Annotated in this window: 41 protein-coding genes (2 of these 41 running past the window's edge); 29 read left to right on the forward strand and 12 right to left on the reverse strand. The window is 54.2% G+C overall.

Features of this window, described 5'->3' with window-relative positions:
- The 3 genes from EDC52_RS08445 to EDC52_RS08455 all read left to right on the forward strand — a co-directional run.
- A protein-coding gene (locus tag EDC52_RS08445) for a replication-associated recombination protein A (protein WP_131864892.1) crosses the window boundary here: on the forward strand, positions 1-492 show its 3' end. The gene continues 852 nt to the left of window position 1, outside the view; 492 of the gene's 1,344 nt are visible here — the last part of the coding sequence; its start codon lies beyond the left edge, outside the window; its stop codon occupies positions 490-492.
- A 109-nt stretch (positions 493-601) separates the two neighbouring features.
- Complete coding sequence (serS, locus tag EDC52_RS08450) at positions 602-1,894, forward strand: serine--tRNA ligase (RefSeq protein WP_131864893.1); 1,293 nt, start codon at positions 602-604, stop codon at positions 1,892-1,894.
- Positions 1,895-2,097: 203 nt separating this feature from the next.
- Positions 2,098-3,243, forward strand: a complete 1,146-nt coding sequence (locus tag EDC52_RS08455; protein WP_131864894.1) for an MFS transporter — start codon at positions 2,098-2,100, stop codon at positions 3,241-3,243.
- 128 nt (positions 3,244-3,371) lie between these two features.
- On the opposite strand, the gene EDC52_RS08460 is transcribed toward EDC52_RS08455, so the two are convergent.
- The 5 genes from EDC52_RS08460 to ycaO form a co-directional block, all read right to left on the reverse strand.
- Positions 3,372-5,120 (reverse strand): ABC transporter ATP-binding protein/permease, encoded by a 1,749-nt coding sequence (locus EDC52_RS08460; RefSeq protein WP_131864895.1) that lies wholly within the window; start codon positions 5,118-5,120, stop codon positions 3,372-3,374.
- A 196-nt stretch (positions 5,121-5,316) separates the two neighbouring features.
- Positions 5,317-6,057, reverse strand: a complete 741-nt coding sequence (gene pflA / locus EDC52_RS08465; RefSeq protein ID WP_131864896.1) for a pyruvate formate lyase 1-activating protein — start codon at positions 6,055-6,057, stop codon at positions 5,317-5,319.
- 171 nt (positions 6,058-6,228) lie between these two features.
- Positions 6,229-8,511 carry a formate C-acetyltransferase gene (gene pflB, locus EDC52_RS08470; RefSeq protein ID WP_131864897.1) on the reverse strand — a complete coding sequence of 761 codons (2,283 nt, stop codon included), beginning with the start codon at positions 8,509-8,511 and terminating at the stop codon, positions 6,229-6,231.
- A 55-nt stretch (positions 8,512-8,566) separates the two neighbouring features.
- On the reverse strand, positions 8,567-9,424 hold the full coding sequence (focA, locus tag EDC52_RS08475) for a formate transporter FocA (RefSeq protein WP_131864898.1): 858 nt from the start codon (positions 9,422-9,424) through the stop codon (positions 8,567-8,569).
- A 441-nt stretch (positions 9,425-9,865) separates the two neighbouring features.
- Positions 9,866-11,626 (reverse strand): 30S ribosomal protein S12 methylthiotransferase accessory factor YcaO, encoded by a 1,761-nt coding sequence (gene ycaO / locus EDC52_RS08480; protein ID WP_131864899.1) that lies wholly within the window; start codon positions 11,624-11,626, stop codon positions 9,866-9,868.
- 245 nt (positions 11,627-11,871) lie between these two features.
- On the opposite strand from ycaO, the gene serC reads away from it, so the two are divergent.
- The 6 genes from serC (at position 11,872) to EDC52_RS08510 (ending at position 18,354) form a co-directional block, all read left to right on the forward strand.
- Positions 11,872-12,957 (forward strand): 3-phosphoserine/phosphohydroxythreonine transaminase, encoded by a 1,086-nt coding sequence (gene serC, locus EDC52_RS08485; RefSeq protein WP_131864900.1) that lies wholly within the window; start codon positions 11,872-11,874, stop codon positions 12,955-12,957.
- 90 nt (positions 12,958-13,047) lie between these two features.
- Positions 13,048-14,334 carry a 3-phosphoshikimate 1-carboxyvinyltransferase gene (gene aroA, locus EDC52_RS08490; protein WP_131864901.1) on the forward strand — a complete coding sequence of 429 codons (1,287 nt, stop codon included), beginning with the start codon at positions 13,048-13,050 and terminating at the stop codon, positions 14,332-14,334.
- A 128-nt stretch (positions 14,335-14,462) separates the two neighbouring features.
- A complete protein-coding gene (cmk, locus tag EDC52_RS08495) occupies positions 14,463-15,146 on the forward strand; it encodes a (d)CMP kinase (RefSeq protein ID WP_131864902.1) in 684 nt (227 codons plus the stop codon).
- 109 nt (positions 15,147-15,255) lie between these two features.
- Entirely contained in the window at positions 15,256-16,932 is a 1,677-nt protein-coding gene (gene rpsA, locus EDC52_RS08500; protein WP_131864903.1) for a 30S ribosomal protein S1, read from the forward strand.
- A 91-nt stretch (positions 16,933-17,023) separates the two neighbouring features.
- Positions 17,024-17,308: an integration host factor subunit beta gene (gene ihfB / locus EDC52_RS08505; protein WP_025245364.1), complete on the forward strand. Its 285-nt coding sequence runs from the start codon at positions 17,024-17,026 to the stop codon at positions 17,306-17,308.
- A 278-nt stretch (positions 17,309-17,586) separates the two neighbouring features.
- Complete coding sequence (locus EDC52_RS08510; protein WP_131864904.1) at positions 17,587-18,354, forward strand: glycosyltransferase family 25 protein; 768 nt, start codon at positions 17,587-17,589, stop codon at positions 18,352-18,354.
- 72 nt (positions 18,355-18,426) lie between these two features.
- On the opposite strand, the gene agp is transcribed toward EDC52_RS08510, so the two are convergent.
- On the reverse strand, positions 18,427-19,686 hold the full coding sequence (gene agp, locus EDC52_RS08515; protein WP_131864905.1) for a bifunctional glucose-1-phosphatase/inositol phosphatase: 1,260 nt from the start codon (positions 19,684-19,686) through the stop codon (positions 18,427-18,429).
- Positions 19,687-20,330: 644 nt separating this feature from the next.
- On the opposite strand from agp, the gene EDC52_RS08520 reads away from it, so the two are divergent.
- The 6 genes from EDC52_RS08520 (at position 20,331) to EDC52_RS08545 (ending at position 27,693) form a co-directional block, all read left to right on the forward strand.
- A complete protein-coding gene (locus EDC52_RS08520) occupies positions 20,331-22,604 on the forward strand; it encodes a ComEC family protein (RefSeq protein WP_196237753.1) in 2,274 nt (757 codons plus the stop codon).
- Positions 22,605-22,642: 38 nt separating this feature from the next.
- Positions 22,643-24,391 (forward strand): lipid A ABC transporter ATP-binding protein/permease MsbA, encoded by a 1,749-nt coding sequence (msbA, locus tag EDC52_RS08525; protein WP_131864906.1) that lies wholly within the window; start codon positions 22,643-22,645, stop codon positions 24,389-24,391.
- On the forward strand, positions 24,388-25,389 hold the full coding sequence (gene lpxK / locus EDC52_RS08530) for a tetraacyldisaccharide 4'-kinase (protein WP_131864907.1): 1,002 nt from the start codon (positions 24,388-24,390) through the stop codon (positions 25,387-25,389). Before msbA ends, lpxK begins: the two co-directional genes overlap by 4 nt.
- Before the next feature lie 320 nt (positions 25,390-25,709).
- Complete coding sequence (locus EDC52_RS08535) at positions 25,710-25,889, forward strand: Trm112 family protein (protein WP_131864908.1); 180 nt, start codon at positions 25,710-25,712, stop codon at positions 25,887-25,889.
- On the forward strand, positions 25,889-26,650 hold the full coding sequence (gene kdsB / locus EDC52_RS08540) for a 3-deoxy-manno-octulosonate cytidylyltransferase (RefSeq protein WP_131864909.1): 762 nt from the start codon (positions 25,889-25,891) through the stop codon (positions 26,648-26,650). Before EDC52_RS08535 ends, kdsB begins: the two co-directional genes overlap by 1 nt.
- Before the next feature lie 149 nt (positions 26,651-26,799).
- Complete coding sequence (locus EDC52_RS08545) at positions 26,800-27,693, forward strand: YcbJ family phosphotransferase (protein ID WP_131864910.1); 894 nt, start codon at positions 26,800-26,802, stop codon at positions 27,691-27,693.
- Between the two features lie 61 nt (positions 27,694-27,754).
- Here EDC52_RS08545 and elyC read toward each other — a convergent pair whose 3' ends face one another.
- Positions 27,755-28,543 carry an envelope biogenesis factor ElyC gene (gene elyC / locus EDC52_RS08550; protein WP_131864911.1) on the reverse strand — a complete coding sequence of 263 codons (789 nt, stop codon included), beginning with the start codon at positions 28,541-28,543 and terminating at the stop codon, positions 27,755-27,757.
- 153 nt (positions 28,544-28,696) lie between these two features.
- Between elyC and cmoM the strand changes: the two genes are divergently transcribed.
- The 7 genes from cmoM to EDC52_RS08585 all read left to right on the forward strand — a co-directional run bounded on the left by cmoM (position 28,697) and on the right by EDC52_RS08585 (position 39,615).
- Complete coding sequence (gene cmoM, locus EDC52_RS08555; protein ID WP_131864912.1) at positions 28,697-29,482, forward strand: tRNA uridine 5-oxyacetic acid(34) methyltransferase CmoM; 786 nt, start codon at positions 28,697-28,699, stop codon at positions 29,480-29,482.
- The gene (gene mukF / locus EDC52_RS08560; protein WP_131864913.1) at positions 29,479-30,801 is read left to right on the forward strand and encodes a chromosome partition protein MukF; all 1,323 of its coding nucleotides are present in this window, start codon (positions 29,479-29,481) and stop codon (positions 30,799-30,801) included. The genes cmoM and mukF overlap by 4 nt, the downstream gene beginning before the upstream one ends.
- Entirely contained in the window at positions 30,782-31,516 is a 735-nt protein-coding gene (gene mukE, locus EDC52_RS08565) for a chromosome partition protein MukE (protein ID WP_131864914.1), read from the forward strand. Before mukF ends, mukE begins: the two co-directional genes overlap by 20 nt.
- Positions 31,513-35,967 carry a chromosome partition protein MukB gene (gene mukB / locus EDC52_RS08570; protein WP_131864915.1) on the forward strand — a complete coding sequence of 1,485 codons (4,455 nt, stop codon included), beginning with the start codon at positions 31,513-31,515 and terminating at the stop codon, positions 35,965-35,967. Before mukE ends, mukB begins: the two co-directional genes overlap by 4 nt.
- Before the next feature lie 296 nt (positions 35,968-36,263).
- On the forward strand, positions 36,264-38,174 hold the full coding sequence (gene ldtD, locus EDC52_RS08575) for a L,D-transpeptidase (RefSeq protein ID WP_165911678.1): 1,911 nt from the start codon (positions 36,264-36,266) through the stop codon (positions 38,172-38,174).
- 180 nt (positions 38,175-38,354) lie between these two features.
- Positions 38,355-38,903, forward strand: a complete 549-nt coding sequence (locus EDC52_RS08580) for a YcbK family protein (protein ID WP_131864916.1) — start codon at positions 38,355-38,357, stop codon at positions 38,901-38,903.
- Between the two features lie 58 nt (positions 38,904-38,961).
- Positions 38,962-39,615 (forward strand): MBL fold metallo-hydrolase, encoded by a 654-nt coding sequence (locus tag EDC52_RS08585; RefSeq protein WP_131864917.1) that lies wholly within the window; start codon positions 38,962-38,964, stop codon positions 39,613-39,615.
- 66 nt (positions 39,616-39,681) lie between these two features.
- Here the strand turns inward: EDC52_RS08585 and EDC52_RS08590 are convergent, their stop codons facing one another.
- The 4 genes from EDC52_RS08590 to pncB all read right to left on the reverse strand — a co-directional run bounded on the left by EDC52_RS08590 (position 39,682) and on the right by pncB (position 45,486).
- Positions 39,682-40,872 carry an amino acid aminotransferase gene (locus EDC52_RS08590; protein WP_131864918.1) on the reverse strand — a complete coding sequence of 397 codons (1,191 nt, stop codon included), beginning with the start codon at positions 40,870-40,872 and terminating at the stop codon, positions 39,682-39,684.
- A 219-nt stretch (positions 40,873-41,091) separates the two neighbouring features.
- Positions 41,092-42,177 carry a porin OmpF gene (gene ompF / locus EDC52_RS08595; RefSeq protein ID WP_329955550.1) on the reverse strand — a complete coding sequence of 362 codons (1,086 nt, stop codon included), beginning with the start codon at positions 42,175-42,177 and terminating at the stop codon, positions 41,092-41,094.
- 300 nt (positions 42,178-42,477) lie between these two features.
- Entirely contained in the window at positions 42,478-43,878 is a 1,401-nt protein-coding gene (asnS, locus tag EDC52_RS08605) for an asparagine--tRNA ligase (protein ID WP_131864920.1), read from the reverse strand.
- A 402-nt stretch (positions 43,879-44,280) separates the two neighbouring features.
- Positions 44,281-45,486 carry a nicotinate phosphoribosyltransferase gene (gene pncB / locus EDC52_RS08610; RefSeq protein ID WP_131864921.1) on the reverse strand — a complete coding sequence of 402 codons (1,206 nt, stop codon included), beginning with the start codon at positions 45,484-45,486 and terminating at the stop codon, positions 44,281-44,283.
- Between the two features lie 308 nt (positions 45,487-45,794).
- On the opposite strand from pncB, the gene pepN reads away from it, so the two are divergent.
- The 3 genes from pepN (at position 45,795) to EDC52_RS08625 (ending at position 50,359) form a co-directional block, all read left to right on the forward strand.
- A complete protein-coding gene (pepN, locus tag EDC52_RS08615; protein WP_131864922.1) occupies positions 45,795-48,413 on the forward strand; it encodes an aminopeptidase N in 2,619 nt (872 codons plus the stop codon).
- Between the two features lie 235 nt (positions 48,414-48,648).
- Positions 48,649-49,659 (forward strand): quinone-dependent dihydroorotate dehydrogenase, encoded by a 1,011-nt coding sequence (gene pyrD, locus EDC52_RS08620; protein ID WP_131864923.1) that lies wholly within the window; start codon positions 48,649-48,651, stop codon positions 49,657-49,659.
- Between the two features lie 151 nt (positions 49,660-49,810).
- Positions 49,811-50,359, forward strand: a complete 549-nt coding sequence (locus EDC52_RS08625) for a cell division protein ZapC (protein ID WP_131864924.1) — start codon at positions 49,811-49,813, stop codon at positions 50,357-50,359.
- A 142-nt stretch (positions 50,360-50,501) separates the two neighbouring features.
- Here EDC52_RS08625 and EDC52_RS08630 read toward each other — a convergent pair whose 3' ends face one another.
- On the reverse strand, positions 50,502-51,605 hold the full coding sequence (locus EDC52_RS08630; RefSeq protein ID WP_131864925.1) for a YcbX family protein: 1,104 nt from the start codon (positions 51,603-51,605) through the stop codon (positions 50,502-50,504).
- 99 nt (positions 51,606-51,704) lie between these two features.
- On the opposite strand from EDC52_RS08630, the gene rlmKL reads away from it, so the two are divergent.
- From rlmKL to pqiB, 4 genes are all read left to right on the forward strand, one after another.
- Positions 51,705-53,831, forward strand: coding sequence for a bifunctional 23S rRNA (guanine(2069)-N(7))-methyltransferase RlmK/23S rRNA (guanine(2445)-N(2))-methyltransferase RlmL (gene rlmKL, locus EDC52_RS08635; RefSeq protein ID WP_131864926.1), 2,127 nt, complete (start codon positions 51,705-51,707; stop codon positions 53,829-53,831).
- A gap of 9 nt (positions 53,832-53,840) precedes the next feature.
- Positions 53,841-55,766, forward strand: coding sequence for an ABC transporter ATP-binding protein (locus EDC52_RS08640; RefSeq protein ID WP_131864927.1), 1,926 nt, complete (start codon positions 53,841-53,843; stop codon positions 55,764-55,766).
- Between the two features lie 75 nt (positions 55,767-55,841).
- Complete coding sequence (pqiA, locus tag EDC52_RS08645) at positions 55,842-57,116, forward strand: membrane integrity-associated transporter subunit PqiA (RefSeq protein ID WP_131864928.1); 1,275 nt, start codon at positions 55,842-55,844, stop codon at positions 57,114-57,116.
- Positions 57,103-57,671 carry the 5' end (the start) of an intermembrane transport protein PqiB gene (gene pqiB, locus EDC52_RS08650; protein ID WP_131864929.1) on the forward strand. 1,072 nt of this gene lie beyond the right edge of the window, so 569 of the gene's 1,641 nt are visible here — the first part of the coding sequence; its start codon is at positions 57,103-57,105; its stop codon lies off the right edge, out of view. Before pqiA ends, pqiB begins: the two co-directional genes overlap by 14 nt.

A 57,671-nucleotide genomic window follows, 5' to 3' on the forward strand; every position in this document is an offset into this window, starting at 1 on the left:
GGCGGCGATCCGTTATATGTCGCCCGACGGCTGCTGGCGATTGCCTCTGAAGATGTCGGCAATGCCGATCCCAGAGGCATGCAGGTCGCTATTTCAGCCTGGGACTGCTTTACCCGGGTCGGACCGGCTGAAGGGGAGCGCGCCATTGCGCAGGCGATTGTTTACCTCGCCTGCGCGCCGAAAAGCAATGCGGTTTACACCGCCTTTAAAGCTGCGATGCGCGATGCGCGCGAGAATGCCGATTACGATGTGCCAGAACATCTGCGCAATGCCCCGACCAAACTGATGAAAGACATGGGGCTCGGTGCCGAATACCGCTATGCCCATGATGAACCTAACGCTTATGCCGCCGGCGAAGACTATTTTCCGCCCCAGATGGCCCGCACCCGCTATTACCATCCTACGGGTCGCGGACTGGAAGGAAAAATTGGCGAAAAGCTTGCCTGGCTTGCCGGACAAGACGAAAATAGCCCGACAAAACGCTACCGATAACCCACCCGTTGCGGTAAGGTTAACGGTGGTATAAACGGTTGACGCGGCCGGCTTAGCGGTGTCGCGTAGTCATACACATCAATCTGATAACGATAAGCACAGGACTAGCATGCTCGATCCCAATCTACTGCGCAATGAGCTTGACGCAGTCGCCGAAAAATTGGCCCGCCGGGGATTCACCCTCCCGGTCGACACTCTGCGTAACCAGGAAGAACGCCGCAAGGTATTGCAGGTTGAAACCGAAAATCTGCAGGCAGAGCGTAACTCCCGATCGAAATCGATTGGCGCGGCCAAGGCGCGTGGGGAAGATATCGAGCCGTTGCGTCAGGAAGTCAATATCCTGGGTGAACGGCTGGAAGCGGCAAAAACTGAACTGGACGGCCTGCAGTCCAGCATCCGCGACCTGGCGCTGACCTTGCCGAACATCCCTGACGACCGCGTGCCTGCCGGTCGTGATGAAAGCAGCAATGAAGAAATCAGTCGCTGGGGCGAACCGAAGAAATACGATTTTCCGATACGTGATCATGTGGCGCTGGGCGAACTGTCCGGTGGCCTGGATTTTGCCGCCGCCGTCAAACTGACCGGCTCGCGCTTTGTGGTGATGAAAGGGCAGATAGCCCGTATGCACCGCGCGCTATCGCAGTTCATGCTGGATCTGCATACCGAACAGCATGGCTACCAGGAAAATTATGTCCCTTACATGGTCAACCACGATTCGTTGTACGGCACCGGCCAACTGCCCAAATTTGCGGAAGATCTTTTCCATACCCGCCCGCTGGAAGAAGAGGCCGACTCCAGTTCTTATGCGCTGATCCCCACCGCCGAAGTGCCGCTGACCAATCTGGTGCGCGATGAGATCCTGGAAGAGGATGCGCTGCCGCTGAAGATGACCGCCCATACTCCGTGCTTCCGCTCGGAAGCAGGTTCCTACGGCCGGGATACCCGCGGTCTGATTCGCATGCATCAGTTTGACAAGGTTGAAATGGTGCAGGTGGTCAGGCCGGAAGACTCCATGCAGGCGCTGGAAGAGATGACCGGCCATGCGGAAAAAGTGCTCCAATTGCTGGCACTGCCCTACCGCAAGATCCTGCTCTGCACCGGTGATATGGGTTTCACCGCCTGTAAAACTTACGACCTGGAGGTCTGGCTGCCGGCTCAGGATACCTACCGTGAGATTTCATCATGCTCTAATGTAGGCGATTTCCAAGCCCGCCGCATGCAGGCCCGTTATCGTAGCAAAGAAGATAGAAAGCCGCGACTGGTGCACACGCTTAATGGCTCCGGCCTGGCAGTGGGGCGCACTCTGGTGGCGGTGCTTGAAAACTACCAGTTGGCTGATGGTCGTATTGAAGTGCCTGAGGTGCTGGTGCCCTACATGAAGGGCCTGACGCACATCGGCTGAGTTCACTTGCCTTATCGGCTCCCGGCAGAGAGCATATCGCTCTCTACCGGGGTAGGCTAAACCGCTGCAATCCCCCTTTTCTTGCCCTTTCCCCGACTGTCTTTGCAAAAAATGCTGACCGCTATTTCAGCCGATTGACTTTTATCGGCGTAGTGGCATTATGCGCGCAAATCTTCTCCATTTTATGCCGGTTCCCGTATCCTATGTCCGCTTATTCTCGCCCCGTGCTGATGCTGCTCGCGGGGCTTTTGCTGTTAACTATTTCTATAGCGGTACTTAATACGCTGGTGCCACTGTGGCTTGCTCATCAATCCCTGCCCACCTGGCGGGTCGGCCTGGTCAGCTCTTCCTATTTCAGCGGTAACTTGGCGGGCACCCTGGTTGCCGGCATGCTGATAAAGAACATCGGTTTTACCCGCAGCTATCATTACGCTTGCGCCCTATTTGCCGTAGCTACGCTCGGCTTAGCCCTTTCCTATGGATTCAGCGTCTGGGTGATGTTCCGGTTTATCGCCGGCATTGCCTGCGCCATTATCTGGGTGGTGGTGGAAAGCGCCCTGATGCGCAGCGGTACCGCCCGCACCCGGGGGCAACTGCTGGCAGCCTATATGATGATTTATTATATGGGTACCGTGCTGGGTCAACTGCTGCTGACAAAAGTGTCTACTGAACTGATGCAGGTGCTGCCCTGGGTTATCAGCCTGATGGCGGTTGCCGCGCTGCCGCTGCTGTTTGCCCGAGTGGAAAATCAGAATGAAGATGCGCCCACTACCTCCCTGTGGCCGATGCTGCGCCGTCGCAACGCCCGCCTGGGTATCAATGGCTGTGTGATTTCCGGCATCGTACTGGGGTCACTGTACGGCCTGATGCCGCTCTATCTGTCGCACCAGGGGATGAGTGACGGCAATGTGGGTTATTGGATGGCGTTGCTGGTCAGCGCCGGCATAATCGGGCAATGGCCGATAGGCCGCCTGGCGGATCGTTATGGAAAACTGATGATGCTGCGGGTGCAGGTGTTTATGGTTATCCTTGGCGCGGTAGCGATGCTGGGACATACCGCCATGGCACCGGCGCTGTTTGTGCTGGGCGCATCTGGCTTTACCCTCTATCCGGTCGCCATGGCATGGGCCTGCGAAAAAGTCAGCCAGGATGAACTGGTGGCAATGAATCAGGCGCTGCTGCTGAGCTATACCTTGGGCAGCCTGTTTGGCCCGACCATGACCGCCATGCTGATGCAGCATTTCTCCGATCGTCTGCTGTTTGTGATGATAGCCATTGTGGCAGGGCTGTATCTTGCCATGCTGCTGCGCAAACCTGACCATCATCACACGCCGGTGGCTACCGCCTGACGTAGTCATTACGGGTGGCAACCGTGGAGTCAATCCCGGTGGCAACCGCCTGGCGGGTACAATCCCGTGGGCTGTCGCCTCACAGTAAAGCGGCGGGCATTGCCCGCCGCTTTACTGGCTGATGGCGGTCAATTGCCCTGTGGCAAGGGACTGACATCGAGCACTGTCTCGCTGCCTTCCTCCTGCTGACGGGTAAAACGCCAGCAATGGTCATGATAGCGTGCCACACTCAAGCGATGGGCGATACTTATCACCGTGACGCCCGGCAATTCTTCAGTAATCAACTGATACATTAACTGCTCGTTTTCATCATCCAGCGCGCTGGTCGCCTCATCCAGGAACAGGATATCGGGTTTTATCAGCAGCGCACGGGCAAACGCCAGCCGTTGCTGCTCACCCGGCGACAGCCAATGGCTCCAATTGGTTTGTTTGTCGAGCATTGGCTGAAGATGGCTTAACCGGGCCTGAGCCAATACCTTCATCATGTCCTGCTCGCTGAAGTGACCCGCTTCATCCGGATAGCACAGGGCCGCCTGCAGCGAACCGATAGGAATATAGCTACGCTGGGGCAGAAACAGCGTTTTTTTACCGCTCTGTAGGCCAATATCACCGGAACCGTAGGGCCAGATGCCGGCTACCGCCCGCAGCAGCGTCGATTTGCCACAGCCCGAAGGGCCGATAATTAACGTGCGTTCACCGGGTTTAATGGCAAGCGTCGCCGGTGCGAACAGCGATTTACCGGACGGGACAGCCAGAGACAACGCATTGATGGCCAGCGCCTGTACCGGTTCAGCATGTCGCTTAATCGGTGTATTCTGGCTACTGTGGCGTTCCACCGCGGCATTAAAGCCCGCCAGCCGGTTGGTGCAGGCTTTCCAGTTTGCCAATTGATTAAACGCATCGATAAACCACGACAGGGCACCCTGGATTTGGCCGAAGGCTGAAGATATCTGCATCAGGGTGCCCAGTTGGATGGCGCCGGAAAAATAACGAGGGGCGGCCACCAGCACCGGGAATATATTGGCAAACTGGCCGTAGAAATTACTGGCAATGTTCAGGCGGCGGGTGACGCGCATGATAGACCACCAGTTGGCGCGGATTGATTCAAAGTGGCCGTTAAGCTGCCTGGCTTCACGCGGTTCCCCCTGATAAAGGGCGATGGCGTCATGGTTTTCACGGATGCGAATCAAGCCAAAGCGGAAGTTGGCCTCAAATTTTTCCTGATCAAAACCCAGGCGCACCAGCGGTTTGCCCACCAGCCAGATCACCCATGACCCCACGGCGGCATACAAAATGGCAAACCACACCATATAGGCGGGAATGACAACGTTATGTCCGCCGAAAGTAAACGCCAGCGGCCCGCTGACCGACCAGAGAATGGTAATAAATGAGAAGAACGTCACCACGCTCGACAGCAGACCGAGCGTCAGAGAGAGGGTGCCGCTGGTCAGGGCATTGAGGTCTTCGGCAATACGCTGATCCGGGTTGTCGACGCTTTGCTGCTGTTCAACATGATAATAGACATGATGCTGGAGCCATTTATCCATGTATTTTTCCGTCATCCAGCGCCGCCAATACATCTGCAGTCCCTGGGTCAGGTAGATACGGTAAATGGAGATAACGATAAAAAGCAGCGCCAGCCAGGTGAAGTGGATTAACTGTGCTTTGAATACCACATAATCTTTGTTCTGCAAGGCGTCATAAAACACCCGGTTCCATTCATTAAACTGCACGGTGATATAAATAGTGGTTAATGAAAGAAAGATAATCAGCCCCAGCATACCCCAGGCGCGCCATTTTTCTTCTGACAGCCAATAGGGCTTGATAAGTCTCCAGACGTCGCGCCAGGGTGCTGCTTTGATATCTGTTTGCTTCATGCGTTTACTACCACTCCGCCAAGGTTAAAAGGACATAATACGACAACATTCTATCCGGTTAAGTTGCAATCGCGGTTTAATTAATGAGGAAACATTTCAAGGAGATATAGAAGGGCGCAATGACCAGGCTGGCGGGAAAGAGGTATCAGGTCGCAGGAACAACCGGCAAGCTCCTGCGACGGCATGGTATCAGGGATTAATACATCACTTTATGACCATAGCTGGCCAGGATGTTTTTAACATGATCCATTTTCTCGGTGGTTGGGGGTTTGACGCCGTCGAGCTTGTACTCTTCGCCCATGGCAATCCATTTATGTTTACCCAATTCATGGTAGGGCAGCAACTCGATTTTTTCGATATTGCTCATATCGCGGGTAAACTCACCGAGCATATGAACTGATTTGTCATCATCCGACCAGCCTGGCACAACCACATATCTCAGCCATGTCCGTTTGTTGATTTTTGCCAGATAGCGAGCGAAGTCCAGCGTACGATGATTGGAGACGCCCACCAGATTCTGGTGAATATCGTCGTTCATTTCCTTGATATCCAGCATCACCAGATCGGTAACGTCCAACAGTTCGTCGATGACCGGATCATAGCGACGAACAAACCCGTTGGTATCAAGGCAGGTGTTGATACCTTCGGCATGGCAGGCCCTGAACCAGTCGCGGACAAATTCCGCCTGCAGGATGGCTTCACCGCCGGAAGCGGTCACACCGCCGCCGGAGGCATTCATGAAATGGCGATAAGTGACCGTCTCTTTCATGATTTCTTCAACAGTGATTTCTTTACCGCCATGGGTGTCCCAGGTATCGCGGTTATGGCAATACAGGCAGCGCATCAGGCATCCCTGGAAGAAGATGATGAAACGGATGCCTGGGCCGTCGACGGTACCGCAGGACTCAAAAGAATGGATGCGACCAAGTACAGACATTGCGGGGTTTTCTCCATTTTGGCGAATGTAAATTGTTTTGACTGAAAGCCCTGGCTCAGAGGGCTGTCCGGCAAAACAAGCTGGCCTGAAGCGGGCAACATACCCGCTATGAGTAAAAAGGCCCCACTTTCGTGGAGCCTTTATTTTACGCCTTTTCAGACGGTGAAGGAATTACATTGATTCAGTAAAGGTACGAGTGATGACGTCCTTTTGCTGTTCTTTGGTCAATGAGTTGAAGCGAACGGCGTAACCGGATACCCGGATAGTCAGGTTAGGATACTCTTCCGGGTTTTCCATGGCCTTGACCAGCATTTCGCGGTTCATGACGTTCACGTTCAGGTGCTGACCGCCTTCAACGCCTGCTTCATGATGGAAGTAACCGTCCATCAGGCCTGCCAGGTTGGTTTTACGTACTTCATCATCTTTACCCAGTGCTTTGGGTACGATGGAGAAGGTATACGAAATACCGTCTTTGGCGTAGGCAAACGGCAGTTTGGCAACGGAAGTCAGTGAAGCCACTGCGCCTTTCTGGTCACGGCCATGCATCGGGTTGGCGCCTGGTCCGAAAGGTGCGCCGGCACGACGTCCATCAGGGGTGTTACCGGTTTTCTTACCGTATACCACGTTAGAGGTAATGGTAAGAATAGACTGTGTCGGAACCGCACCACGGTAGGTCGGCAGTTTCTGAATTTTCTTCATGAAACGTTCAACCAGGTCACAGGCGATATCATCGACGCGAGAGTCGTTGTTACCGAACTGAGGGTATTCGCCTTCAATATCAAAGTCGATGGCCATACCGTCTTCGTCACGGATAGGTTTGACTTTGGCGTATTTGATGGCGGACAGTGAGTCGGCAGCGACAGACAGACCGGCGATGCCACAGGCCATGGTGCGATAAACGTCACGGTCGTGCAGGGCCATCAGTGAAGCTTCATAGCTGTACTTGTCATGCATATAGTGGATAACGTTCAAGGCGGTGACGTACTGCTTGGCCAGCCAGTCCATGAAGTGATCCATGCGGTCGAGCACGCGGTCGTAATCCAGCACTTCGTCCATCATCGGTTCGGTTTTAGGACCGACCTGAATTTTGGCTTTTTCGTCCATGCCGCCGTTGATTGCGTACAGCATGGTTTTCGCCAGGTTGGCACGGGCACCGAAGAACTGCATTTGTTTACCGACCACCATTGGGCTTACGCAGCAGGCAATGGCGTAGTCATCGTTGTTGAAATCGGGACGCATCAGGTCATCGTTTTCATACTGTACGGAGGACGTATCGATCGACACTTTAGCCACGAACTTCTTAAAGTTCATCGGCAGTCTTTCTGACCACAGAATGGTCATGTTCGGTTCCGGAGACGGTCCCATGGTGTACAGGGTGTTCAGGAAACGGAAGCTGTTCTTGCTTACCAGAGTACGGCCATCCACGCCCATGCCGCCTAATGATTCGGTTGCCCAAATCGGGTCGCCTGAGAACAGTTCATCATATTCAGGGGTACGCAGGAAGCGAACCATACGCAGTTTCATGACCAGATGGTCGATCAGTTCCTGGGCTTTTTCTTCAGTGATGCGGCCGGCCTTCAGGTCACGTTCAATGAAAATATCCAGGAAAGTAGACACACGCCCGAAGGACATAGCGGCGCCGTTTTGTGATTTTACTGCAGCCAGATAGCCGAAGTAGGTCCACTGAACCGCTTCCTGAGCAGTGGTCGCCGGGCCAGAAATGTCACAGCCGTATTTGGCAGCCATTTCCTTGATTTGAGACAGGGCGTGATGCTGATCGGCAATCTCTTCGCGCAGACGAATGGTCTGTTCGAGTTCTTCGCCGTTTTCCATCTTGCTTTGCAGCGAGGTGAACTGGGCGAACTTGTCTTTCATCAGGTAGTCGATACCGTACAGGGCAACGCGACGGTAGTCGCCGATGATACGGCCACGGCCATAGGCATCAGGCAGACCGGTCAGGACGCCGGATTTCCGACAACGCAGGATGTCAGGTGTATAGACATCAAACACGCCCTGGTTGTGAGTCTTACGGTATTCGGTGAAGATTTTTTTCAGTTGCGGGTCCAGTTGGCGATCGTACGCCTTGCAGGAACTCTCAACCATTTTGATGCCGCCGAAAGGAATGATGGCACGCTTAAGCGGAGCATCAGTCTGCAGGCCGACGACAGTTTCCAGATCTTTATCGATGTAACCGGCATCATGGGAGACGATGGTTGCAGCAACGTTAGTATCAAAATCGACCGGCGCATGCGTGCGGTTTTCGAGTTTGATGCCTTCCATCACTTTGCCCCAAAGGGTAGTGGTCTCGGCAGTAGCACCCGCCAGGAAGGATTCATCGCCTTCATAAGGGGTATAGTTTTTCTGGATAAAGTCACGAACGTTGACTTCATTCTGCCAGTCGCCTTTGCTGAAACCTTCCCAGGCAGTGGCTAGTTTTGTATTCAGATCGGTCATTGTACACCTACCTTCTAATGTGGAATTTACGAATTCCGGCTTTAGCGGCGAAATGCTAGTGATGGTTTCCGCCGCGCAGATATATTACCCAATACGTTAATCCTACCAGTAAACCACCACCGATGATGTTGCCAATCGTGACAGGAATCAGATTGTCGATGATAAAATTGCTTACGGTCAGATGGGAAAACTGTTCGGGAGCCATCCCGATGGCCTGCCAGAATTCCGGCGAGGCGAAATTTTTGATAACGATACCCAATGGGATCATGAACATATTGGCGATGCTATGCTCGAAGCCGCTGGCGACAAACATCGCCACCGGAAAAATCATGGCGAACATTTTATCGGTCAGGCTGCGGCCGGAGTAACTCATCCATACCGCCAGGCAGACCATCAGGTTCGCCAGGGTGCCCAGACAGACAGCTTCGATAAATGTGTGATGCATCTTATGGTCAGCGGTCTGCAGGACATTGAGTCCCCAAGCGCCATTAGCGACCATATGTTGCCCGGCAAACCAGATCAGGCCGACAAAGAACAATGCGCCGAACAGGTTGCCGACATACACGTTAATCCAGTGGCGGAACAGCTGGAACCAACTGATGCGACCGCTGGCCTTGGCCACCATAATCAGCACCGTCGACGTAAACAGATCCGCGCCGCAAACCACGACCAGCATCAGCCCGAGAGAGAAACAGATACCGCCAATCAGTTTGGCGATGCCGTAAGGAATATCGCCGGTACCGGTGGTAACAGTAATGTAGAAAGCAAACGCAATGGAGATAAACACCCCAGCGGTGATCGCCAGATAAAACGTCGTGACGAGTTTTTTAGTGGCTTTGTAGACTCCGGCTTCTTCGGCGACTTTTGCCATTGCCTGAGGCAACAATGAATCAAAGGGGTTGTCTGCTTTCACACTGACTCTCTCACAGGATTAATTAACGACTTAATTCTAACAAACCAGTATAGAGTAAAAATTGATATGGATCATAATGCCAGGCGCTATTAAGCCCGAGGGGGAGTATAACTGCTATTTTATTAATATAAGCTATTGAAAATAGGCTTAAAAAATAAATTTTAAAGATTGCAGTATAATTTTAAAACGAGAATATTTCTACCTCAAAGGCGTTAACGAATGATACCTTATGTGGATATTTTGTTTCATCATCATCGGTATTTTCCGCCCTTGTCACTCAATTGAAACATTTCATGAAATTGGCGCATTTTATTTACAGTCAAATAAAAAACGGCGGTCAAATAATGCGTTTATTTGACCGCCGTTATACCTGATAATTCCCTGTTCGTCACGGGGATTACCCCTGACGGTTTGTCAATCAGACGCCAGGGGCATGCGCTATTATTTCGACCAGTGACGACGCTTGGCGGCCTGGAGTTTTTCATAAGCTGCCAACAGCGACTGGTGGGCCGGCAGGGCGTTGAGATCGCTGTCAATGGAGAACAGGCCATTGAAGCATCCATGGCCCTCAATGGCCGCATTGGCCGCCGCCAGCGCGTGCTCGCCATACATGCGGGCAAACGCGTGCTGGTATTGCGCCGGGCCCCGGTCAGGTTCCTGGGCCAGCAGCAGCAGGGTATGCAGGCAGCGGTAGTAATTGTCGCGTTCTGGCGAAAACACCGATGCATTGAAGTCCCGGGTCCATTCGGTCCAGATAAGCGCCTGATCCAAATCACCGCCGGCCAGCGCCAGCATCACTTTTAATTCACCAATCCGCAGCGTGTACCAGCCATTGTCTTTACCGGTGGCCAGGCCGAGCAATTCACGCACCCGGGTGAAATCGTCCAGACCCTCATCATCCAACGTCTCGATAAGCGCCAGATACTGCTGTGGTTTCCATTGACAGTCAGGCAGGCCCAGCAGGGTGTCACGCAGGTGAATGGCCATGGTGTTATTGGCCAGCAGCAGGTCTTCTGCCGGATAGATGTCGGACATGCCCGGCACCAGGATACGGCAGGCGTAGACGCCCAGATGCTCATAATCGGCGATATACACCTCAACGCCCTGTCGGTCGAAAATCGCCATCAAGGTAGTGAACTCATCGCTGGTCGAGCCGCTAAAATCCCACTCGGCAAAGTCGTAGTCCGCGTCCTGCTTGAACAGATCCCAGGAAATCAGGCCGCTGGAGTCGATGAAATGCGTTTCCAGGTTGGCATGCTCAGCCACTTCTTCGTCATCGAAGGTCGGCGGGGTAAACACATCAAGATCCTTGAGACTGCGGCCCTGGAGCAATTCGGTCACCGTTCTTTCCAGCGCGACGCCGAAATCAGGATGGGCGCCGAACGAGGCGAAGCAAGTGCCGTTGGCGGGGTTGAACAGCACGACGCAGATAACCGGATACTCGCCGCCAAGGGAGGCATCATAGGCAAAAATAGGGAACCCCTCGGCTTCCAGGCGCTCTATGGCTTCAATCACCCCGGGATAACGATCCATTACCGTCTGAGGGATAAGCGGCAGGCTCAGCGATTCGGCGATGATGCGGTTTTTCACATAACGCTCAAACACCTCGGACAACCCCTGCACCCGGGCTTCGTTGGCGGTATTACCGGCCGACATGCCATTGGAGACATACAGGTTACCAATGATGTTCATCGGGATATACACCGTCTGTCCGTCCGACTGCCGGCTGAAGGGCAGGGCGCAGATGCCCCGTTCAGCATTGCTGGACTGCAGATCGATAAGCGCGCTGGCGGTCAGCTCCTGCTCAGGATCATAAAATTCGCGCAGCCGTTTATCCAAAATCCCGGCCGGCAACGCGTCATCGTCGGTCAGCGCAAACCATTTCTCGTTGGGATAGTGGACAAAATCACCGTTGGCAATCGCTTTACCCAGATAGAAATCAGCAAAGAAATAGTTGGTGGAAAGGCGTTCGAAGTATTCGCCCAGCGCCGAGGCCAGGGCGGCTTTCTTGCTGGCGCCTTTACCGTTGGTGAAACACAGCGGGCAGTCTTTGTCCCGGATATGCACCGACCAGACATGGGGAACAGGGTTCAGCCAGGAGGCCTCTTCGATATTGAAACCCAGGTCGCTGAGCTGCTGGTAAAAACGCGCGATGGAATCTTCCAGGGCCGCGTCTTTCCCCGGGATAAAAGTCTGAGTCATGTTATTCACTTTTTAACATTTATGAAGCTGGATGATACTTTTTTTTCACCCACAGCTCCACGTATTCTGTCGGACGGAAAAGCGATATCGGACCCTGGCGGTCGAGGAGTGCTGAGCTTCCTGACGGTATACGGCATCCCTATAGGGCCATTGGGCCACCGATAAGCATTGCGGCGTCTCTGGGTGAGTGATAAAAACGTGAGTAAGGTGTTTATAAATTCTAATTGCAACTGTGGTGAGGGGACATGAACCAGGTTTTTAATTTCAGCTCCGGTCCGGCAATGCTGCCTGCCGAAGTATTGCGTCGTGCCGAACAGGAATTGGTCAATTGGCGCGGATTAGGCACATCAGTGATGGAAATCAGCCACCGCAGCAAAGAGTTCATCGACATGGCCGATGAGTCAGAGCGCGACCTGCGCGAATTGCTGAGCATTCCGGATAACTATAAAGTACTGTTCGCCCACGGCGGGGGGCGTGCCCAGTTTGCGGCGGTACCGCTGAATCTGCTGGGGGCATCCCGTAGCGCCGATTATATCGATGGCGGCTACTGGGCGCACAGCGCGATTGATGAAGCGAAAAAATACTGCGATCCGCGCGTCATCGATATCAAGACCCGTATCGACGGCTTGCGCGGCCTCAAGCCGATGAGTGAGTGGGACCTTTCGCCCGACAGTACTTATGTGCATTATTGCCCGAACGAAACCATTGATGGCGTGGCTATCGATGAAATGCCTGCTTTTGCCGACAGAACAGTCGTGGCCGATTATTCATCCACCCTACTGTCACGACCGATTGATGTGTCGCGTTATGGCGTTATTTACGCTGGCGCACAGAAAAATATCGGCCCGGCCGGCCTGACGCTCATCATCGTTCGTGAAGATTTGATAGGCAGTGCCCGCCAGGAATTGCCCTCCATACTGGATTACCAAGTGCTGGCAAAACACGATTCCATGTTCAATACTCCGCCTACTTTCGCCTGGTATCTCTCCGGCCTGGTGTTCAAATGGCTGCTGGCGCAGGGGGGCCTGGTCGAAATGGGCAAACGTAATCAGGCCAAGGCCGATTATCTGTATAATGCCATCGACCAGAGCGATTTTTATCGCAATGATGTGGCGCCCGCCAACCGTTCGCGGATGAACGTGCCGTTCCTGCTGGCGGACGAAACGCTTAACGCGTTGTTCCTGGAGGAATCGCTGGCGGCGGGGCTGCATGCACTTAAAGGCCACCGGGTGGTCGGCGGGATGCGGGCGTCGATTTACAACGCCATGCCGCTTGCCGGGGTGCAAGCCCTGGTCGATTTCATGCAGGACTTTGCCCGTCGCCACGGCTGATGGCGAAGGCCGGTTTGACCTTTACCGCCAACCGCCAGACTGTTCGCTGGCGGTATTAACCTCTTTTGAACGTTGGAGAACGTGTTTCACATGCAGGCATCCCTGACCCTACAACCGGTTGTACATATTGACGGCACCATTAACCTACCTGGCTCCAAAAGCGTTTCGAATCGTGCCCTGTTGCTGGCGGCCCAGGCGGTAGGCACAACCCGCCTGACTAACCTGCTCGACAGTGATGACGTGCGCCATATGCTTGACGCGCTGGGACAGTTAGGCGTGACCTGCCGCCTGTCTGCCTCTCGGCGCGAGTGTGAAATCGACGGCATAGGACGCCCGCTGTCGGCGGATCAGGCGTTGACGCTGTTTCTCGGCAATGCCGGCACCGCCATGCGTCCGCTGGCCGCCGCATTGTGCCTGGGAACGCAGGATGTGGTGCTCACCGGTGAACCACGGATGAAGGAGCGCCCGATTGGACATCTGGTGGATGCATTGCGTCAGGGAGGGGCGCGGATAGCCTATCTGGAGCAGGAAAACTATCCGCCCCTGCGACTGATGGGCGGTTTTACCGGGGGCGAGGTCAGCGTTGACGGCAGCGTTTCCAGCCAGTTTCTGACCGCTTTGTTGATGATGGCCCCGCTTGCCGCCGAGGATACGGTGATTCGCATTAAAGGCGAGCTGGTTTCAAAACCCTACATCGATATTACCCTGGCGCTGATGAAAACCTTTGGTATCGAGATACGCCATGACAATTATCGGGTTTTCTACCTGCATGGCGGCAGTCGCTATGTTTCCCCCGGCGACTACCTGGTGGAAGGGGATGCCTCTTCAGCCTCCTATTTCCTGGCGGCGGCAGCCATTCGCGGCGGCACGGTGCGGGTCACCGGCATCGGCAAAAACAGCGTCCAGGGCGACATCCGCTTTGCCGACGTGCTTGAGCGCATGGGCGCGGTGATTCGCTGGGGTGACGATTTTATCGAGTGCCGTCGTGGCGAGCTTAATGCGGTCGATATGGACATGAACCACATCCCGGATGCGGCAATGACCATCGCCACCACTGCGCTGTTTGCCCGTGGTACCACGACCATCCGCAATATTTATAACTGGCGGGTCAAAGAAACCGATCGCCTAGCGGCGATGGCCACTGAACTGAGAAAAGTGGGGGCCACCGTTATCGAGGGCGAAGATTATATTACCGTGACTCCGCCCCAGAAGCTGACCACCGCTGAAATCGGTACCTATAATGATCATCGGATGGCGATGTGCTTTTCCCTGGTGGCATTGTCCGACACGCCGATCACCATTCTGGACCCGCGTTGCACCTATAAAACCTTCCCGGACTATTTCGATCGTCTGGCTGATATCAGCCGCCTGGCCTGAGACCGCCCGGCCGGGCAATTTCATTGCTGCGGTCGGTAATGATAACGCTTAGCCCTTTTGATGCGTATAATACGCCGCAACAAAGTCAGTGCAGTTGATATTACACCACCGCGGATGAGGAGAAGATCATGACGGCAGCAGCCCCGGTTATTACCGTAGACGGGCCTAGCGGCGCAGGGAAAGGCACGTTGTGCAAAGCGCTGGCCGAGTCACTGCAGTGGCATTTGCTCGACTCCGGCGCCATTTATCGCGTGCTTGCCCTGGCGGCGCTGCATCACCACGTGGATATTGCCAGTGAAGAAGCGCTGGTACCGCTGGCCGCACATCTGGATGTTCGTTTCCAGGTCAGTGAAGGTCAGCTTGACGTCATCCTTGAAGGTGAAAACGTCAGTAATGAAATTCGCCAGGAAACGGTAGGCAATACCGCTTCTCGGATAGCCGCCTTTCCCAGGGTCAGAGAGGCACTGCTGCGCCGTCAGCGCGCCTTTCGCGCCATGCCGGGTCTGATTGCCGATGGTCGTGACATGGGGACGGTGGTGTTTTCTGATGCCCCGGTAAAGATTTTTCTCGATGCCTCTTCGGAAGAAAGAGCGCACAGACGCATGAGGCAGTTGCAGGAAAAAGGGTTTAGTGTTAACTTTGAACGTCTTTTATCTGAGATAAAGGAACGGGACGAACGTGACAGAAACCGTCCGGTCGCGCCATTGATTCCGGCAGCAGATGCTCTGGTGCTGGATTCAACCACGCTGACCATTGAAGACGTCATCGCCCAGGCGCTGGCCTATTCGAAACGAATTCTGGCGTTGTCGTAACGTAAATGAAAATTACCCTGTTGTATGGATGCAATGGGGCGTGTAAAACAACCCCATCAAGCAGGATGCCGGATGGACGTTAATCAAAAACATCTGAAGATTATCAAACATGACAGAATCTTTTGCTCAACTCTTTGAAGAATCCCTGAAAGAAATCGAAACCCGTCCCGGTTCCATCGTGCGCGGCACCGTGGTCTCTATCGCTAAAGACGTGGTGCTGGTTGACGCCGGACTGAAATCCGAATCCGCTATTCCTATCGAACAGTTTAAAAACGCCCAGGGCGAACTGGAAATCGAAGTTGGCGATCAGGTTGATGTCGCTCTTGACGCAGTAGAAGATGGCTTCGGTGAGACCCTGCTGTCTCGCGAAAAAGCAAAACGCCATGAAGCATGGCTGATGCTGGAAAAAGCTTACGAAGAAGCTGCTACCGTTATCGGCATCATCAACGGTAAAGTGAAAGGCGGTTTCACCGTTGAGCTGAACGGCATTCGCGCATTCCTGCCAGGTTCACTGGTTGACGTGCGTCCTGTACGCGATACGTTGCACCTTGAAGGCAAAGAGCTTGAGTTTAAAGTCATCAAGCTGGACCAGAAACGCAACAACGTCGTGGTTTCCCGTCGTGCGGTTATCGAGTCCGAAAACAGCGCTGAACGTGATCAACTGCTGGAAAACCTGCAGGAAGGCATGGAAGTCAAAGGTATCGTCAAGAACCTTACCGACTACGGTGCATTCGTTGACCTGGGCGGCGTGGATGGCTTGCTGCACATCACTGATATGGCTTGGAAACGCGTTAAGCATCCGAGCGAAATCGTGAATGTCGGTGACGAAATCACCGTTAAAGTACTGAAATTCGATCGTGAGCGCACCCGTGTTTCCCTGGGTCTGAAACAGCTGGGCGAAGATCCTTGGGTCGCTATCGCGAAACGTTACCCGGAAGGCACCCGCCTGACCGGTCGTGTGACCAACCTGACTGACTACGGCTGCTTCGTTGAAATCGAAGAAGGCGTTGAAGGCCTGGTGCACGTGTCTGAAATGGATTGGACCAACAAAAACATCCATCCGTCCAAAGTGGTTAACGTGGGCGACGTGGTTGAAGTTATGGTTCTGGATATCGACGAAGAGCGTCGTCGTATCTCCCTGGGCCTGAAACAGTGTAAATCCAACCCGTGGCAGCTGTTTGCTGAAACCCATAACAAGGGTGACCGCGTCGAAGGCAAGATCAAGTCAATCACTGACTTCGGTATCTTCATCGGCCTGGAAGGCGGCATTGACGGTCTGGTTCACCTGTCCGACATCTCCTGGAATGTCGCCGGCGAAGAAGCCGTGCGTGAATACAAGAAAGGCGACGAAATCGCCGCTGTTGTCCTGCAGGTTGATGCAGAACGCGAGCGTATTTCCCTGGGCGTGAAGCAACTGGCTGAAGATCCGTTCAATAACTACCTGTCTTTGAACAAGAAAGGTACCATTGTTACCGGTAAAGTCACTGCAGTTGACGCTAAAGGTGCTACAGTTGAATTAGCAGGCGGCGTTGAAGGTTACCTTCGTGCCTCTGAAGCCTCTCGCGACCGTATTGAAGACGCGACGCTGGTACTGAGCGTGGGCGACGACGTTGAAGCTAAATTCACCGGCGTTGATCGCAAAAACCGCGTTGTCAGCCTGTCCGTTCGTGCCAAGGACGAAGCTGATGAGAAAGAAGCCATCACTACTGTTAACACCAAACAGGAAGAGGCGACCAACTTCTCCAGCGCCATGGCAGAAGCGTTTAAAGCGGCAAAAGGCGAGTAATAACGGGGGAGCAGCATTTATCGCTGCTCCTGGACGGTAGTTAAGTGCGTCACGATTTTCCTATAAAGATAATCGTGAACTTGGAGGATCTATGACCAAGTCTGAACTTATAGAAAGACTCGCTGGCCAGCACGCTCATATCCAGGCAAAAGTGGTTGAGGATGCCGTGAAAGAGATGCTTGAGCATATGGCGACTACGCTCGCCAGTGGCGAACGCATCGAAATCCGTGGTTTCGGCAGTTTTTCTCTTCACTACCGTGCACCGCGTGTCGGACGTAACCCGAAAACCGGCGATAAAGTGGAATTGGAAGGTAAATACGTTCCCCACTTTAAACCAGGTAAAGAGTTGCGCGACCGCGCCAATATTTACGGTTAATTTATGCTGCAGGGGCATGGCATTATGCCGTTGTTGCCCATCAAAAAAGACACCTTCGGGTGTCTTTTTTTTGCCCGTCGTCTGGCGGACGAAGCTCGATAAACCCCGTTGTGCTAGCTCCCAACACCCGCTGGGCATGTAAACTCAATACGGCCATCGCTGTTTATGTTCTTCGTTAAACCTATTTTATAAATGGAGCTGCTGGGTAATGATTGAAATTGAACCTGGATGATGCATGGTTTACAGTGAGCACTGTCCAGCGGTTTAAGGCGTATCTCATGAAGGTTTTTATTTTGAGCATGGCAAAGTCTGTTCAACGGCGGGAATCGATCATTGCGCAGTGTGAAAAAAATAAACTGGATTATGAAGTCATAGAAGCGGTCGACGGCAATGCGCTGTCGGAAGAAGAGCGTATTAAACATACGCAAAAATTGAATTATGCCTTCCAAAACGGTGAGATTGGATGTGCCTTGAGCCATCAGAAAATTTACCAAAAAATGCTGGACGAGAACATTTCTAATGCGTTAATCCTTGAGGATGATGCCGCCATTTCGAACGGTATTGATGTTGTTTTAGACAGTTTCCCTTATGCTACCAATCAGGCCGTACCGACAATAATACTCTTAAGCAAAGTCAATAAATTAATAAATAAGCCATTGTTTAATATAGATAAAAAGTATTCCCTGTATCCTGTTTATCATGCTACAACATCGCATGGCTATATTATTAACCAGGCGGCAGCGGCGGCTCTGCTGCAATTTCTCTATCCTGTATGGATGGTGGCAGATAAATGGTCTTTGTTTGAAGAATACGCCAAGGTAAAGGTGTTGGCCGTTCATCCAGCGGCTATTTTGCTGTCTGGACATGCAACGGTATCGACTATCAATCCGGCAAACAACCCATGTGCTATTTCCGCTAAGAAGAAAAAAGTGTGGGGTGAATTGATGACCCTAAAACCGTTAAAGGTCAAACTGAAACACAAAATCAGAAAATTAATCATTCCCCTATTTTCGGAAATCATCGATTTAAAAAAACCAGTTCCTTAAAGTCCTATCCCCTCAGCGATGATTCAGCCCTGGCTTTCCAGGGCTGTTCAACCATCAGCCAGCATTAATCAGCTAGTTGTTTAACACATCCTGCAGCACGGTTTTGAACTTATCAAAAGAACAGAAACCCTGTGCATCAATCGGGCATCCTTCCAGTTCCAGCACGGTTCGCTGGGGTGGCTTTTGCCGGTTCAGTTCCTGCAAGCCCTTAATCTGGTCAGTCGATTGATAGACATATTCGATTTTCATCAAATCTTTGCCAGAGGCGTCTTTCCAGCGTTCAAACACCACTTTGCCGCCGATAGGGGTGGTCTCAAACTGGTTCGGCAATTGGTAGGGTTTGACTTTCAACGCTGAAAACAGCGAGGCCACATTGGAGTCATGCCCGGCAAGAAAGGTAAACTTCGCTTTATCGGCGGAATCAGTAAAAACATCGCTGAGGTATTTTACCAATTTGGCGCTGACTTCTTTAGCGACCACCGGCGCGCTGAAGACCACCGAATTGTAGTACTCCTTGATGGCCACCAGTTTTTCAAACTGTTGATCGGTTTTGATTTTGCCCCAGGCAACTGATGATAATGGCGAACCTTCGTAATACTGGAGAATAAAGGCATCGGCTATCGAGGTACCCATTTTTAATGGGCCGGTCACCCCAGGTTCTTCGCCGGCGACGATTTTAACGCTGCTGGGCAATGTCGTCAGATCACATTGCTTGTCCTGCTGACAGTTGGCCGATTGTGTATAGTTAATCACCTGCATCATATCCTGATAGCTGGTTTTCAGCCGATTGTTCAGGCCGTCCAGTCCGCCATCACCGGCCCGCTCTTGAATCGAGGCGATAGCCCGCTGTTTGAAATCTTCACTGTTATCGGTGATGATCGGGTTAAAGGTGGCATCCATGGTGCCCAGCTTTTCTTTGTGATGCACCGGCACGATACATCCCGGAAAGGCGCCGACCGAGAAGAATTGTGCAGTGGCTATAGTTCGCTGCAGGCTATTGGCATAAAAGTACACGTCTTTGTCAGTCGGGCAGGTGTCGCTTGCCAAAAGCTTGTTATCCACCAGCCACTCGCTGAAATAATGGCCGAAATACGATTCAAGCGCTCCGCCGCGGGTAGTCAGATAGCTGCTGGGTGTATCCCACTGGGGCCATTGGTCCGGGGTGACTTTTCCCAATGCGCTGCTGGGACTGGACAGCGGTGCTCGTAGGCCATGGCGGCTAAACACCATCACCTGTTCCAGGGTGTAAGCCTGGGTAGCGGCTACGACATCAGAAGATATCGCCAAACAGAAAGGCAACCCGGCTAACAAACTGTATTTGAATTTACGCATACTCACTCCTGGAGGCAGCCATAGACAATCAAAGGGAACATTACGGGTAAAAAAAGATGAATAAATCATTTCTATTTACATGATGTCTAGAGTAACGATTTTTTGCCAGCGCTGCGGCCGGTAAAAAGGAGGAACTATCGCGTCTGTCACAAAACTGCAACAATAGTGTTTCGAACCGGCGGTTTTAAGGGATAAAAAATCAGCGGCAAACCGGCTGACCCGATCTATCCGCCCATAATCCAATAACCTGCTTGCTTGCTTACTTACTTACTTACTTGCTTACCTGCTTACCTGCTTACCTGCTTACCTGCTTACCTGCTTACCTGCTTACCTGTTTACCTGTTTACCTGTTTACCTGTTTACCTGCTTACCTGCTTACCTGTTTCTCAATTACTCAAACACTTTATTGCTCAATGATTTAATTGCCAAATGATCCATTAACCCAAGAACCCAATTGTCCAAGGATTTCAATACTCAGATGCCGCTAGACGCTAATCCCGATCACAATCTTGCTCAGGTTATATGCAACAAATCGGCAAGTCCTGAAGGAGGTGCGCTTAATGCCATATGCAGCATGGCCCTGTCCTCCCGGTTCGGATAAAACAGACTCAGCCTGACAAGCAGGTGTGCGCCGGGAGGCAGCGATGAGACTGTCACTCAATCAAATTGCCGCAGGTATTATTCTCGGCATCTTGCCTCTGACAATGCTGCCCCGATTACCCGGCAGCGGGGAAATGAGGGCCATGATAACGCTGGCGGCGATGCTGCTGATGCTCAGAATACCGGCTCTGACCTGGGTTGCATTAGCGATGGCAGCCTTTGTCTGGGGATGTGTTGCCGGCAGTCAATTACTGACGCAGACCGAACAGCTGGCCATGAGCAACCTCAAGGTAGACGCCAGGATTATCAGCGTCAATAGCCAGGATCCACCGGCTGACCGGGCTCTGATTAAAATCCTGCGGGTGCGGGGTGAGCGATTGTTTCCGCCGGCCTATGCCTGGGTCAGCTGGAAAAAACTGCCTTCAGCCTGGTGCGGGGGACAGGAATGGAGCCTGACGCTGAAATTGCGTCCCCAGCACAGCCGGTTAAATGAAGGCGGATTTGACAGTCAGCGCCATGCGATCGCCAACCATCAGATGTTAACTGGCCGGGTCATCAGAGCCAGGCTGACGCAGGCGGACTGCGGATTGCGACAGCGGATGGTCCTGAGCGCGGTAGAACAGCAAAAGGGGCTGCGCTGGTCATCCATTCTTATGGCGCTGGCTTTTGGCGAGAGCCGTGAATTGCCTCAGCCGGTTCGTCTGCTGCTGCAGCAAACCGGCACCGCCCACCTGATGGCGATATCCGGTTTGCATATCTCATTGGCGGCCTTGTTCGGCTGGCTGATTGCCAGGGCGGGGCAGTTACTGCTTCCCTCCCGGTGGCTTCATGCCGCCATGCCGTTGGTGATAAGCTGGATGACCGCGGCTGCCTATGTCTGGGTGTCCGGCGCCAATTTCCCGGCCCTGCGCGCCCTGCTGGCGCTCAGCATATGGATCACGTTGCGAATGCGCGGGATCCACTGCGATGCCTGTCAGGTCTGGCTATGGTGCGTGGCGCTGATTCTGGTGAGCGACCCTTTGAGCGTCTTATCCACCAGCCTGTGGCTGTCCTGCCTGGCGGTCGGCGCTCTGCTGTTCTGGTTCCGCTGGGCGCCGCTACCGGTGAGCATGCAGCATGGCGGGCGGTGGGCCCCGCTGAGGTGGCTGCATCTGCAGGCCGGTATGTCGCTGCTGCTGCTGCCCCTGCAGTGGGGGTTATTTCAGGGGGCAAATGCGCTGTCGCTACCGGCCAACCTCTGGGCGGTGCCGCTGGTTTCGTTTATTACTACGCCGCTGGTGCTGAGCGCTTTGTGCCTCGGCAGCCTGCCGCTGATAAGCCGATGTTGCTGGTGGCTGGCAGATTTATCACTGACCGGGGTCATGGTGCCCCTTGAACCCCTGCAGCAGGGATGGATGGGGCTTGGCAAAGCCGGGCTTATTATCAGCATTGTCGGCTGGCTGCTGGTCATTATGCTGCGCTTTGGCTGGTGGAAACGCTATCCTCTGAACACGCTGGTTATCATCCTGCTGCTGCTTAACGGCCGCGAACGCAGCGATCGCGTGCGCTGGCGAGCCCATATGCTGGATGTCGGTCATGGCCTGGCCATGGTTATCGAGTCCAATCATCGGGCGATTATCTACGATACCGGCGCCGGCTGGCAGGGAGGCAACATAGGTAAAGCCGAAATCATGCCTTTCATCAGCTGGCGTGGGCTGAGGCCCGACGCAATTGTGTTGAGCCACAGCCATCTGGATCACATCGGTGGCCTCAATACCCTCAAACAGGCCTGGCCATGGGTACCGGTGTCAAGTTCTTATCGCGCCGCCGGTCATGAGCCTTGCCTGCGAGGACAGCAGTGGCAGTGGCAGGGGCTGACATTTTCGGTGCTGTGGCCGAAGGCGCTGGTTCAGAGAGCCGCGAATGATGATTCCTGTGTGATTGCCGTAACCGATGGCAAGTATCGACTGCTGCTGACCGGCGACATCGAAGCACGGGCGGAACGTGCCTTGCTGAAGCTGGACAGGGCGGCACTGCAGGCGGATATTCTGCAGGTACCCCACCATGGCAGCAAGACCTCTTCCACGCAGCAATTTTTGCGAGCGGTGGGGCCACGGGCGGCCTTATCTTCAGCTGCCCGATTCAGTCCATGGCGCTTGCCGGCGCCAAAAATCAGAGAGCGTTATGAAAAAGCAGGAATCAACTGGCACGATACCGCCCTCTCCGGACAAATTACGGTGGCGTTTTATGATGATTTTATTGAGGTAAAAGGCTACCGGCAGCAAATATCGGTGAGATGGTTTCACCAGTGGTTTGGCGTCAAAGGCGTAAATGGGTAGAATGGTCGGCTATTTAGGACTAAGCGCTGGTTAATTGAATGCTCAATGATAAAGATCTCTCCACCTGGCAGACCTTTCGTCGCCTATGGCCGATGATCTCCCCTTTTAAAGCTGGCCTGATTGCTGCGGCGATCGCTCTTATAATCAATGCCGCCAGCGATACGTTTATGCTGTCATTGCTCAAGCCATTGCTTGATGAAGGCTTTGGCAAATCCAACAGCCAAATCCTGGTCTGGATGCCGCTGGCGGTCATCGGCCTGATGGTTATCCGCGGTATTACCAGTTTTGTTTCCAGCTACTGCGTTTCCTGGGTATCAGGCAAAGTGGTGATGCAGATGCGCCGTCGGTTATTCGGCCATATGATGGGCATGCCGGTTTCGTTCTTCGACCAGCAGTCCACCGGCACGCTTTTATCACGTATCACTTACGACTCGGAGCAGGTAGCCTCCTCCTCCTCGAGCGCGCTGATTACCGTGGTGCGGGAAGGGGCCTCGATTATTGGCCTGTTCATCATGATGTTTTACTACAGCTGGCAGCTTTCACTGATCCTGCTGGTGATTGCGCCAATCGTCTCGGTAGCTATCCGGGTTATTTCGAAACGTTTTCGAAATATCAGTAAAAACATGCAGAACACCATGGGCCAAGTCACCACTAGCGCAGAACAAATGCTCAAAGGCCATAAAGAGGTGCTTATTTTTGGTGGCCAGGAAGTGGAAAACAAACGCTTCAATCAGGTCAGCAACCGCATGCGCCAACAGGGCATGAAAATGGTATCAGCCTCGTCGGTTTCTGATCCGCTGATTCAGTTCATCGCCTCACTGGCTCTGGCATTTGTACTGTATGCCGCCAGTTTTCCAAGCGTGATGGAAAACCTGACCGCCGGCACCATCACGGTGGTGTTTTCATCGATGATCGCACTGATGCGGCCACTAAAATCTCTGACTAACGTGAATGCCCAGTTCCAGCGCGGTATGGCGGCCTGCCAGACGCTGTTTACCATCCTGGATATGGAAAAAGAAAAGGATGAGGGGACGCGCGTTATCGAGCGTGCCGAAGGCAACATTCAGCTGCAGGACGTCACCTTTTATTATCCGGGCAAAGAAACCCCGGCGCTTAAAAATATTTCCATGCGTATTCCTGCGGGTAAAACGGTGGCCCTGGTCGGCCGATCGGGTTCCGGCAAGTCCACCATCGCCAACCTGTTCACCCGTTTCTACGACATTCAGCAAGGACACATTTTACTGGATGGCCACGACCTGCGCGAGTATACCCTGCAATCCCTGCGTAACCAGGTGGCGGTGGTCTCGCAAAATGTCCATCTTTTCAATGACACCATTGCCAATAACATTGCCTATGCCAGAATTGATCAGTACAGCCGGGAAGAAATCGAGCGGGCTGCACGTATGGCTTATGCCATGGACTTTATAGAAAAAATGGACAATGGTCTCGATACCATGATCGGTGAGAATGGTGTGCTGCTTTCCGGCGGGCAGCGTCAGCGTATCGCTATCGCCCGTGCGTTATTACGTGATTCGCCGATCCTGATTCTGGATGAAGCGACCTCAGCGCTGGACACCGAGTCGGAACGCGCCATCCAGAAAGCGCTGGATGAACTGCAGAAAAACCGGACTTCGCTGGTGATCGCTCACCGGTTATCGACCATCGAAAAAGCCGATGAAATTCTGGTAGTGGAAGACGGTCGCATTGTGGAACGCGGCACCCATGCCGAGCTTTTGGCACAGGGCGGCGCCTATGCCCAGCTTCACCGTCTGCAGTTCGGCCAATGATTGAGCGTCTCTGGTTCGGCGGGTCTGGCGGGTATCGGCTGCTCTTGCCGCTGGCCTGGATTTATGGAGCCGTTACCGGGTTGATAAAGCTGAGCTACCGCCTGGGCTGGCGGCGGGTGGCGTATTTCAACCTGCCGGTGGTGGTGGTCGGCAATCTGACCGCGGGAGGCAATGGTAAAACGCCGGTTGTGCTGTGGCTGGTTGAGCATCTGCAACAGCGTGGCTGGCGGGTGGGGGTGGTATCGCGTGGTTATGGCGGCAAAGCGACTCACTATCCACTGGTACTGGAAAAAAACACCTCTACCTCGGCGGCGGGTGATGAACCGGTGCTGATTTTTCAGCGCACCGGCGCACCGGTAGCGGTAGCGCCGGTGCGCGCCGCTGCAGTTGCCGCTTTACTTGAATGCCACCAGCTGGATGTGATTATCACTGATGATGGATTACAGCATTATGCGCTGGGACGTGATATCGAGTGGGTGGTGATTGACGGCGTGCGGCGCTTTGGCAATGGCTGGTGGCTTCCGGCCGGCCCGATGCGCGAGCGTGCCGGACGCCTGGCAAGCGTCGATGCCGTCATCGTCAATGGCGGTCAGCCTCAGGCGGGCGAAGTGCCGATGCAACTGACGCCTGGACCGGCGGTTAACCTGGTCACCGGTGAGCGTAAGCCGGTGACCAGCCTGTCTCGCGTGGTAGCCATGGCCGGTATCGGCCATCCGCCTCGCTTTTTTGCTACCCTCAGAGAATTGGGCGTACAGGTGGTCGGAGAAGTCGCTTTTGCCGATCATCAGCCTTATGAGGCAAACCAGCTTTCCAGGTTGACCGTTCCAGGGCAAACGCTACTGATGACCGAAAAAGACGCGGTTAAATGTCGCTCTTTTGCATCTGCCGACTGGTGGTATCTGCCGGTTGACGCCCGTATGCCGGAAGCGGCAACCCAGCGATTGCTGGCACCGATTGAACAGGCCATTGAACATCATAAAGGCAAGCATCGGCTATAAAAAAACGGCCCATCCGTCAGGGAAGGGCCGTTCGATACGATGTGTTTTGCTTAGCGGCTGTAATTAGCGAACAAAGCAATTATTTTGTGTAATGTTTTCATGGCAGGTATGTCTTATATTAATAAAATGTGACTCATGTCACAAAAATACTACTCCCCTGAAAACAACATATCAATAACATTCGCTTGAATGCGGACAGATTAAGCCGGCGATGTTAAAAGCCGGCGGCTATCATCGCCAGTTAACTCCCCCCCTCAGTCGCAATATGCTATTCTCGTAGCCATTAACGCACTGTGCAAGTGTGTCTGTCTGGAGGAAACATGGACCATCGGTTATTGGAAATTGTGGCTTGTCCGGTTTGTAACGGTAAGCTTTATTTTAATAAAGAGAAGCAGGAACTTATCTGCAAATCTGATGCGCTGGCTTATCCGGTGCGGGATGGCATTCCGGTGCTATTGGAGAGTGAAGCCCGCTCCGTTACCCTGGATGAGACTAATTAATGAGTTTTATCGCCATTATTCCAGCCCGCTACGCCTCGAGCCGTCTGCCGGGCAAACCGCTGGCGGACATCAACGGCAAGCCGATGGTGGTGCACGTCATGGAACGGGCCATTGAGTCAGGCGCCGACCGGGTCATTGTCGCTACCGACCATCAGGGGGTGTTCGACGCGGTGACCCGCGCCGGCGGCGAAGCCTGCCTGACCCGGGCCGATCATCATTCAGGGACTGAACGCCTAGCGGAGGTCATCGAGCGCTATCGGTTTTCGGACCATCAGATCGTCGTCAATGTGCAAGGCGACGAACCGCTGATACCGCCGGTCATTGTGCGTCAGGTGGCGAACAATCTGGCCAGCTGTGAAGCCGGTATGGCGACGCTCGCCGTGCCAATCCTGACCGCGGAGGAGGCGTTCAACCCCAATGCGGTGAAAGTGGTGATGGACAGCCGCGGCTATGCGCTCTATTTTTCGCGCGCCGCCATTCCCTGGGATCGCGAGCGTTTTGCCCAGTCCCGTGCTGAGATTGGCGACAGCTTCCTGCGTCATATTGGTATTTATGCCTATCGGGCCGGTTTTATCCGCGGTTATGTACAGTGGCAGCCCAGTAAGCTTGAACAGATCGAAATTCTCGAGCAGCTCAGGGTACTGTGGTACGGCGAAAAAATACACGTCGCGGTAGCCCATGAGGTGCCCGGCATTGGTGTGGATACCCCTGAGGAGCTCGAGCGCGTGCGTGAGCTGATGCTTGCCGGCCAGCGAGACTGAAAAACGCCGGGCGCGATGTCTGCGCCCGGTATTTCCTGCCAAAACTTGATCTGAAATGAAGTTTTTTCGCTGTATAGCCCGCATCATGATCTCGCTTGCCATCAACCGCTGACGCCGTTCTCCTATTCATATGAAAGGCCATATCCATCGTGGACCAGTTAAAAGCTGAATTAAGTGCCGTATTGGGTGAGTCCCTGAGCCGTCTTGAACGCATTAGTGAACAACCTTATGCTCACCTCTATGCCATGTATGACAACGAAGGAAACGCCCTGTCGTTACTGGCTAAAGGCTATGTCTGTCATGGCATTGCCCAGCAGGAAGCTTATAAGCTCTCCATGCTGGCCCGTGAAGGCGAGATCAGGGTTCCGACGGTCTATGGCTTAGTCGTCACCCAACAGCAGCCTTATAAAGAACTGCTCCTGATGGAACGGCTGCGCGGCGTTTCGGTAGAGGCGCCCACCCGCACTCCCCAGCGTTGGTCGATGCTGAAAGATCATATCGTCGAGGGGATCCTGGCCTGGCATCGGATCGACAGCCACGGCTATGTGGGTACGGTTGACAGCACCCAGGAAAACAACTGGCCCAACTGGTATGCCCAGCGCATCGAAGTCATCTGGTCAACACTGCTGAAAGTATCGGCCCCACTGCTGACGCTGGCCGATCGTACGCTGCTGTTCCGTACGCGCCAGAGTTTGGAACAGTTGTTTAACGGCTACCATGACGCCAACGTGCTGGTACACGGCAATCTTTCACTGCGCAGCATGCTCAAGGATGAACGCAGCGACCAACTGCTGGCGATGCTCAATCCCGGCACCATGCTGTGGGCGCCGCGTGAATATGATTTGTATCGGCTGAGTGAAGACGGGATGGCCCAGGACCTGCTGTACCATTACTTGAGCAAGATTGAGCTATCCGATGGTTTCCTGTATCGCCGCTGGCTTTACGCCCTATGGGAAGCCGCTGCCCGCTATATCCATACCGGGCAACTGGATCGCCCGGTGTTCGACATGGGCGGACGGGAACTGCTGCCCTGGCTTGAATAACCCGCAAGCGGTTTCGGCAGAGAACAGGGACTCGTCGGTTACCGTTTTACCTGCTCGTCGGTTACCGTTTTACCTGCTCGTTGGTAAGCGCTTCACCGGTCAGGCTCTGCCAAGCGCGTCCCAGCGTTTCATACCATGCCCGTTCCGAATGACCTAACCAATAAGGCGAAGGGATGATTTTTTCCCAGCTATTAAGCGGGCTGGTGATGGCTAACTGATTGGCCGGCGCGGCTATCGGCGCTAATCCCGCCTGGTGGAAAAAACGCATTGCCCGCGGCAGATGATTAGCTGAAGTCACCAGCAACAGCGGATCTTTACCCACCAGCCCCGCCACAGCCGCCGCTTCCTGCCGCGTATCCTTTGGCCGGTCCAGCACCACAATATCTTTTAGCGGCACCCCGAGACTGACGGCGACCTCTGACGCGGTCTGGGCACTGCTGACCGGATTGTTGCCGGCCGCGCCGCCGGTAAAGACCAGCTTTGCGCCGGGATTCTGCCGATAGATCCTGATACCCTCAACCACCCGCGGCAGGCTGTTGCTGATAAGATTAGAGCCAGGCGCCCATTGTGGATTGTATGTGTAGCCGCCGCCCAAAACCACAATCCACGTAACCGGCTGGCCAGTGCGCTGCCAGGTGGGATAGTGATTTTCAAGCGGTAATAATAATTTATCGGCTACAGGCTGTAGACTGAGCAGCAACAGCAGTATCCAGCCGGTAAATATCAATCCCTTAGCGGTTTTCTGCCAGCGACTAAGCCACAGCAGCGCCAGCCCGGCGCCTATCATCAGGATCAACAGCGGCAGGGGTAACAGCAGGCCTCCGATGATTTTTCTTACGGTAAAAAGCATCGAGATGCGCTCCAATCGAGTGAAATATAGTCAACCAGCCGGGTTAAGGCGCCTTATCGAGACATTCTACTCCAGCCTGTGACAAAATAGTCAACCTCGGCAGGTCGATGGGAAAAGCCCCTTTTCCAAACCGCCGTGCTGGAGTGACAGATTATGCACGATCGCAATTTTGACGACATCGCCGAAAAATTTGCGCGCAATATTTATGGCACCACTAAAGGACTGATTCGTCAGGCGGTGGTCTGGCAAGATTTGCAGGCGCTGCTGACCCGGTTGCCTGACCGCCCGCTGTATATTCTCGACGCCGGCGGCGGTGAGGGGCGCATGGCTATACAGTTGGCGAAGTTGGGCCACCAGGTGGTGTTGTGCGATTTGTCAGCGGCGATGATCGAACGTGCGCGTTCGGCGGCGTTATCGCAAGGGGTGGACGCACAGATCAAATGTGTTCATAGCGCCGTCCAGGACATCAGTTCACATTTGGAAAAACCGGTCGACCTGATATTATTCCATGCGGTGCTGGAGTGGGTCGCTCAACCGCGCGACATACTGCAAGGACTGTATGAATGCCTGGCGCCGGAGGGCGCACTGTCGCTGATGTTTTACAATAAGCACGGCCTGGTGATGCGCAACATGCTGCTGGGCAATATCGCCTTTGTCGAAAAAGGCATGCCGAAGCGAAAAAAACGATCGCTGATGCCCGACCATCCCTGTGATCCGCAGCAAGTCTACGGCTGGTTGGCGGAACTGGGCATGACCATCAGCGGCCAAAGCGGTGTACGGGTTTTCCATGATTACCTGCAAAACAAGCAACAGCAGCAGGACGAGTTTGACGCATTGCTGGCCATGGAACAGCGTTATTGTAGGCAGGAGCCGTATATAAGCATGGGGCGCTATATCCATGTAATGGCGCATAAACCCACCCTGAAGGACGAATTATGAGTGAATTTTCCCAGACTGTCCCCGAACTGGTCGCCTGGGCGCGGAAAAATGATTTCTCCTTGTCACTGCCTATCGAGCGCCTGGCGTTTTTATTGGCCATTGCCACGCTTAACAGCGAACGGATGGATGGGGAGATGAGCGAGGGCGAACTGATTGATGCCTTCCGATACGTCAGCCACAGCTTTGAGCAAACGCATGAAACGGTGACCGTCCGCGCCAATAACGCGATCAATGATCTGGTCCGCCAGCGGTTATTGAATCGGTTCACCAGTGAACTTGCCGATGGCAACGCCATTTATCGGCTAACGCCGCTGGCGATCGGTATTACCGATTACTATATCCGCCAGCGGGAATTTTCAACGCTGCGCTTATCGGTGCAGCTGTCCATCGTTGCCCAGGAACTGCAGCGCTCGGCCGAGGCAGCCGAAGAGCATGGGGATGATCTTCACTGGCATCGCCATGTCTATGCGCCGCTGAAATACTCGGTGGCCGAAATATTCGACAGCATTGATATGACCCAACGGGTGATGGATGAACAGCAGCAGTCGGTTAAACAGGATATCGCTGCGTTGCTGAATCAGGACTGGCGCGCGGCTATTTCCAACTGTGAACTGCTGTTGTCCGAAACGTCCGGCACCCTGCGAGAACTGCAGGATACCCTTGAGGCGGCCGGGGATAAGCTGCAGGCCAATCTGCTGCGTATCCAGGATGCTACCCTGGGCCACGAGCAATTGGCGTTTGTCGATAAGCTGGTACTGGATCTGCAAAACAAGCTGGACCGTATTATCAGTTGGGGCCAGCAGGCGATTGATTTATGGATCGGTTACGATCGGCATGTCCACCGTTTCATCCGCACTGCCATCGATATGGATAAAAACCGGGTGTTCGGTCAGCGACTCAGGCAGTCGGTACAGAACTATTTTGACCATCCCTGGGCACTGACGTTTGCCAATGCCGAGCGTCTGCTCGACATGCGCGACGAGGAACTGGCGCTGCGTAATGATGAAGTGACCGGTGAACTGCCGCCGGATATGGAATATGAAGAGTTCAATGAAATACGTGAGCAGCTGGCTGCGCTGATTGAAGAGGCGCTGACGGTTTATAAAGAACAGCAACTGCCGCTGGACCTCGGCCAGGTGATGCGCGACTACCTGGCAAGCTATCCCCGGGCTCGTCACTTTGATCTGGCCCGTATCCTGATAGACCAGGCGGTGCGCCTGGGCGTAGCCGAGTCAGATTTCTCAGGATTAACGCCCCAATGGCAACCGATTAACGATTTCGGCGCTAAGGTACAGGCCCATGTCATCGATAAATATTGAAGAAACCATGCCGGTAAAACTGGCGATCGCTTTATCAAACCCGCTGTTCCCCGCCCTGGACAGCCAGTTGCGCTCCGGCAGGCATATCGGCATCGAGGAGCTGGACAATCATGCCTTCCTGATGGATTTTCAGGAGGAGATAGAAGGGTTCTACCGCCGCTATAACGTTGAGCTGGTGCGGGCCCCGGAAGGGTTTTTCTATTTACGGCCACGGTCTACCACCCTTATAGCTCGGTCGGTGCTGTCGGCGCTGGATATGATGGTCGGTAAAATCCTCTGTTATCTCTACCTGAGCCCGGAGCGTCTGGCCCACGAAGGGATATTCAGCCAGCAGGAATTATATGATGAACTGCTGACCCTGGCCGATGAAAACAAATTGCTCAAGCTGGTCAACCAGCGCTCGACCGGTTCCGATCTGGACAAGCAAAAGCTGCAGGAAAAAGTGCGAACCTCGCTCAACCGACTGCGCCGTCTCGGCATGGTATGGTTTATGGGCAGTGATTCGTCAAAATTCCGCATTACTGAAGCGGTGTTCCGCTTCGGTGCCGATGTACGCAGCGGCGACGATCCGCGGGAAGCCCAACTGCGCATGATTCGGGACGGTGAAGCGATGCCGGTAGAGCAAACCCTGTCCCTGGGGGACGATCAGGATGAAAACGACGAGAATGACAGCCAAAGCGGCGATGCACCGGATACCGCAGGAGAACAGGCATGATTGAACGCGGCAAATTTCGCTCACTGACGCTGGTCAACTGGAATGGGTTCTTTGCCCGGACTTTTGATCTTGATGAATTGGTGACAACCTTATCCGGCGGCAATGGCGCGGGTAAATCGACCACCATGGCAGCATTTATCACCGCTCTGATACCGGATCTGACGCTGCTGCATTTCAGAAATACGACTGAAGCGGGCGCAACCAGCGGGTCGCGCGATAAAGGTCTGCATGGCAAACTTCGCGCCGGCGTGTGCTACGCCGCCCTGGATGTGGTCAACTCGCGCCATCAGCGGGTGCTGGTTGGCGTCAGGCTGCAGCAGATCGCTGGGCGCGATCGCAAGGTCGATATCAAGCCGTTTATGGTACAGGGTTTACCTGTTGCGATTCAGCCGACCGAATTGCTGACTGAAATGCTGGGCGATCGCCAAGTGCGGGTACTCACCCTGGCCGAACTCAAGGATCGGGTTGAAAGTCACGAAGGCGTTCAGTTCAGGCAGTTCAATTCGATTACCGATTATCATGCCCAGATGTTTGATCTGGGCGTTATTCCCCGGCGTCTGCGTTCGGCCTCCGATCGCAGCAAATATTATCGTCTGATTGAAGCCTCATTGTATGGCGGGATCTCCAGCGCCATTACCCGGTCCCTGCGAGATTACCTGCTGCCGGAAAACAGTGGCGTGCGCAAAGCATTCCAGGATATGGAAGCGGCGCTGCGCGAAAACCGCATGACGCTTGAAGCCATTCGGATAACCCAGTCCGACCGTGATTTGTTCAAGCATCTGATTTCGGAAGCGACGTCTTATGTCGCTGCGGATTACATGCGCCACGCCAATGAGCGCCGTCTTCACCTGGATGATACCATCGCCATGCGCCGCGACCTGTTCGGTAGCCGCAAACAGCTGGCGACCGAGCAGTACCGCCATGTGGAAATGGCCCGCGAACTTGCGGAAACCAGCGGCGGCGAATCCGATCTCGAAACCGACTACCAGGCCGCCAGCGACCATCTCAACCTGGTGCAGACCGCCATGCGCCAGCAGGAAAAAATCGGCCGCTACCAGGACGACCTGGAAGAGCTGACCTACCGTCTGGAAGAGCAGAACGATGTGGTGGCCGAGGCCAGCGAGCAGCATCAGGAAAACGATGCCCGCGCCGAGGCGGCTGAGCTTGAGGTGGATGAACTCAAAAGCCAATTGGCAGATTACCAGCAGGCTCTGGACGTGCAGCAGACCCGTGCCATCCAGTACCAGCAAGCGCTGCAGGCGCTTGAGCGAGCCCGTTCCCTGTGCGGTAATCCCGGCTTGACGCTTGAAGGCGCCGATGAGCTGCTGGAAAGCTATCAGGCAAGGGAGCAGGAAGCGACCGACAATCTGCTGCGTCTTCAGCAGAAGCTCAGCGTGGCCGAAGCGGCACGCAATCAGTTTGAGAATGCCTACCGGCTGGTGGTCGGTATCGCCGGTGCGGTAAGTCGCAGCGAAGCCTGGCAAACCGCGCGCGATCTGATTCGAGACGCCTCTTCCCAGCAGCACCAGTCCAGCCGACTGCAGGCATTACGTAGCCAGCTCAATGAACTGGAACAGCGTCTGCGCGAGCAGCAAGACGCTCAGCGGCTGATGGCGGAATTCTGTAAACGCGTTGGCGTCGACTATCAGCCGGAAGACCTTGAAGCCGCACAGCAGGAGCTGGAAGCCCGGGTAGAAACCCTTTCGGTATCGGTGTCGGAGGCCGGTGAGCGTCGCCTGTCGATGCGCCAGGAACTCGATCAGATACTGCAGCGCATCCAGGTGCTTACCCAGCGGGCTCCGGCCTGGCTGGCGGCGCAGGATGCGCTGGCCAACCTGAGCGAACAAAGTGGTGAAAGCCTGGACGACAGCCGCCAAGTCACCGAAACGATGCAGCAACTGCTTGAACGCGAGCGGGAGTATACCGTTGAGCGGGACGAAATCGCCGCCGCCAAAAGGCAGATCGATGCTCAGATAGAGCGTCTGAGCCAGCCAGGCGGCACGGAAGACGCCAGACTCATCACCCTGGCTGAACGTTTTGGCGGCGTGCTGCTTTCTGAGATTTATGACGATGTGACTTTTGATGATGCTCCGTACTTCTCCGCGCTGTATGGTCCGTCACGTCACGCGATTGTGGTACCGGATCTCTCTCTCGTCCGTGCGCAGCTCGAAGGCCTGGAAGAATGCCCGGATGACCTTTATCTGATTGAAGGGGATCCGCAGTCCTTCGATGACAATGTCTTCGGCATTGAAGAGCTGGAAAATGCGGTTCTGGTCAAAGTGGCGGATCGCCAGTGGCGTTATTCGCGTTTTCCCGCCGTGCCGCTGTTTGGCCGGGCCGCTCGTGAAAACCGTCTTGAAAGCCTGGAAAGCGAGCGCGAAGTGCTGGCAGAGCGTTACGCAACGCTGTCGTTTGATGTCCAGAAAATCCAGCGTCTCCATCAGGCATTCAGCCGCTTTATCGGCAGCCACCTGGCGGTAGCCTTTGAGGATGACCCTGAAGCTGAAATGCGCAGCTATGCGGCCAGACGCAGCGAGCTGGAACGTTCCCTCAATGATCACCAGAACCAGAACCAGCAACAGCGCCAGCAGTACGATCTGGCGCGCGAAGGCTTGGGACTGCTGAACCGGCTAATTCCGCGTATCAGCGTGCTGCTGGATGAAACCCTTATCGACCGGCTGGAAACGGTACAGGCCGACTGGGAAGAGGCGCAGGAAGCCACGCGCTATCTGCAGCAGCACCGCAGTGCGCTGGCGCAGCTCGAACCGTTGGTGGAAGTATTGCAGAGCGATCCGGAGCAGCATGAGCAGTTGCAGGCGGATTACCGTCAGGCTCAGCAGATCCAGAGCCAGACCAAGCAGCAGGCGTTTGCCCTGACCGAAGTGGTGCAGCGGCGCGCCCACTTCAGCTATTCGGACTCTGCCGGTATGCTGACGGAAAATTCCGATTTGAACGATAAGCTGCGCCTGCGGCTTGAACAGGCAGAAGGCGAGCGCAGCCGGGCGCGCGACGCTTTACGTCAGCATCAGGCTCAGCTCACCCAGTACAACCAGGTGCTGGCGTCACTCAAAAGCGCCTATGACGCTAAACGCGACATGCTAAAAGAGCTGACCCAGGAGCTGCAGGATATCGGGGTACAGGCCGATGCCAATGCCGAAGCCCGCGCACGCGAGCGTCGGGATCAGCTGCATGCCGCCCTGAGCCAGAACCGTAGTCGTCGGAATCAGCTGGAAAAACAGCTAACGTTCTGTGAAACGGAAATGGACAGCCTGCAGAAAAAACTGCGCAGGCTAGAACGCGATTACCATCAGGTACGCGAACAGGTGGTCGTGGCCAAAACCGGCTGGTGCGCGGTATTACGCCTGGTCAAAGAGAGCGGGGTTGAACGGCGGTTGCATCGCCGTGAGCTGGCCTATATGGATGGCGATGACCTGCGTTCAATGTCGGATAAGGCACTGGGTGCGCTGCGCCTGGCGGTGGCTGACAATGAGCATCTGCGTGATGTGCTGCGCTTGTCGGAAGATCCCAAGCGTCCGGAACGCAAGATCCAGTTCTTTATTGCGGTTTACCAGCATCTGCGCGAGCGTATCCGTCAGGATATCATTCGCACCGATGACCCGGTGGAAGCCATTGAACAGATGGAAATTGAGCTCAGCCGCTTGACCGAAGAGCTGACCGCCCGTGAACAGAAACTGGCAATAAGTTCGAAAAGCGTGGCCAATATCATACGCAAAACTATCCAGCGTGAGCAGAACCGTATCCGTATGCTTAATCAAGGACTGCAGGCGGTGAGCTTTGGCCAGGTCAAAAGCGTACGGCTCAATGTCAACGTGCGTGAAGCGCATGCCACCCTGCTGGATGTGCTGAGCGAACAGCAGGAACAGCATCAGGATCTGTTCAGCAGCAACAGGCTGACGTTCTCCGAAGCGCTGGCCAAACTTTATCAGCGCCTTAACCCGCAGATAGATATGGGCCAGCGCACCCCGCAGACCATCGGCGAAGAGCTGCTGGATTACCGTAATTACCTGGAAATGGAAGTCGAGGTCAATCGCGGCGCTGATGGCTGGCTGCGTGCGGAAAGCGGCGCGCTGTCTACCGGCGAAGCGATCGGTACCGGCATGTCGATTCTGGTGATGGTGGTTCAGAGTTGGGAAGACGAATCCAGTCGGTTACGCGGCAAAGACATTTCTCCCTGCCGACTGCTGTTCCTGGATGAGGCGGCACGGCTGGATGCCAAGTCCATTGCCACGCTGTTTGAACTCTGCGATAGGCTGGGCATGCAGTTGATCATCGCTGCCCCGGAAAATATCAGTCCTGAAAAGGGCACCACCTATAAGCTGGTGCGTAAGGTATTCAATAATCAGGAGCATGTGCATGTGGTCGGCCTCAGAGGATTTGGCGGTGATACTGCGCCCGCCAGAACCGCGACCGAGGAGCATATACTGAGCTGAAACCGTCCTGGCTGCCGGGCTTGAGTGCAAGCCGTCGCCGATAGTGAACTGTATAGACTCCCTGACAGTTTGCCTGGCGGCGGCTTTTTATCCTGCTTTTATTGCAATCCCTTTCGCTTATTTGCTGCTCACATTCATTGCTGGTGATATTTGGCCCCCTCAATAAGGGTATGCTGCATTCAGTAAACCTGTAAGCTGAACGAATTTACACATAAACAGCTTTCTGCCTATATACTAATAAACAATATAATAACAAAGAGATGATAATGTTCAGCACTGCATACAGGGGACAAGGGATGTTACGACACAATAAATCACTATGGCGCCGAATGTTCATCAGTTGCCTGTTGATTGCCGGGTTGGCTCCGGCTTATGCCGCCGACGCGCCGGTGAGCGACAGCGTGGACGATCTGGACCCGGGCTATATTCCCTCGCAAGAGAATCCGGTAATTCGAACTATGCCGTCGGCAGATCCGCTCGCTCAGAGTCCCTCGGATCCTGCAGCCGGTGCTACTGCCGTACCTGCCGCCGCCGCAGTTAAACACAGCCGTGAAATGATTGCCCGTGAACTGCCGGCCGGTATTTCGCCCCACTATCTCAACGAACTGGCCACCCTGTATGCCGTTCGCAATAATGCCCCGATGTGGCCCGACCGCGAAGCGGTCAGGCATTTTCAGCAGCAGATAGCTGAAGTGTCTCTTTCCGGGGTACAGCCTCAGTTTTTGGCCTGGACGCAGTGGCTGACCCGCCCTGATGTCAGTGCCATGGGCCGGGACATCATTTTATCCGACGCCATGATGGGCTATCTCCAGTTTGTCACAGGGGTAGGGCAGCGTGGCGAGCAGTGGTTGTATGGCGATCGCTCCTATAAATTGTCATCCCCGCCGGTGATTGATATTCAGCGCTGGCAGCAGGCGGTCGACGGCGGCAATCTGGCGGCTTTCATCAGATTACTGGAGCCCCAGCACCCGCAATACGCCAAGATGCATCAGGCGCTTAAAACCATGCTGACCGATATCACACCCTGGCCCCAGCTTAACGGCAAGGAGAGTCTTCGCCCGGGTCAGCTCAGTGACGATATCCCTGCCTTGCGCGAAATCCTCAAGCGCAGCGGCATGCTTAATGGCCAGACGCCAACGCCATTACCGACCGCTGACAGCGTTCCAGCCGATCCGCGCACGCCACCTCCGGTCACTGAATCCCAGCAGTCAGTGATGGTGGGGCCGGCGGCAGATTCCCTGACGCCTTCGGCGTCAACTGCTGATCCGGTAGTGGTGGCCACGGTCGATGTGCAAGATAAGGTGTATACCGCCGAGCTGGTGGAGGCGGTCAAACGGTTTCAGACCTGGCAAGGCCTGGGCGCAGACGGCATTATCGGCCGGCAGACCCGTAACTGGCTCAATGTTCCGCCACAGACGCGCGTCACTCTGCTGGCGCTAAATATTCAGCGGCTGCGACTACTCAATAATCAGGGCAATACCGGCATATTGGTAAATATTCCCAATTACTCTCTGGTTTATTACCATGAGGGCAACGAAATATTGTCATCAAAAGTCATCGTCGGCCGTCCCAGCCGAAAAACGCCGCTGATGCGCAGCGCCTTGAGTAATGTGGTGCTCAACCCACCTTGGAATGTGCCTACCTCTCTGGTGCGAAATGACATCGTCCCTAAAGCGATGCGCGATCCGAGTTATCTGGTGCGCAATGATTTCACCGTATTGTCCGGGTGGAGCAATGACGCACAGGTCATAGACCCTTACAGCATCAATTGGAATATGGTGTCGCCAGCGCATTTTCCTTATCGCCTGCGACAGGCGCCGGGACCTAAAAGTGCCCTGGGTCGTTATAAATTCAACATGCCAAGCTCGGACGCGATCTACTTGCACGACACCCCTAACCATAATCTGTTTAACAATGACATGCGTGCATTAAGCTCAGGCTGCGTAAGAGTCAATAAAGCCGCCGATCTGGCCAATATGCTGCTTCAGGACGCGGGCTGGGGTAATGCTCGCATCAGCGGGGTGCTTAAAGAAGGGAACACTACCTTTGTCCCTATCCGCCACCGAATCCCGGTTAACCTGTTCTATCTAACCGCCTGGGTAGCTGATGACGGCAAACCGCAGTTCCGCACAGATATTTACAATTATGATTCAACCGTGAAAAAAGGGGCTGAAGGCTTGCCACAAGCGCAACGGCTACTCCAATAACCTACTGATGGGCGGGAATTAGTTGGTCTGTAGGATGGCGTTTGTCCTATAGACCAATTTGTGATGTTTTGCAAACCTTGGGATTTGACGGGTTGACGATACCTGCTGGCGCGGTTATGGTTCGAGTCGGCGCGCTTTTGTGCATTTTCCGTTCCCTATTGTCGATTGGTTATCTTGCCCATGGATCATATAAATCATCATCGCCGTAAGTTGATAGCGCTTGGCGGCGCTGCCCTGGGGCTTTCCCTCATCCCCGGTAGTTCTTTTGCGACATTATCTACCCCCCGTCCCAGGGTACTCCAGCTTAATAACCTGAATACCGGCGAAACGTTGAAAACGGAGTTTTTCAATGGTACGGCATATAATAAATCAGAGTTAAAGAAGCTGAATCACTTTTTCCGCGATTACCGGGCAAACAAAATTACCGCCATCGATCCCCAGCTGTTTGAACATATATATCGGCTGCAAATAATGCTGGAAACCAGCAAGCCGGTGCAGCTCATCTCGGGCTATCGTTCATTGGGAACGAATAATAAATTGCGTGCCAGAAGCTCAGGTGTAGCCAAACACAGCTACCATACCCTTGGCAAGGCCATGGATTTCCATATCGATGGCGTTCAGCTCAGCAATGTACGTAAGGCGGCCATGAAGATGCGCATGGGCGGAGTAGGCTATTATCCCAGCAGTAACTTTGTGCATATTGATACCGGCCCGGTAAGAACCTGGTAAATATGCCCGTTTTTCGCCATTATTAGCCGCAGGCGATTAACGAGATTCAGGAAGTGCTATGAAAGTCGACATTATTCCGGTTACCGCATTCAGTCAGAACTGCTCCCTTATATGGTGTGATAAAACCGGGGCAGCGGCGCTGGTCGATCCAGGCGGCGATGCTGAAAAAATCAAGCGTGCAGTCGCGGCGAACGGCGCGGATGCAAAAATAGACAAAATCTTGCTCACCCATGGTCATCTGGATCACGTGGGCGCAGCCGCCGAGTTGGCCGCCCATTATGATGTTGCCATTATTGGCCCTCATCATGATGACGATTTTCTGCTTACAGGGCTGCCTGATCAGAGCCGAATGTTCGGTCTGGCCGAATGCCCGCCGTTAACACCTGATCGTTGGCTACAGGAAGGTGATGAGGTCACGTTGGGCGAACAGCGCTTCTCGGTGCTGCATTGTCCGGGCCACAGTCCTGGGCATGTGGTGTTTTATAATCGGGCTGCGGACTTTATCCTGATGGGCGATGTGCTTTTTCGGGGCGGAGTGGGGCGTACAGACTTGCCTGGCGGCAATAGCAGGCAGCTGATTGAATCGATAAAAACCAAACTGCTGCCTTTGGGAGACGAGATTGCTTTTCTGCCGGGGCATGGCCCGATGTCTACCCTGGGTGATGAACGTCGAACCAATCCGTTTTTGCAGGATCAACAACCAATCTGGTAAGCCACCCTTTTTAACTGCCGGCATCGGCGGCTGCCGATGCCTTGTGTTGGGATTTACTTACCGCGATTACAAAACTGCGACTATGGCTTCACAAAGCGGAGCCATGTTATCAGGCGTCATCCCCGCCACATTAATCCGCCCTGAACTGACCGCATAAACGGCGAAGTCATCACGCAGTCTTTGCACCTGCTCCTTGCTCAGCCCGCTGAATGAAAACATGCCGTTCTGCTGATTGATGAAACTGAAATCCACCGTAGCGCCTTTATCCTGCAGGGTGCTGACGAACAGTTGACGCATCCGCTGGATACGCTGGCGCATTTCGGTAAGCTCCTGCTCCCAGACAGCCCGCAACGCCGGATTACCCAGAATAGTCGCCACAATGGCCGCGCCGTGGGAGGGAGGATTGGAGTAGTTGGCTCTGATGCTGTATTTGAGCTGGCTGAAGGCATGCTCAGCCGCCTCGGCATCAGCTGCGACCAGCGTACAGGCGCCGACACGCTCGTTATAGAGGCCGAAGTTTTTGGAAAATGAACTGGCCACAATCAATTCAGCATGGTTTTCAGTGAAGATGCGCAGACCCAGCGCGTCTTCTTCCAGACCCCGGGCAAATCCCTGATAGGCGAAATCAAACAGTGGTAACCAGCCGTTCTCCTTCGACAGGGCGGCCAGTTCACGCCATTGGGCTTCGGTAGGATCGATGCCCGTCGGGTTATGGCAACATCCGTGAAACAGCACCACATCACCTGCAGCGGCTTGTTGAAGGCTTGCCAGCATACCATCGAAGTCCAGGGCGTGCGTCTGGGCGTTGTAATAGCGGTACTCGCTGACCTCCATGCCGACGGCGTTGAATATATTACGGTGATTCGGCCAGCTGGGATTGCTCACCCATACTCGGCGCACAGCGGTATTTTTGACCAGAAAATCGGCTGCGACCCGAAGCCCACCGGTGCCGCCAGGCGTTTGGGCGGTGCGCGCCCGATGGCTGCTGATAAGCGTGCTGTCGGAGCCGAACAGCAGTTCCTGGGTGCAAAGGGCGAAGGCCGGCAGTCCATCAATACCCAGATAATTTTTGGTATTTTCGTTATCCAGCAAATATTGTTCGGCTTTCTTTACACTGGTCAACACCGGCGTGTTGCCGGTTTCGTCCTTGTAGACGCCAATGCCCAGGTTGATTTTATTGAGCCGTTTGTCTGCACGAAAAATGTCAAGCAGGCCAAGGATGGGATCGGCAGGGGCCTGGGTAATATGTTCAAACATGGGTAGGGATTCCGAATGGTAAAATTTAGCAGTCCGTGCTGTCAGGTTAACGCCAGAAGGGGGTGATTGCCAACCGTTTGCTCTGAAAAAAAAGCGAATTGCGAGGGGGTAGTCAGAATGGGAAAAATAATGTGAAGAAAAAAAAGGCAGGGGATTAACCCTGCCTTGATTGCCTATACTTTCAGATAAACGACGCTGCCGTCGTTTTGCTGCTGCAGATTAGAACTGGTAAACCAGGCCAACTGCAACGGTATCATCGCTAGGCACACCCAGTGGGTTGTCGCCATCAATCTGGTTGATCACGTAGTCAACATAGGTGGACATGTTTTTGTTGAAGTAGTAAGTGGCGCCGATATCAAAGTATTTGATAAGATCAGCATCACCCACGCCTTCGACATCCTTAGCTTTGGACTGTACGTAGCCCAGAGACGGACGCAGACCGAAGTCGAACTGATATTGAGCCACTAATTCAATGATCTGGGTTTTGTTGGCAAAACCGCTAACGCCATTGTTTTCATTAGTGAAATAGGTAGCATTACGGGTTTGACCGTAAGTGGCTGCCAGGTAGACGTTGTTAGCGTCATATTTCAGGCCGGTCGCCCACTGTTCGGCACGGTCACCATTGCCATAGAACGCGGCTTCCTGGCTGTCGGTACGGTCAGAGCTGCCGTAAGCACCGACAATTGCTACGCCGATCGGTGAAGTGTAGCTGGTAGAAATGCCGTAGCCATCGCCGTTGGAACGACGGATGAGGTCACGGTCGTTTTTGCCTTGGTATTGAACGGCGAAATCCCATCCATCAACCAGGCCAAAGAAGTTGGTATTACGGTATGTTGCAACGCCGGTAGTACGGCCAACCAGGAAGTTATCGGTGTAAGCTGAGTCGCCACCGAATTCTGGCAGCATATCGGTCCAGGCCAGAGCGTCATAAACAACGCCATAGTTACGGCCGTAATCAAATGAACCGGCATCGCCGAATTTCAGACCCGCAAAGCCCAGACGGGTTTTGTTACCGTTGTTGGCATCGCTGCCTTCAGAGTTGTTAGCGTTGAACTGGTATTCCCACTGGCCGTAACCGGTCAGTTGGTCAGTAATTTGAGTTTCGCCTTTGAAGCCCAGACGAGCGTAGCTTTGGTCACCGTCACCCGCGAAGCTGTCGTCACCATGGGAGAAGTAGTGCAGACCTACAGCTTTACCATAGATGTCCAGCTTGTTGCCGTCTTTGTTGTATACTTCGGCCGCGTTTACCGCGCCTGCAGCCAATAAGGCCGGAATTACCACTGCAAGAAGATTGCGCTTCATCATTGTTACTACCCTCATTGGTGTTATTCGGACACCCGCCACTGCCGCAAATTATTTCTTACGAAACATTATTGATAGTTTGGTGTCTTCCTGTGTCTGCACGCAGTGTTCCATTCGTAGAACCGTTAATCCACACCGAATATGCTACAAAGGTCGCAATAACGTTTCAGAAGGAAAGAGTGTGTAACAATATGTAAATTTAAGGGAACTTTGTGAGAGAACTCAAACTTTGAAAACAACAAAAGCCAGCAAAGCTGGCCTTTATCGTTATATATATGTTTTTCTTATATTTAATGCCGAAATTTAGAAATTGGCGTTGCGCGGACTTCTTGGGAAGGGTATTACATCACGGATATTTTGCATTCCTGTGACATATACCACTAAACGTTCAAATCCGAGCCCAAAGCCTGAGTGGGGAACGGTGCCGTAACGGCGCAAATCACGATACCACCAATAATCGTCTTTGTTCAAACCCATTGCCAGCATGCGCTCATCCAGCTTGTCAAGACGCTCCTCACGCTGGGAGCCGCCGATGATTTCGCCAATACCTGGCGCTAGCACGTCCATGGCTGCCACGGTTTTACCGTCATCGTTCATGCGCATGTAGAACGCTTTGATATCTTTGGGATAGTTTTTGACCACCACCGGTGCTTTAAAGTGCTTTTCCGCCAGATAGCGCTCATGTTCGGATGAAAGATCCACGCCCCAGGCCACATTATTTTCAAATTTTTGTCCAGATGCCAGTAGAATCTCCACAGCTTCGGTGTAATCGACCTGGGCAAAATCGGCAGAGACGAAATGCTCCAGCCGACTGATGGCTTCCTTATCGATGCGTTCAGCAAAGAACTTCATATCATCCGGACGTTCTGCCAGCACGGCTTTAAACACATACTTCAGCAGCGCTTCAGCAAAGGCGGCCGCGTCATCAAGATCGGCAAAGGCAATCTCCGGCTCCATCATCCAGAATTCGGCCAAATGACGGGTAGTGTTTGAGTTTTCAGCGCGGAACGTCGGGCCAAAGGTATATACCTTTGACAGCGCACAGGCATAGGTTTCCGCATTGAGCTGTCCGGACACCGTCAGAAAAGCTTCTTTGCCGAAGAAATCCTGTTCGAAATTAACCCTGCCGGCGGCATCCCGCGGCAGGTTTTCAAGATCCAGCGTCGAAACACGGAACATTTCACCGGCGCCTTCGGTATCCGAAGCGGTAATCAACGGGGTGGATACCCAGAAAAAACCCTGCTCATCCATAAAGCGATGAATGGCCTGGGCCAGGGTATGCCGTACCCGGGTGACCGCACCGATCATATTGGTGCGGGCGCGCAGATGAGCTACCTCGCGCAGATATTCAACGCTATGGCGTTTGGCCGCCATCGGATAGGTATCGGGATCATCCACCCAGCCCAGCACCTTCACAGCAGCAGCCTGGATCTCGAAGCGCTGGCCGCCGCCCTGCGATTCTACCACTCGCCCGGTCACCGATACTGAGCAGCCGGTAGTCAGATGTAAAACTTCATCCTGGTAATTAGGCAAGGTATTATTTATGACGGCCTGTAATGGATCGAAGCAGGAACCGTCATAGACGGCAAGAAAGGAAATCCCGGCTTTAGAATCCCTACGGGTACGCACCCAACCATGAACAGTGACTTCACTGTCAGCCGGCATGCGCCCTTGCAGTACGTCGACTACAGGCACTACGCTCATAAAATACTCTCTTCATTCAGTTTGTTGTGGGATGAAATGACACTGCCCAGCGGCCAGTGCTGATATGTTACTTGGCGATGGAAAGGACACAAGCAAAAATCGTGATTTTGTGCGGGATTTTGGCCTGCAGGCAACAATCACGGATTTGTGTGGGATGTCAGCCGGCAAACAGCGCTGTTGATACTCTGCTATCAGTAGCGCCATGGGCTGCGCTCTGATGGCGGTGGCCAATCGGCTTGGTTGAGCAACTTTAACGTTCACTGTCAACCGCCGCAGGGAAGCAGTAACCGTAGCGAGCAACTGCCGCAGGTAAGCAGTAACGTCGCTGAAGGCCGCAGCCGGGAAACGCCGCCTGGCCTGCTCGATTGCTGAGGGAGGGTCGCGATCAGTAAAATGTGCCCATTAGCTGGCTTTTTTAATAAGCGGTAAATCAAAAGCTTTACGCAGGGCGCGGACAAAGGCTTTATCCTGACAAATGGTTTTACCCGGACTGTCGGATAATTTGGCCACCGGCTTGCCGTTGCACTCTACCAGTTTTATCACGATATTGAGCGGTTTAACCGCCGGAATATCGCAGGTCAGCCGCGTACCGATGCCAAAAACCAGATTAACGCGTTGTGAAAAGTGGCGGTACAGCGCCAACGCCTTGCTGAAATCCAGGCTATCCGAAAACACCAGCGTCCGGCTCATCGGGTCGATACCCATTTTCTGGTAATGGGCGATAGCCTTTTCGCCCCAGGTGACCGGATCACCTGAATCATGGCGCAATCCCTGATAGCGTGAGGCAAAATCAACGCCGAAGTCCCGTAAAAAAGCATCCATGGTGATGCAATCGGTCAGGGCGATACCGAGCAAATCAGGATATTCATCCAGCCAGGACTGCAGTGCCGCCCGTTGGCTATTGGCCAGCACCGGGCTTATCTGCTGGTGCGCCTGGAACCACTCATGGGCCTGGGTGCCCACCGGTGGCAAGGATAGGCGCCGGGCAAGAGCGTAGTTGCTGGTGCCGATCAAATAGGGAAATTCACCTTTGAGGCAGGTAACCACCTGCTCGTGAATTTCGCGGGAAAAACGGCGCCGGGTACCAAAATCCATCAGTTTGAACCGGCTGAGATCCACATCCTGGCTGTCCTGACGGAATCGGCTCAGCGTCTCATGCAGTCGATCGACCGCCATATCGGTAGTCACCCCCGGTGAGCGCTGCCGATGTACCACTTCGCTTATGACCGCCAGCAACGGTACTTCCCATAAAATCACCTCAAGCCAAGAGCCGGTAATACGGATATCCAGTTTCCCCAGATGGTTGGTCACGGTAATCTGACGGGGATCAAAGCGATACTGACGCAGCCAGTCAAGGTAGTCCTGTTGGAAAAAGGGCAGGCCGGCCAGGAACGCATATTCCTGTGGAGACAGTGCCAAATCACGCATCATTTCAATCTGAGCGCGGATAAGCGGAGCATAGTCACCCAGCAGTTCGTCGCCACGGCAGCGGAACTGGGCGCTGACGGTAACATCCTGGTAACGATGAAAAACCGCTTGCTGCATATGGAGTTTATAAGCATCCGTATCGAGCAGCGACGTTAAAATCGGAACAGTGGCTAAATTCATGGTGCGTTACAGCATCCTTAAACTGGGCACTCTCTCAGTCGGATAGTCGGTGTATCGCCTGAGGACTGCCAGAATTATCCGGTATGTATCCCGACATCAGAACATAGCCTGAGTGATAACGTCGAGGATAAACGTGCCGTTTTCAGCTGACAGTATATGATAAAAACCACCTTTGCCGAGCGTGTTTAGTATTTTTAACCTTCATTCTGCCCAATTTAAGCGGCTGACCCGGCTTAACAATGGCAACATGACCTTAACAGGAATAGACTTAACCGCAGCAAATCCATGATGATGTGAAAAGGGTGATTATGACTCAACAGCCGCAAGCCAAATACCGCCGTGATTACCGGGCGCCGGACTACCAGATTACCGATATCAGCCTGGACTTCAGTCTTGACGCTGAAAATACCACTGTAACCGCTGTGAGCCGCGTCCTGCTCCAGGGAGAACCCGGTGCCGCACTGGTGCTGGATGGTGAAGACCTGCAGTTACAGCAACTGCTGGTGAACGGAGCCGAATGGCCTCATTATCATCTGCATGAGGGCAGCCTCAGCATCGAGCAGTTGCCGGCCTCATTTACCCTGACGGTGGTGACGCTGATTCATCCGGCGCAGAATACCGCCCTGGAAGGCCTGTATCGTTCCGGCGACGCGCTGTGCACTCAGTGCGAGGCTGAAGGCTTCAGACATATCACATATTATCTTGACCGTCCTGATGTCCTGGCTCGGTTCACCACCCGCATTGTCGCCGATAAAGCCCGTTATCCGTTCTTGCTGTCCAATGGCAATCGTCAGGATTCGGGCGAAACCGACGATGGTCGTCACTGGGTGGTCTGGCAGGATCCGTTTCCAAAACCATGCTACCTGTTTGCATTGGTCGCGGGCGATTTTGACCTGCTAAAAGACAGCTTTACCACTCGGTCGGGGCGTGAGGTCGCGCTGGAACTGTTCGTTGACCGGGGTAACCTGGATCGCGCCGACTGGGCAATGGAATCTCTCAAGCGCTCGATGCGCTGGGACGAAACCCGCTTCGGGCTGGAGTACGACCTCGACATCTATATGATTGTGGCGGTGGACTTCTTCAATATGGGCGCCATGGAAAATAAGGGGCTCAATGTATTCAATTCAAAATTTGTGCTGGCCCGGGCGGCAACCGCGACCGATGCCGATTATCTGAATATAGAACGGGTCATTGGCCACGAATACTTCCATAATTGGACCGGCAATCGCATTACCTGCCGCGACTGGTTCCAACTGAGCCTGAAGGAGGGATTGACGGTATTCCGCGATCAGGAGTTCAGTTCAGATGTCGGATCTCGCCCAGTCAATCGCATTGCCAATGCGCGCACCATGCGAGCGTCCCAGTTCGCTGAGGACGCCAGCCCGATGGCCCATCCGATTCGTCCTGAGAAAGTCATAGAGATGAATAACTTCTACACCCTGACGGTGTATGAAAAAGGGTCGGAAGTGATACGGATGATGCATACCCTGCTGGGCGAAGACAAATTTCAGGCCGGCATCCGGCTTTATGTCGAACGTCACGACGGCAGCGCTGCCACCTGCGAAGATTTTGTCCAGGCGATGGAGCAGGCATCCGGGGTAGATTTAACGCTTTTCCGTCGCTGGTACAGCCAGTCGGGCACGCCGGTGCTGTCGGTGCGTGATGATTATAATGCCGAACTGCAGCAGTATTCCCTGCACGTGAGCCAGATGACGCCGCCTACCGCCGACCAGACGGAAAAACTGCCGCTGCACATTCCGCTGGATATTGAGCTTTATGACGATGAAGGTCGGGTGATGCCACTGACACGCCATGGCGAGCCAGTCAATCACGTGCTGGATGTCACCGAGTCAGTGCAGACCTTTATCTTCGATAATGTGCCTTCGCTGCCGATCCCGTCGTTACTGCGGGAGTTTTCAGCGCCAGTCAAACTGGATTATCCCTACAGCGATCAGCAATTGACCGGGCTGATGCGTTTTGCCAGCAATGATTTTTCTCGCTGGGATGCCGCTCAAAGCCTGCTGTCGATTTACATTCGGCTTAATGTCGCCCGCTTCAGCCAGAACCAGCCATTAACGCTGCCGCTGCATGTGGCTGACGCGTTCCGCGGCATTTTGCTGGATCCGGACCTGGACCCGGCACTGGCGGCTGAAATACTGACGCTGCCTGGCGAGAACGAAATGGCCGGCCTGTTCGATGTTATCGATCCGGCGGCTATTCACGCCGTGCATCAGGCTCTGGTGCGCTGCCTGGCTACCGAACTGGCGGATGAACTGCTGGCGGTGTATTTTGCCCACCAGACCCCTCAATACCGCATCGACCACCAGGACATCGGTAAGCGCGCCCTGCGCAATCGCTGCCTGTATTATCTGGCGTTCGGTGATGTGACCCAGGCGGTGAAGCTGACCAGCCGCCAGTATCACCAGGCAGATAATATGACCGATACCCTGGCGGCGATGTCGGCGGCGGTCGCGGCCCAGCTGCCTTGTCAGGCAACCCTGCTGGCCGAGTTTGATGAACGCTGGCACCATGATGGCTTGGTAATGGATAAATGGTTTGCACTGCAGGCAGGCGCGCCGGCCGCCGATGTCCTGGACAACGTGAAGTCATTACTGACCCATCGCTCATTCAGCCTGGGAAATCCCAACCGGGTTAGAGCGCTGATTGGCACATTTTCCGCCTCTAACCCGGCGGCGTTTCATGCCAGCGACGGCAGTGGTTATCGATTCTTGACTGAAATGCTGGTGGAATTGAACACCCGTAACCCGCAGGTGGCCTCGCGACTGATTGAACCGCTGATTCGTCTGAAACGTTATGACCAACAGCGCCAGGCGCTGATGGGCCAGTCTCTTGAGACGCTGAAGGCTCTGCCGAAGCTGTCGGGCGATTTATATGAAAAAATAGCCAAGGCGCTCAACGCCAACTGATCGGTAATACCCGTATCAAGGCAATTGAACCGGGCGTGGCGCCCACGCCCGGTTCACCAAGCGGGAAACGGTAAGCACGCCGGCGCACTCAGTCTTGATCTTGAAGGACTGCAGGGTAACCGGCCCTTATCCCTCCCGGCGGGTTATTACTCTTTTTTGTTGCTGGTCAATTCCCTTTTACCAACCGATGCCGGATAATACCGCCCCGTTTGCCATCGGGATTCCAGGAGAAGACATGCTATACCCCCTCGTTAAAAAGGCGCTGTTCCAGCTTTCGCCGGAACGGGCTCATGAATTGACCTTTCAGCAGTTGCGGCGTATCAGCGGTACCCCCCTTGAATTTTTGGTGAAACAGTCGGTACCGACCAAGGCGGTCACCTGCATGGGGCTGACTTTCAACAATCCCCTCGGTCTTGCAGCCGGCCTGGATAAAGACGGTGACTGCATTGATGCACTCGGGGCGATGGGTTTCGGTTTTATTGAAGTCGGCACCGTAACGCCTCGTCCCCAGCCTGGAAATGATAAACCCCGATTGTTCCGCCTGGTCGAAGCTGAAGGGCTGATTAACCGGATGGGATTTAATAATCTGGGGGTGGATAACCTGGTTGAGAATGTCAAAAGGTCACGTTTTGGTGGCGTCCTCGGGATCAATATCGGGAAAAATAAAGACACCCCGGTCGAGCAGGGTAAAGATGATTACCTTATCTGCATGGAAAAGGTTTATCCCTATGCCGGATATATAGCGATAAATATCTCATCACCCAATACCGCTGGTTTGCGCGCTCTGCAATTTGGCGAAGCGCTGGATGATTTATTGCTGGCTATAAAAAATAAACAGTTGGAGCTACAGGCCTATCACCATAAATATGTGCCGGTGGCAGTGAAAATAGCGCCGGATATGAGCGAGGAAGAATTGGTCAACGTTGCTGACAGTCTGGTCCGGCATAATATCGATGGCGTTATCGCCACCAATACAACGACAGGGAGAGATTTGGTTCAGGGCCTTAAGCACTGTAACCAGACCGGTGGGCTGAGCGGTAGGCCGCTGCAGTCGCGCAGCACGGAAGTTATTCACCGGTTGTCTCGGGAATTAAACGGAAAATTACCGATAATCGGCGTTGGTGGTATTGATTCAATGATTGCTGCCCGAGAGAAAATGGCGGCCGGCGCTTCGCTTATCCAGATCTATTCCGGCTTTATTTATCATGGGCCGCGTCTCATCAAAGATATAATTACACATATTTAAGCGTTTTTAGCTGATTATTGGGTCCAAGGGGTTTATTTCTCGCTTGGGCTCGTTTATCTTTTCATCATAGCTTAATTTTCGGCCGCCCAATATGCCCGGTCGGATATCTGACATAGCCCCAAGCGATTGGGAAGTGATGAAAAGGATCGAAATGAATATCACCCCAGGCGATAATTGGCATTGGTTTTTTGACGATGAGCATGATCGAATGATGCTTGATCTGGCGGACGGGATGATATTCCGCTCAAGGTTTTGCGCCAAAATGCTGACTCCCGACGCTTTTGTCAGCAGCATATTTTGTGTCGATGATGCCTCGCTCTATTATCGGTTTGCCGAAAAATGCCGTGCACTACCGCTGAATACTTCCCAACAGGCTGAACTGGTGTTGAATGCGTTGGTCGCACTGCGCTTTCTCAAGCCGCTGATGCCCAAAAGCTGGCATTTCAAGCCTCAGCCTACGGCGCTGGACTGGCATCCTTCTCCCGGCGACGATGTACAGGTCTGTGTCGGCGACAGCGGCGACTATGCCCGCATGCTGGTGGCGGAGTCAGGCGCCCATGCCAGCCTGTGTATTCTGGCTCAGCCCCAACTGATATTGGCCGGGCGGAAAATGTCGCTGGGGGATGCAATCAAAATCATGCATGACCGGCTGCTGCCCTATCCTCAGCATCAAAGCCAGCACTACGCCACTGCAGTCTGATCGGAAAACCCAGGCCCGATAATGAGCGCGCCTTTGCGGCGCAGCATCATTGCCTGGGGGGCATTGGCAGCATCATTGCCTGGGCTGGCATTGAATGTCAGCGGCGGTGAGAGCAGGCGGTTATCCCGGCATCCCATCCCGATCAGCCGATCCGAATATCGCCTTTAGGAATACAGCTGCAGGCCAGTATCTTGCCATTGCCCGCCACTGCACTGGCGGTCAGCGGCAGCACTTCACCTGCCACTAGCTGAACCTTGCAACTGCCGCAGATACCTGCTCGGCAAGAGTAGGGCAGCTTGATGCCCTGCATTTCCAACTGCTCCAGAAGAATATGCTGGTTATTGCCGGTAAAAATCCGGCCCTGATAGTCGATAGCCAGGGCTTTTTCAGCCGCCCGGCTCACCGGCGGTGGTGGACTGACCTGGACCTGATGATAGCGGCGGGGCGTCTGGGTTTCGAGTATTTCCACCTTATCGCCGGCGCGAATTATCCCACTGCTGTGCGCAATAAGATTTTGGCCGAAATCAACGTCGCCGTTAGCGGCGGTACGAAATCCCTGGAGCGTGCTGAGCGGTTCCACGCTCGGGTGCTTATGGCCGCTTTCGACATTGATGGTGGTAAAAATACATCGGCTGCAGGGTTTTACCGCTTCGAATACCACGGATCCGATCCGCAGCGTTTTCCAGCTATCCTCGGCAAAAGGCTCGGTGCCGCTTACCACAATATTGGGCCTGAACTGCGTAAGCGTTATGCCAGCCCCACAGCGGCGTTGTAAATCCAGAAACGAGGCTTCGCTTATCAGCAGAAAAGGATAGCCATCGGCAAAGGTCAACGGTATTGCAGGCAACCGTTTTACTCGGCGGTCGGGTCGCTGGCCGGTCCAGCGCAACTGGACCGCACGGCCAAAATAGCCGCTTAACCAGTTATTGATGGCCTCGGGAGCGATATACGCGGTAAAATGGTTTCCCCAGACTTCGGTTGGTGCGGCAGTGGCGGAAAAATCGCTTAGGCTGACCATGACGCTTTCGCCATCCGGTGCGCTCAGGTGCAGGCCATTTTGTAGGATGACCGGGGTAAACAGAACCAACTGCGGATGCTGTCGCGCAGTAATAAAGGTTCCATCTGTTTCGGTTAACATAAATGCCCGATCATTCGCCAGGCCCTCCGCGTTTACCAGCGCATGAGATACCTGCACACCGCGCATCGATTTAACCGGATGAATATATATACGCGACAAACTGACCATCCTGCCTCCCTGTGATTACTTGCAGGGTCAACTTTATGACAATGGGGTGGGATTGGCTATAATGCGCCACGATTTTCTTTTTTGATGATAAGTGATCCAATGAATGCACTGTTTGCCAGTACGGCACAAGGTTTAGAAGAACTGTTAAAAAGCGAGCTGGAAGCGCTGGGTGCTCACGCCTGTAAAATCGCTTTGGGCGGGGTGCACTTTCAGGCCGACCACCGGCAGCTCTATCAGAGCCTTCTCTGGAGTCGTCTGGCGTCACGCATTTTACTGCCGTTAAATGAATTCGACGTGCAAAGTGATCAGGATTTGTATGATGGCGTCAGTGCGGTCGACTGGCCGGCGCTGTTTGATGTCGGCCGCAGTTTTGCCGTGCACTTCAACGGCACCGATGACGTCATCCGCAACAGCCAGTATGGCGCGCTGAAAGTCAAAGACGCCATCGTCGACCGATTCATCGATAAAATACAGCAGCGCCCGGATGTCGCGCGGCAGGAGCCAGACGTTCGCGTAGTGGTTTTCCTGCATCGCGGCCATGCGGTGCTGTCCCTGGACCTGAGTGGCTCAGGCCTGCACCAGCGTGGTTACCGAGACGGTGCCGGTCAGGCGCCGCTGAAAGAAAACCTGGCGGCGGCCATCGTGCTGCGCTCAGGCTGGCAGCCGGGAACGCCGATGGTTGACCCACTGTGCGGTTCCGGCACCTTGCTGATTGAAGCCGCGCTGATTGCCGCCGACAGCGCTCCTGGACTCAACCGCCATTACTGGGGCTTCACCGCCTGGAGCGGGCACAATGAAGCGCTGTGGCGTGAAGTAGTGCAGGAAGCCCGTGAACGGGCTCGCCAGGGGCTTAAGCAGACCACCTCGCGTTTCTTCGGATCGGACAACGATAGTCGGGTAATCGAAAAGGCCCGGGCCAATGCGCGTCATGCCGGTATTGGCGAATTGATTACTTTTAGCGTAAATGATGTTGCTAATTTAACCAATCCTTTGCCGGAAGGCCCCAAAGGCACCGTCCTGAGTAATCCGCCTTATGGCGAACGGCTGGAAAGCGAGCCGGCGCTGATTGCCATGCACAACGTGATCGGCCGGGTGATGAAAAGTCAGTTCGGCGGCTGGCGGCTATCCTTGTTCAGCGCCTCGCCGGCCTTGCTGAGCGCTTTGCAGCTGCGCGCAGAGCGAACCTTCAAAGCCCGCAACGGACCGCTTGAGTGTGAACAGAAAAACTACCAGCTGGCGGAGCAGCCGGCGGGAAGCCCGGACACCCCGAGAGCTGGCGTAGCGGTGGATTTTGCCAACCGGCTGCGCAAAAATATCCGCAGCCTGGATAAATGGGCAGCCAAGGAACATCTGGATTGCTACCGGCTCTACGATGCGGATTTGCCTGATTACAATGTGGCGATAGATCGCTACAGCTCCTGGGTGGTGATCCAGGAATATGTTGCCCCCAAAACCATTGAACCCGAACGGGCGCGCCAGCGGTTATATGACGTCATTTCCGCCACGCTGGCGGTGCTGGAAATCCCAGCCAGTCAATTGGTGGTCAAGGCTCGCGAACGCCAGAAAGGCAAAAACCAGTACGAAAGACTGGCGCAGAAAGGCGAATATCTGCTGGTGGATGAGTACGATGCGCGCCTGTGGGTCAACTTGACCGACTATCTGGATACCGGGCTGTTCCTGGACCACCGTATCGCCCGTAAAATGCTGGGTGAGATGAGCCGCGGCAAGGATTTCCTCAACCTGTTCGCCTATACCGGCACCGCTAGCGTACATGCCGGTATCGGCGGCGCGCGCAGTACTACCTCGGTAGACATGTCGCGCACCTATCTGGAGTGGGCGGAGAAAAACCTGCGCAGCAATGATCTGATTGGCCGCCAGCATCGCCTGATTCAGGCTGACTGCCTGTCATGGCTGTCGCTGTGCCAGGAAACGTTCGATGTGATTTTCATCGATCCGCCGACCTTCTCGAACTCCAAGCGCATGACGGAGACCTTTGACGTTCAACGCGATCACCTGGCGCTGATGCGGGACCTCAAGCGGTTACTGCGCCCCGGTGGTACCATCATGTTCTCCAATAACAAACGTGGATTCCAGCTGGATGACGATGGGTTAGCCTCTCTGGGTCTGCAGGCGCAGAACATTACCGAACGTACCCGATCGCAGGATTTTGCCCGTAATCGTCATATTCATAATTGCTGGCTGGTAAGCCATGCCAACAAGGATTAACAATATCCCATGTCATTAATAAGCCTTTCCGGCGCCTGGCTTTCTTTCAGCGACGCGCCGTTACTCGATAACACTGAATTGCATATTGAACGCAATGAGCGCGTTTGTCTGGTCGGACGCAACGGCGCCGGCAAATCCACCCTGATGAAAATCCTCAGCCGTGAAGTGCCGCTCGACGATGGCCAGCTGATTTTCGAGCAAGATACCATTGTCGCCCGTTTGCAGCAGGATCCGCCGCGCGACGTCACCGGCAGCGTATTTGATTTCGTGGCTGAAGGGGTCGAAGAGCAGGCCCAGACCCTTAAGGCCTACCATGCGATTTCTCATCTGGTCGAGCAGGATCCGAGCGAGAAAAACCTGATGGAAATGGGGCGACTGCAGGAAATCCTGGATCACCAGAATCTCTGGCACCTTGAAAAACGCATTAATGAGGTCATTGAAGAGCTGGGGTTGTCCGCCGACGCCGAATTGTCGGCCCTTTCCGGCGGCTGGCTGCGTAAAGCCGCCCTGGGGCGCGCACTGGTGTGTGAACCTCAGGTGCTGCTGCTGGATGAGCCTACCAACCACCTCGATATTGAAACCATTGACTGGCTTGAAACCTTTCTAAAAACGTTTCAGGGCAGCATTATCTTTATTTCCCATGACCGTTCGTTTATCCGCAATATGGCGACACGCATCGTCGATCTTGATCGCGGCAAGCTGGTTTCATGGCCGGGTAATTACGATAAATACCTGGAAGGTAAAGAAGAAGAGCTGCGCGTCCAGGAACTGCAGAATGCGGAGTTTGATCGTAAACTGGCCCAGGAGGAAGTGTGGATCCGCCAGGGTATCAAGGCCCGCCGTACCCGTAATGAGGGACGGGTGCGCGCCCTCAAGGCATTACGTCAGGAAAGAACTGAACGGCGCGAGGTCATGGGCAGTGCCAAAATCCAGGTTGAGGAAGCGACCCGGTCGGGCAAGATTGTATTTGAAATGGAAGATGTCACCTTCAGCATGCAGGATAAACTGCTGGTGCGCGACTTCAGCGCCCAGGTGCAGCGCGGCGACAAAATCGCCCTGATCGGTCCTAATGGCTGCGGCAAGACCACACTGCTCAAATTGATGCTCGGCCAGTTGCAGCCGGACAGCGGCAAGGTCCATTGCGGCACCCGGCTGGAAGTGGCTTACTTCGATCAGTATCGCGCCGTACTGGATCCTGACCGCACCGTTATGGACAACCTGGCTGAAGGAAAGCAGGAGGTGATGGTCAACGGTCGTTCTCGTCACGTACTGGGTTACCTGCAGGACTTCCTGTTTCATCCCAAACGCGCCATGACGCCGGTTAAAGCCCTGTCCGGCGGTGAGCGCAATCGCCTGCTGCTGGCGAAACTGTTCCTCAATCCCAGTAATTTACTTATCCTTGATGAACCTACCAACGATCTGGACGTCGAAACGCTTGAACTGTTGGAAGAACTGATTGACAGTTATCAGGGAACGGTACTGCTGGTCAGCCATGATCGTCAGTTTGTTGATAATTCGGTAACCGAATGCTGGATTTTTGAAGGTGAAGGCAAAATCAGCAGTTATGTAGGCGGTTATTTCGACGCCCAGCGCCAGCGTACCCAGACCCGCTCGCTACGGGCAGAGCCTGTTGGGGCCAAACCGGCAACGGCCGCCCCGGCAGCGGCGTCGACCGCATCAACAGCCAAACGCGCCGGCGGTAAACTGAGCTATAACCTCCAGCGTGAACTGGAAACGCTGCCGCTTGAGATCGAAAAAAGGGAGCAGGAAATTGCCGCGTTACAGGCCCGGATGAGCACGCCGGAGTTTTTTACCCAGTCACATGACAAAACCCAGGCTGTGCTGGCGGCAATGACCGCCGCCGAGCAGGCATTGGAACAGGCCTTTGCCCGTTGGGAAGAACTTGAAGCACTGAAAAATAATACGGCAAATTGACGCTGTCCGCCAACCGGGGCTGATTACTGCCTCGGTCAGTGCATGGTGCCGGGAAAGATTAATGAGGAGTTAAGCATGTGTTCTCCTGTCCGACAGCCCAGGCACGTGATTTGCCCGCATTGTGATCTGGTGGTTGGCTTGCCGACGCTTACATCAGGCCAGAAGGGCGTATGTCCCCGTTGCCATAATACGCTGATAAGCCGCTGGGCCGATCCCCGTCGCCAGCCGATGGCTTTTGCGTTCAGTGCGCTGGTGATGCAGTTGCTGGCAAATTTATTCCCGTTCGTGACCATGGAAGTGTCCGGTATCAGTCGTCAGATTACGCTGCCTGAAATACCGCGCATCATGGTTGCGGATCAGTTCTCCAGCCTGGCAACGCTGTTTCTATTATTCGCCCAGTTAATTCCGGCATTATGCATGATCATTATTCTGCTGCTATGCAGCGGAGTCGCTTTGCCGTTTCGCTTGAAAGCCTTCCTGGCCAAAGCCATGTTTGCACTTCGCACCTGGGGAATGGCGGAAATCTTCCTCACCGGGGTGCTGGTCAGCTTCGTCAAGCTGATGGCCTATGGCGATATCGGCATCGGCATCAGCTTTGTCCCTTACTGCTTTTTCTGTTTGCTGCAATTGCGCGCGTTTCAATGCGTGGATGCCCGCTGGCTGTGGGATAACATTACGCCAGCGCTCTCACCGGTAAACACACTCCGAACCGGCATCAGTGCGCTATCCCAGGGGGCCAGGGCCTGCACCTGCTGTACATTGATCCTGCCTGCCGATACCATCGAATGCCCACGCTGCCACACCCGTGAGCGGGCCCGGCGCCACAACAGCCTGCAGTGGACCATGGCGCTGCTGGTGACATCAATGCTGATTTATATCCCCGCCAATGTGCTGCCAATCATGATAACCGAAGCGCTCGGCAGCAAAATAAATTCGACCATCATGTCTGGGGTGATCCTGCTTTGGGAGGATGGATCCATTCCGGTGGCGCTAGTGATATTTATCGCCAGTATCATGGTGCCGTCATTGAAGATGCTGGCGATCGGCTGGCTTTGCTGGGATGCGGGCGGAAGAGGCAAGACCGATCCTGAACGGATGCATATCATCTATGAAATGGTGGAATTTGTCGGCCGTTGGTCAATGATCGACGTATTCGTCATCGCCGTCCTCTCCGGGTTGGTCCGCATCGGGCAACTGATGAACATCACCCCCGGCATAGGCGTCGTGTTATTCGCCATGGTGGTCATTATCACCATGATTGCCGCCAAAACCTTTGACCCTCGTTTGATTTGGGACCGGGCGGAACATAAATTGCAATTGCGGAAGGAGTCTTCCTTTGACGGAAAATAATAACGACGTAGCCAGGGTCGAAAAAATGAAGCGCTGGTCTCCAGTCTGGATTGTTCCGATGGTGACTGTCCTTATCGGCGCGTGGATACTGTATTACCATTACAGTCACCAAGGCAAAGTCGTTACCCTGACGACCACCAGCGCTGAAGGCATCGAAGCGGGCAAAACCACGCTAAAAAGCCGCAACGTGGATGTGGGACTGGTGGAGAGCGTGGTACTCAGTGAAGATCTGCGCCAGGTCGAAATCAAGGCCCGCATCAACAATGGCATGGAAAAACTGCTGCGGCAGGATTCCGCGTTTTGGGTAGTGAAACCTCAAATCGGCCGCGAGGGCGTTTCCGGGCTTGGAACGCTGCTGTCCGGCGCCTATATCCAGCTGCAGCCCGGTTCAAGCAAAGAGGCCTCCTATCAGTTCAAGCTGCTCGATGCTCCGCCGCTGGCCTCACCCGATGCCAAAGGGATCCGGGTGGTGCTGGATAGCGGACAGTCTGGCCAGCTTACGGCCGGCGATCCGGTGCTGTTTCGCGGCTTCAGGGTCGGCACCGTCGAGACCAG

This window comes from Biostraticola tofi (genome assembly GCF_004343195.1).
GTDB lineage: Bacteria > Pseudomonadota > Gammaproteobacteria > Enterobacterales > Enterobacteriaceae > Biostraticola > Biostraticola tofi.

What these genes read in the sequence shown, in the direction of transcription:
- ldtD (WP_165911678.1), top strand. Translation starts at nt 36,264, where the DNA reads ATGTTACGACACAATAAATCACTATGGCGCCGAATGTTCATCAGTTGC.
- EDC52_RS08510 (WP_131864904.1), top strand. Translation starts at nt 17,587, where the DNA reads ATGAAGGTTTTTATTTTGAGCATGGCAAAGTCTGTTCAACGGCGGGAA.
- ihfB (WP_025245364.1), top strand. Translation starts at nt 17,024, where the DNA reads ATGACCAAGTCTGAACTTATAGAAAGACTCGCTGGCCAGCACGCTCAT.
- lpxK (WP_131864907.1), top strand. Translation starts at nt 24,388, where the DNA reads ATGATTGAGCGTCTCTGGTTCGGCGGGTCTGGCGGGTATCGGCTGCTC.
- EDC52_RS08640 (WP_131864927.1), top strand. Translation starts at nt 53,841, where the DNA reads ATGTCATTAATAAGCCTTTCCGGCGCCTGGCTTTCTTTCAGCGACGCG.
- EDC52_RS08455 (WP_131864894.1), top strand. Translation starts at nt 2,098, where the DNA reads ATGTCCGCTTATTCTCGCCCCGTGCTGATGCTGCTCGCGGGGCTTTTG.
- EDC52_RS08580 (WP_131864916.1), top strand. Translation starts at nt 38,355, where the DNA reads ATGGATCATATAAATCATCATCGCCGTAAGTTGATAGCGCTTGGCGGC.
- elyC (WP_131864911.1), bottom strand. Translation starts at nt 28,543, where the DNA reads ATGCTTTTTACCGTAAGAAAAATCATCGGAGGCCTGCTGTTACCCCTG.
- pflB (WP_131864897.1), bottom strand. Translation starts at nt 8,511, where the DNA reads ATGACCGATCTGAATACAAAACTAGCCACTGCCTGGGAAGGTTTCAGC.
- EDC52_RS08535 (WP_131864908.1), top strand. Translation starts at nt 25,710, where the DNA reads ATGGACCATCGGTTATTGGAAATTGTGGCTTGTCCGGTTTGTAACGGT.
- aroA (WP_131864901.1), top strand. Translation starts at nt 13,048, where the DNA reads ATGCAGGCATCCCTGACCCTACAACCGGTTGTACATATTGACGGCACC.
- EDC52_RS08585 (WP_131864917.1), top strand. Translation starts at nt 38,962, where the DNA reads ATGAAAGTCGACATTATTCCGGTTACCGCATTCAGTCAGAACTGCTCC.
- pqiA (WP_131864928.1), top strand. Translation starts at nt 55,842, where the DNA reads ATGTGTTCTCCTGTCCGACAGCCCAGGCACGTGATTTGCCCGCATTGT.
- mukF (WP_131864913.1), top strand. Translation starts at nt 29,479, where the DNA reads ATGAGTGAATTTTCCCAGACTGTCCCCGAACTGGTCGCCTGGGCGCGG.
- rpsA (WP_131864903.1), top strand. Translation starts at nt 15,256, where the DNA reads ATGACAGAATCTTTTGCTCAACTCTTTGAAGAATCCCTGAAAGAAATC.
- agp (WP_131864905.1), bottom strand. Translation starts at nt 19,686, where the DNA reads ATGCGTAAATTCAAATACAGTTTGTTAGCCGGGTTGCCTTTCTGTTTG.
- serC (WP_131864900.1), top strand. Translation starts at nt 11,872, where the DNA reads ATGAACCAGGTTTTTAATTTCAGCTCCGGTCCGGCAATGCTGCCTGCC.
- ompF (WP_329955550.1), bottom strand. Translation starts at nt 42,177, where the DNA reads ATGATGAAGCGCAATCTTCTTGCAGTGGTAATTCCGGCCTTATTGGCT.
- pncB (WP_131864921.1), bottom strand. Translation starts at nt 45,486, where the DNA reads ATGAATTTAGCCACTGTTCCGATTTTAACGTCGCTGCTCGATACGGAT.
- EDC52_RS08520 (WP_196237753.1), top strand. Translation starts at nt 20,331, where the DNA reads ATGAGACTGTCACTCAATCAAATTGCCGCAGGTATTATTCTCGGCATC.
- EDC52_RS08630 (WP_131864925.1), bottom strand. Translation starts at nt 51,605, where the DNA reads ATGGTCAGTTTGTCGCGTATATATATTCATCCGGTTAAATCGATGCGC.
- kdsB (WP_131864909.1), top strand. Translation starts at nt 25,889, where the DNA reads ATGAGTTTTATCGCCATTATTCCAGCCCGCTACGCCTCGAGCCGTCTG.
- serS (WP_131864893.1), top strand. Translation starts at nt 602, where the DNA reads ATGCTCGATCCCAATCTACTGCGCAATGAGCTTGACGCAGTCGCCGAA.
- EDC52_RS08460 (WP_131864895.1), bottom strand. Translation starts at nt 5,120, where the DNA reads ATGAAGCAAACAGATATCAAAGCAGCACCCTGGCGCGACGTCTGGAGA.
- mukB (WP_131864915.1), top strand. Translation starts at nt 31,513, where the DNA reads ATGATTGAACGCGGCAAATTTCGCTCACTGACGCTGGTCAACTGGAAT.
- EDC52_RS08625 (WP_131864924.1), top strand. Translation starts at nt 49,811, where the DNA reads ATGAATATCACCCCAGGCGATAATTGGCATTGGTTTTTTGACGATGAG.
- pyrD (WP_131864923.1), top strand. Translation starts at nt 48,649, where the DNA reads ATGCTATACCCCCTCGTTAAAAAGGCGCTGTTCCAGCTTTCGCCGGAA.
- EDC52_RS08590 (WP_131864918.1), bottom strand. Translation starts at nt 40,872, where the DNA reads ATGTTTGAACATATTACCCAGGCCCCTGCCGATCCCATCCTTGGCCTG.
- rlmKL (WP_131864926.1), top strand. Translation starts at nt 51,705, where the DNA reads ATGAATGCACTGTTTGCCAGTACGGCACAAGGTTTAGAAGAACTGTTA.
- cmoM (WP_131864912.1), top strand. Translation starts at nt 28,697, where the DNA reads ATGCACGATCGCAATTTTGACGACATCGCCGAAAAATTTGCGCGCAAT.
- cmk (WP_131864902.1), top strand. Translation starts at nt 14,463, where the DNA reads ATGACGGCAGCAGCCCCGGTTATTACCGTAGACGGGCCTAGCGGCGCA.
- asnS (WP_131864920.1), bottom strand. Translation starts at nt 43,878, where the DNA reads ATGAGCGTAGTGCCTGTAGTCGACGTACTGCAAGGGCGCATGCCGGCT.
- mukE (WP_131864914.1), top strand. Translation starts at nt 30,782, where the DNA reads ATGTCATCGATAAATATTGAAGAAACCATGCCGGTAAAACTGGCGATC.
- ycaO (WP_131864899.1), bottom strand. Translation starts at nt 11,626, where the DNA reads ATGACTCAGACTTTTATCCCGGGGAAAGACGCGGCCCTGGAAGATTCC.
- msbA (WP_131864906.1), top strand. Translation starts at nt 22,643, where the DNA reads ATGCTCAATGATAAAGATCTCTCCACCTGGCAGACCTTTCGTCGCCTA.
- pflA (WP_131864896.1), bottom strand. Translation starts at nt 6,057, where the DNA reads ATGTCTGTACTTGGTCGCATCCATTCTTTTGAGTCCTGCGGTACCGTC.
- pepN (WP_131864922.1), top strand. Translation starts at nt 45,795, where the DNA reads ATGACTCAACAGCCGCAAGCCAAATACCGCCGTGATTACCGGGCGCCG.